The sequence below is a fragment of the uncultured Methylibium sp. genome, from assembly GCF_902826655.1.
GTDB lineage: Bacteria > Pseudomonadota > Gammaproteobacteria > Burkholderiales > Burkholderiaceae_C > Methylibium.
Map to the genome: position 1 here is coordinate 1 of NZ_CADEFR010000007.1, position 55,540 is coordinate 55,540.

Here is a 55,540-nt window from a genome sequence, read left to right on the forward strand (position 1 = left end):
AATCGAACCACCGACACGCGGATTTTCAATCCGCTGCTCTACCAACTGAGCTACCGAGCCAAGGGGCGAGAGTGTAGCAGCCCCAGGCAACGCGCCGCGGCCTAGGCCATCACGCCCTTCTTGCCCCGGCTCAGGTCGACGCCCAGCTGCTTGAGCTTGCGGTAGAGGTGGGTGCGCTCCAGGCCGGTTTTCTCGGCCACGCGCGTCATGCTGCCGTTCTCCCGCGCCAGATGAAACTCGAAATAGGCCTTCTCGAAGGCGTCTCGGGCCTCGCGCAGCGGCCGGTCGAGCTCGAAGCTCTGCTCGGGCTGGGGCCCCAGCACGATGGGCAGCGAGCCGCCGACACTCACCAGCATCGGCTCCATCGCGATGTGCTCGCGGTCGCCGGGCCGCAGCGGCGTGACCGTCGCCGCCGGCCGGGCGGCCGGCTTGGCCAGCCCCTGCTCGACGGAGCGCAGCAGCTTCTGCAGGGTGATGGGCTTCTCGAGGAAGGCCATCGCGCCGAACTTGATCGCCTCGACGGCGGTGTCGATGGTGCCGTGGCCCGACATCATGATCACCGGCATCGTCAGCAGGTTGCCGGCGCCCCACTCCTTGAGCAGCGTGACGCCGTCGACGTCGGGCATCCAGATGTCGAGCAGCACCAGGTCGGGACGCATGCGGTCGCGGAACGCGCGGGCCTCGGCGGCGTTCTCGGCCAGTTCGACGCTGTGGCCCTCGTCGCTCAGGATGTCCGACAGCAGCGCGCGGATGCCGAGTTCGTCGTCAACAACAAGGATGGTCGCCATGGGGTCCCGGTGGGTGGCGCCGGCCGTGTCGGCGGCGCCGCGAGCTAGCCCTGTGGGGCCAGCCATTTCGAAAATGATAGCGAAACTTGTGCCCCCCCCGTCCCGGTAGCTACCCCCGGACCGGTGCCGGTCGCCGCCTCGGCCGGCAGGTTGGCCAGGCGCACGCGGGCGCCGTGCTCGTCGGCGATCTTCTTGACGACGGCCAGGCCCAGACCCGTGCCCTTGCTCTTGGTCGTCACGTAGGGCTCGAAGGCGCGCTTGAGGACGCGCTCGCCGAAGCCCGGCCCGTTGTCGGCCACGACCAGCCGCACGGCGCGCCACTGGCCCTGCTCGTTGCGCGCCCCTTCGGTGCGCACCCGCACCACCCCGTCGGGCCGGTCGGCGACCGCGTCGAAGGCGTTCTGGACCAGGTTGTGCACGACCTGGCGCAGCTGCGTCGCATCGCCTTCGATGCGCGGCAGGTCCGGCGCCAGCTCGGCGCGCAGCCGCCCGGACTCCTGCGCCTCGGCATACAGGCCCAGGACCTCGTGGACCAGCGCCCCGAGGTCCAGCGGCGCCAGCTGCGCCGCCGGCAGGCGGGCGTAGTCGCGGAACTCGTTGACCAGCTGCTTCATCGCCTGGACCTGGGCGACGATGGTGCCGACCGACTTGACGAGCATCAGCTGGTCCGGGCCTTCCAGCTTGGCCTCGAGCTTGTGCTGAATGCGCTCGGCCGACAGCTGGATCGGCGTCAGCGGGTTCTTGATCTCGTGCGCCAGCCGGCGCGCGACCTCGCCCCAGGCTTCTGCGCGCTGCGCCGACACCAGCTCGGTGATGTCGTCGAACACCACCAGCCGCGCGCTGCCGCCCTGCGCACCGGCCGGCAGCTGTGCGCCGCGCACCAGCAGCATCACCGCCTCGCGGTCGGCGGCCCCCTTCAGCTCGAAAGAGTCCTGCCACTGCTCTTGCTCGCCGCTGCCTTCGAGCTGCTCGAAGCGTTGGGTCAGGGCGGCATCGAAGCCCTCGAGACCCGGCACCTCGCCCAGCGGCCGGCCGAGGTAGGCCGACAGCGGCGCGCGCAGGATGCGTGTCGCACCGGCGTTGAGGCTGTCGACGCGCCCTTCGGCGTCGAACACGATCACGCCGGCGCTCATGTTGTCGAGGATGGTCTGCAGCTTGGTGCGCGCGGTCTCGAGCTCGGCCAGGCTGTGCTCGATGATCCCGCGCGCGTCGGCCAACTGCTGCGTCATGTCGGCGAAGGACCGCGTCAGCCCGCCCAGCTCGTCGCGCGAGGCGAACACGGGCTTGGGGCTCAGGTCGCCGCGCGCCACCTCGCGCACGCCGTCGGCCAGCAGCAGCAGCGGTCGCGCCAGCCGGTTGCCGAAGGTCACCGCCAGCAGCATCGCGCCGAACACCGCGAGGATCAGCGTCAGCGTCAGCGTGCCGATGTACATGCGGCGCAGGCCCTCGCGCGCCAGCGAGCGCTGCTGGTACTCGCGGTAGGCGCTCTGCACCGCCAGCGCGTTGGCCGCCAGCGCGGCCGGCAGCAGCTGGCTCACCATCAGATAGCGATCCTCGCCGCTGAGCGAGAAGCCGGTCGACGGGATCAGCGCCAGCACGCGCACGCGCGGCTGGGTCGGCGGCTGGCTGGACGGCAGGCGGGCGCCGGCGCTGTCGTCGTCCAGGCCCTCGAGCTGCGTCGTGACGCGCGCGGTGCGGGCCTCGCGCAGCAGCGCCAGGCCGGGCCGCTCGGGGGCCAGCACCGCGGCCGCGCCGGCGCTCGACAGCACCTGGCCGCCGGCGCCGAGCACGGCGACGTCCTGCGCCGTCAGCTGCTCGCGCAGCCGCTCCAGCGCCAGCGGCTGCTGGCGCTCCGGGCCTTCGGCCAGCCGCTCGGCGGCCACGCGCGTCTTGCGCGCCAGGTCGTTGACCAGCGTGTCGAGCGTGCCGCGACCGAGGTTCAGACCGGCCTCCAGCGCGCCCTCGACCCGCACGTCGAACCAGCTCTCGATGCTGCGCGACACGAACTGGTAGCTCACCGTGTAGACCAGTGCGCCGGGCAGCAGCGCCACCAGGCCGAAGATCGCCGCCAGCCGCAGCAACAGGCGCGAGCCGAAGCGGCCGCGCAGCACGCGCGCCGTCAGGCGCACGGCGCCGAACAGGATCACGCTGACGAGGATCAGCGCGATCGCGATGTTGAAGCCCAGCAGCCAGTTGTAGTGGCGCTCGTAGAACTCGCGGTTGTTGGTGGCGACCGCCAGCAGGAAGGTCAGCACCAGGGCCGCGCCGATCGTCGCCGCCAGCGCGATGATCCAGACCCAGCGCGAGGTGCGCCGGTCGACGCCGCGCGACAGCAGCAGGCCGATGCGTCGTCGCCAGCCGCTGGAATGGCCGTCCACCGCGGCCGGCGCCTCGCGCTTCACGTCACTTGGCCGGCGGCGGTGGCGGGGAGGGCGGCAGCGCCTCGGGCACGGTGAGCGTGCGCTCGACGCCCAGCGTCCATTCGGCCTGCCCGCCGAAGCTGATCTGCAGCGGCCGCGGCAGCTGCGAGGTGTCCAGCCGCAGGCTGAACTCGACGTACTGCCGGGCGCCGTCTTCCAGGTCGGCCGGGTCGGCGAGCTTCCAGCGCGTCGCGCGCTGCACCGCACCCAGGGCATCGGACAGCGTGTCGTAGGTCTGGCTCAGGCTGCCGAAGTTGACGCGGTAGCGGCGTGTCAGCGGCTGCCAGGTCACGCGCCAGTTGCGGCTGGCGCGCACGACCCGCTTGTCGCGCCAGTACCAGCGCGAGCGCAAGAGCTCGGCCTCGGCGACGAAATACAGCGGCACGCCCTTGAGCATGGCGTCCTCGACGGCGCGCGGCAACTCGATGCGCGCCTGGTAGCCGAGCAGCAGGCCTTCCTCGTCGCGCGTGAGCTCGAGCTGGGTCAGCTCGATCTTGTCGGCGCGCGCCGGCAACGCCAGCACGACGAGGCAGATCGCGGTGACGACCCAAAGCCACGGCGCCCCCGGCGCGGGCCGTGCCGCACGGGGCTGGAACCAGCATCGAACCCAGGCGGTGAACACGGCGGGCGGGTGGTCGGTTGTTCGGTGTGTCGCGGTCTCGCGGTCTCGGGAGGGGTCAGGACACGCGCTTGTGGAGCAGCGCGTAATGGAAGCCGTCCGTCACGGGCGGCGGGTCGTCCGGTAATCCGGCCGGCCGGCCTGCCTCCCCCTTCGATCCATTGTCGGCCAGCGGCAGCAATTGACCCGGAGAAGGCCGCAGGTCGGCATCGGGTGCACGTTGCAAAAAAGCGTCGATCCCGCGTTCGCCTTCGGCCCTGAAGACCGAACAGGTCGCATAGACGAGCCGGCCGCCGGGCGCGAGCAGCGGCCACAGGGCGTCCAGCATCGTCGCCTGGGTGCGCGCCAGCGCTTCGATGTCGGACGGGCGCCGCAACCAGCGCACATCGGGATGGCGCCGCACGATGCCCGAGGCACTGCAGGGCGCGTCGAGCAGGATCGCGTCGAAGGGCCGGCCGTCCCACCAGGCTGCGGTGTCGCGCGCGTCGGCCGCCAACAGCCGTGCCTGCAGGCCGAGGCGACTCAGTGTCTGGTCGACCTTCTGCAGCCGCGCCGCATCCACATCGAGAGCCAGCAGGTCGAGGTCCGCCAGCTCCAGCAGGTGCGCCGCCTTGCCGCCGGGCGCCGCGCAGGCATCGAGCACGCGCGCGCCGGCCGGCAGGCCATCGCCCAGCAACAGCGGCGCCGCCTGCTGCGCGGCGAGATCCTGCACCGACACATCGCCGGCGTCGAAGCCCGGCAGCTCGTGCACCGCACGCGGCAGCGCCAGCTCGATCGCCGCGCCGCCCCATCCTCCCGGCAGCGACACCGCGCGCGCCGCGATGCCGCCCGCGGCCAGCCGTTCCAGGTAGGCCGGCACGTCGCCGCGGCGCGCGTTGACGCGCAGGCTCATCGGCGCGCGCCGGTCGTCGGCTCGCAGCAGGTCCTGCCACTGCCTCGGCCAGTCGCGCTGCAGCGCGTCGATCCACCAGCGCGGGTGGTTCCACGCCGCGGCCGGGTCGGTGGCGATCGCGCCCTCCAGCGCCTCGCGCTCGCGCAGGTAGCGGCGCAGCACGGCATTGACGAAGCGCGCCTGCGCCGCGGCGTGACGCTTGGCCGCGTCGACCGCCTGGTTCACCAGCGTGTGGGCGTCGTAGGGCGGCGGCGCGTCGCCGGCCGGCCGCGACACGGCCAGCGCCAGCAGCAGCAGCGCGTCGACCCAGGGCGGTGGCGCCTTCGGCGCGAGCTGCTGGCGCAGCGCCTGCGCCGCTCCGAGGCCGCGCAGGGCATGGAAGGCGAGCGATTGCGTGCCGGGCCGCACCGCCGCCGGCGTCGCCGCCAGCGCGTCGTTCAGCGAGCGTCCGGCGCGCACCGCCGCCACGGCATCGGCGCCATGCGCCATCAGCACGGCCAGCGGGGGCGAAGGGCTCGCGGTCTTGATCACGGGCGCGCAGTGTAGGCGGCGCCCGGGCGCCGTCAGGACCAGCCGGGGTCGCGGTAGCGCGCTGCCAGCGACGGCGGCAGCGGCGCGTCCAGCAGCGTGGCGGCCAGGCGCAGCGCATCGCAGGCATCGGCCCCGAGCGAGGCGACCCCTGGATCCTCCTCGATCGCAGCGATCCAGGCCTGCACCAGCACCGGCCGGTGCATCCACGACTGCGCCTGCATGCGGCGCAGCGCGCGCAGCATCTGTTCGCTGTCCGGCGCCTGGCACATCGAAGCCGCACCGCCGAGCGGGTTGAGCAAGGCCGCCCACGGCGCCAGCACGCGCTCGTGCCACAGCCGCCCCGCATGCGCGATGCGACTGCCCCCGGCGTCGACCGGGACGATGCGCGCCAGGAAGGCGGTGAGCACCGCGAACTCGACCGCGTCGGCCTGCGCGAGTTCGGTGCCGTCGGGAGCGACCGCGGTGCCGGGCGGCGCCAGCGGCGCCTCGCCGAGGCGCTGGCGCAGCGCCAGCCAGCGCAGCCGGTCCAGCGGGCTCACTTGCCCATCGGCCCCCATCACGCGCCGTGCCGTCTCGACCAGGCCCTGGCGTTCGGCCAGCGGTGCCGTTCGCGAGCGCTCCAGCAGCGCGTCGAACACCGGCAGTCGCGTCGCCGGACCCAGCAGCGCGACATCGGCGGCGATCTGCGCCGCTTGCGCCACGTCCGCTGTGGCCTCCTTCCAGGCGGCCTGCTCGCGCTGGCTGCCCGGCGTCAGCAGCAGGGCCAGCAGTGCCGCGCGGCGTTCGCCCGGGCCGCGCACGAAGGACAGATGTTCCAGCGCCTCGCGCTCGCCGCGCGGCGCGGCCGATGCTTCGACATGGCTCATGGTCGATCTCCGAAGCTGGAGGCGATCTGCGAGTCCGGCCCGCGGTCCGGCGATGCAGTCTGCAGTGCGGCCGCCGGCCGGAAGCCGAACAGCCCCGCGACCACGCGCGTCGGCAACTCGCCCACCGCGCGGTTGAAGTCGGTCACCGCCTCCTTGAAGACGCGGCGCGTGAAGACGACCTGGGCGTCGGCGTCCTGCAGTCCCTGCAGCAGCGCGTGCACGCGCTCGCCGACTGCCGCATCCTCGACCAGCGCCGGCCGCGCCTCGATCAGCACGCGCAGCGGCCGCAGCGCGCCGTCGAGCACCTGCTCGGCCAGCCCCAGGCTCTGGATCGCGCCGGCACTGCTGGGCCGCACCTGCGCGTGGTCGGCAGCCGCCTGGGCCTGGCGCGTCGCGGCCATCACCGACTGCAGCGTGGCGCGGCCGACCTCGTCGTCCATGGCGCCCTTGCATTCGGGCCCGGCCAGCAGGGTCGCCAGGTCGAAGGCCAGCGCCTGGCGGCGGCGCAGCTGGGCGTCGATCGGCGTCCACGCGGCCGAGACCGCGCTGCGCAGGCGCACCAGCCGGTTGTAGGCCCCGACGAGCCAGAAGCCGAACACGGCCAGCAGCACGACCACGACGATCCGTGTCGTGCTCACGAGGCAGTGCGTCGGGCCAGCATCGATGACGACTCTACGCCAGCCTGCTGACGCACCGGCGCTTCGTGCCGCGACGAAGCGATCCGCAGCGAGGCTGCGCGATCATCGCGGCATGAAGTCACGCTGCGGCGTCGCGCCGACGACACCCCGAGCGCGTCGGCGATCACCCGACCGGCGGGCTGCCGCGCTGCCGGACCACGACGGGCTGGATGCGGCTCAGGCCGCCGCGCGCCAGGCCTCGTAGCCCTTGCGCCGCAGCTCGCAGGCCGAGCAGGACCCGCAGCCGTAGCCCCAGTCCTGCCGCACGCCGCGCTCGCCGAGGTAGCAGGTGTGGGTCTGATCGATCGTCAACTCGACCAGCGCGTCGCCGCCGAGGCGGTGCGCCAGCGCCCAGGTCTCGGCCTTGCTGAGCCACATCAGCGGCGTCTCGACCGTCATCGGCGTCGCCATGCCGAGGCTGAGCGCCAGTTGCATGGCCTTGAGCGTGTTGTCGCGGCAGTCGGGGTAGCCGGAGTAGTCGGTCTCGCACATGCCGCCGACCAGCACGCTCAGGTTGCGTCGGTAGGCGATCGCGCCGGCGAAGCCGAGGAAGAGCAGGTTGCGGCCCGGCACGAAGCTGCTGGGCAGGCCATTGGCCTGCATCTCGATCTGGCGCGAGGAAGTCAGCGCGGTGTCCGAGATCCGGCCCAGCAGGCCCAGATCCAGCAAGTGATCGTTGGCCAGGCGCCCGGCCCAGTGCGGAAAGCCGCGCGCGAGCGCGTCGCGCACGACGCTGCGGCATTCGAGTTCGATGCGGTGGCGCTGGCCGTAGTCGAAGCCGATCGTCTCGACATGCGCATAGCGATCCAGCGCCCACGCCAGGCAGGCTGTCGAGTCCTGGCCGCCGGAGAACAGGACGAGCGCGCCGCGGGGTTCGAGCGCCATCACCACTGGTTCATCACTTGTCAACGAGCGCGCAGACCACTAGCACCGCGAATGCCAGCGCCGCCACTCCCGCGAACTTGAAGTTCAGCCGCGCAAGCCGATTTCCCGCGAGTGCGAGGTCCATGACTTCGTGCGGCGTCTTCATCTGCTTGGTGACCATGAGCTTGATCACCACGCACCAGCAGGCGATCGCCATGATGATCATCAGTACGAGCGCGCCGACACCGAGATAGGCCCAGATCGAACCCGTGCTCATGACCTGATCTCACCCTGCCCCAGCACCACCCACTTCAGCGAGGTCAGCCCCTCCAGCCCCACTGGCCCGCGGGCGTGGAACTTGTCGGTGGAGATGCCGATCTCGGCGCCCAGCCCGTACTCGAAGCCGTCGGCGAAACGGGTGCTGGCGTTGACCATCACGCTGGCCGAATCGACCTCGCGCAGGAAGCGCATCGCGTTCGGATGGTTGGTCGTCAGGATCGCGTCGGTGTGGTGCGAGCCGTAGCGGTTGATGCGCGCGATCGCCTCGTCCAGGCTGTCGACCAGCTTGATGCTGATGATGGGCGCAAGGTACTCCTCGGACCAGTCGGCCTCGGTCGCATCGACCAGCTTCGCGCCCGGCACCGCCGCGAGCAGCGCCTTGGCGCGCGGACCGCAACGCATCTCCACGCCCTTGGCCGCGAACACCGCGCCGATCTTGGGCAGGAAGGCGGCCGCGACGTCGCGATGCACCAGCAGCGATTCGGCCGCGTTGCAGGGGCTGTATTTCTGCGTCTTGGCGTTGTCGGTGACCTTCACCGCCAGGTCCAGGTCGACCTCGGCATCGACGTAGGCGTGGCAGTTGCCGTCCAGGTGCTTGATCACCGGCACCTTGGCCTCGGCGCTGATGCGCTCGATCAGGCCCTTGCCGCCGCGCGGGATGATGACGTCCACCGATTCCGGCATCGCGATCAGCCGCCCGACCGCGGCGCGGTCCGTCGTCTCGATGAGCTGCACCGCGTCGGCCGGCAGGCCCGCCTCGACCAGCGCCGCCTGTACCTCGCGCGCCAGTGCCAGGTTGCTGTGCAGCGCCTCGGAGCCGCCGCGCAGGATGCAGGCGTTGCCGCTCTTGATCGCCAGCGAGGCGGCCTCGATCGTCACGTTGGGCCGGCTCTCGTAGATCATGCCGAACACGCCCAGCGGCACGCGCATGCGGCCCACGCTGATGCCGCTGGGGCGGCGCTTCAGCTCGGTGATCTCGCCCACCGGGTCGGGCATCGCGGCGATCTGCTCGCAGCCCTCGGCGACCGTCTCGATCACCTTCGGCGTGAGCTTCAGGCGGTCGAGCATCGGGCCCGCCAGGCCGGCCGCCGCGGCGGCCTCCAGGTCGCGCGCGTTGGCGGCCTGTACCTGTCGTGCGGCCTGGCCGTCGCGCAGCCGGCGCGCCAGCGCACGCAGGGCGGCGTCCTTGGCGGCCGACGGCGCCGCGGCCATCGCCGCCGAGGCGGCGCGGGCCAGCGTGCCCACGTGGGCCATGTAGGCGGGGATGTCGGTCGGGTTCATCGTGGCGCGATTGTCCCGCAAGCCGCGGCTAGCCGAGTGCCTGCAGCCCCAGCAACCACAGCGGCGCGGTGGCCGCGAAGGCCAGCGTCGAGACGACGATCGCGGCGGTCGTCTCGCCCTCGCTGCTGCGGTAGCGCTGGGCGAACATCAGCGCATTGGCGCCGGTCGGCATGGCCGCGGCGATGACGATCACGGTCAGCGGCAGGCCGCGCAGGCCCATCAGCCAGCCGACCGCGAGCACCAGCGCCGGCTGCACCACCAGCTTGCCCGCCGCCAGCCACAGCGCCGAGCTCGCCGCGCCGCGCAGCCCGTAGTGGCCGAGCGAGAGGCCGATGGCCACCAGGCACAGCGGCACGACCGCCGTGCCCAGCATCTGCAGCACCTCGTCGACCGGACCGGGGATGGCCATGCCGGTGAGGTTCCAGGCCATGCCGGCCAGCACCGGAAGCACGATGGGATGGATCACGGTGTTGCGCACCGTCAGCAACAGCGTGCGACCCAGCGGCACGCCCTGCCCGGCCTCGCGCGCGGCGGCCTGGGCCACGTCGCGCTCGACCAGCAGGGTCAGCACCGTCAGCAGCGTCAGCGCGTGGAGGCTGACCACCGACAGGTGCAGCTGCAGCCCGGCCTCGCCGAACAGCGCCGCGGCCATCGGGATGCCGAGCTGGGCGTTGTTGCCGAAGGCGGCCGTGATGGCACGCACGCTCGGGCGAGCCGGCTCCGGCGAAGGCCGTCGCCGCTGCTGCACGTAGACGATGAGCATCCAGCCGACCACCGGCACGAAGAAGGCCGCCAGCGCATGCCAGGGCAGCGTGCCCAGGTCGATGCGCGCCGTGGCGCGGAACAGCAGCGCCGGCGCGAAGACGTAGAAGGCCGCGTTGGACAGGATGCGCGCCGCCTCGCCGCCTTCGAAGGGCCGCGTGCGGCCGGCCAGCCAGCCGATCGCGATCGTCACGAAGATCGCGAGCAGCTTGAGGAAGAGGACCGGGGTCATCGGCGACGCCGCAGGTCGGAGCCCCGGCTCAGGCCGCCTTGGTCTTCTTCACCGCCGCCTTCCTGGCAGGCGCCGCCTTCTTGGCGGCGACCGCCTTCGTCACCGGTGCGGCGGGCTCGGCCGCCGGTGGCGCGCTCTTCGCCGCGCTCTTCGCCGCGCTCTTCTTGGCCGGGACCTTCGCGGCCCGCGGCTCGAACTCGAAGCCGACCTTGCCCTCCTTCGCATCCCAGCCCAGCCGTGCCTTGAACTTGCGGCGCGTCTTGTTGGAGACGAAGTTCTCCAGCAGCTCGGTCTTGCCCTCCTTGAGCAGCCGCGTCATCTGCTCGCGCGCCACGGGCTGCTGCAGGATGATCTTGCCGCTCTTGAAGTCGCAGGTGACGTGCGCGCCGACCGCGTGCTCGCAGACGTAGCTGCTGCCGTGCTCGTAGACGTGGCCCTTGCACTTGGGGCAGGCGCCCAGCGACTCCTGGCCGCTGAAGTCCACCGGCGTGCCGTCGCCCTCGCCCTTGCGGGCATCGTCGCCGAAGTCGAACTCGAGCTTCCAGTTCGCGATCTCGTCGTCGTAGGCGAGCTTCAACTCCGCGGTGAAGGGCCAGCCGGCCTTGGAGCGGAAGCCCTCCAGGGGCCCGATCTTCCGGTGGGCGATGAAGGCGTCGGCCTCCTCGGTCTCGAAGCTGCGGCCGCCGGGGATCTTGCTGATGCTGAAGCCGCAGGCGTTGTCTTCCTTCGCGCTGGTGCCGACGCAGGCGAAGCGGCGGTAGTTCTCCTTCACGACGCCGCCGCACTTGGGGCACGGCGTCTTGAGGGTCGCGTAGTCGCCCGGGATGGTGTCGCGGTCGTACTCCTTGGCCTTGGCGACGATGCGCTGCGTCATCGCTGCGATCTCGGCCATGAAGGCGTCGCGGCTCAGCCTGCCGTGCTCCATCTGCGACAGCTGGTACTCCCAGTTGCCAGTCAGCTCGGGCTGGGTCAGCTCCTCGACCTGCAGGCCGCGCAGCAGCGTCATCAGCTGGAAGGCCTTGGCGGTCGGGATCAGCTCGCGGCCGTCGCGGTGCATGTACTTCTCGAGCAGCAGGCCTTCGATGATCGCGGCGCGCGTCGCCGGCGTGCCCAGGCCCTTCTCCTGCATGGCCTCGCGCAGCTCGTCGTCGTCGATCAGCTTGCCGGCGCCTTCCATCGCGCTCAGCAGCGTCGCTTCGGTGTAGCGCGCCGGCGGCTTGGTCTTCTGCGCGTTCACGTCCACGCTCTCGGTCCGTACCACCTCGCCCGGCTCGACCGCGACCAGGATAGCGTCGGCATCTTCCGTGTCGCGGCCGTAGACCGCCAGCCAGCCCGGCTTGACCATCACCTTGCCGTTGGTCTGGAACTTGTGCTCCTGCGCGCCGACCTTCACCGTCGAGATGCGCGTCGTCACCAGAAACTCGGCCGGCGGATAGAACACCGCCAGGAAGCGCTTGACCACCAGGTCGTAGAGCTTGGCCTCGATCTCGGTCAGCGCCTTGGGCGCCTGCAGCGTCGGGATGATCGCGAAGTGGTCCGAGACCTTGGCGTTGTCGAAGATGCGCTTGTTCGGCTTGACATAGCCCTCCTTCACCGCCTTCCTGGCGTGCGCCGACAGCGCGCGCAGCGGACCCGGCAGGTCCTCGGTGGCCAGCATCTCCATCGTCTGCTTGACGACGCCGACGTAGTCCTCTGGCAGCGCCTTCGAGTCGGTCCGCGGGTAGGTCAGCACCTTGTGCTTCTCGTACAGCGCCTGCGCGATCGACAGCGTCGTCTTGGCGCTGAAGCCGAAGCGCGAATTGGCCTCGCGCTGCAGCAGCGTCAGGTCGTAGAGCTGCGGGCTGCTCTGCGAGCTGGGCTTGGACTCCTCGCTCACCGTGGCCGGCTGGCTGCGGCAGGCCTCGGCGATGGCGTTGGCGTCGGCCGCGTTCCAGATCCGGTCGGCCCGGCGCTCGGCGTCCTCGTTCTTCTTCCAGGCCGGGTCGAACCACTTGCCTTCGTACTCGCCGGCCTTCGCGGCGAAGCTCGCCTTCAGCTCCCAGTAGTCGCGCGACACGTGCTTGCGGATCTTCTCCTCGCGCTCGACCACGATCGACAGCGTCGGCGTCTGCACCCGCCCCACGGTCGTGAGGAAGAAGCCGCCGTCGCGCGAATTGAAGGCCGTCATCGCCCGCGTGCCGTTGATGCCGACCAGCCAGTCGGCTTCGCTGCGGCTGCGCGCGGCGTCGGCCAGGCCCAGCAGTTCCTTGTCGCCGCGCAGCGACTCGAAGCCGTCGCGGATCGCCTGCGGCGTCATGCTCTGCAGCCACAGGCGCCGCACCGGCTTGTCGATCGGCTTCTTGGCGCCGCCGGCGTACTGCACGATCAGCCGGAAGATCAGCTCGCCCTCGCGGCCGGCGTCGCAGGCGTTGATCAGCTCGGTCACGTCCTTGCGCTTGACCTGCCGGACCACCGCGGCGAGCCGGCTCTTGGCCTTGTCGATCGGCGCCAGGTCGAAGTGCGGCGGGATCACCGGCAGGTGGGCGAAGCTCCACTTGCCGCGCTTCACGTCGTACTCCTCGGGCGCCTTGATCTCGACCAGGTGGCCGACCGCGGACGTCACCACGTAGTGCTCGTTCTCGAAGTGGTCCTCGTGCTTCTCGAACTTGCCGGCCGTCGGCGTCAGCGCACGGACGATGTCCTGCGCGACGGACGGTTTCTCGGCGATCACCAATGCTTTGCTCATGTCTTCGAAGTCCTTCGCTGCCGCTCGCGGCACGCCCCTGGCGTCCAGGCGCCCCGGGGCGTCCCTACAATCCGGGCTCTCGCGCGCACGCGCCTACGCGCGCGCGCACCCATGAATTCAATGTAGCCAAACTCGAACATGACGCAATCGAAGGGCCGCAAGTCGCCCGCCTCGCCGAAGAAGGCTCCCGCCGCCGCCGCCCCCGAACTCACCGGCGGCCGGCGCATCCGCGTGCGCCGCTCGGGCGTGCACGGCAAGGGCGTGTTCGCGGTCGAGAAGCTGAAGAAAGGCGAGGCGCTGATCGAGTACGTCGGCGAGGTCATCGACTGGCCCGAGGCGCTGCGCCGCCACCCGCACAACCCCGAAGAGCCGAACCACACCTTCTATTTCAGCATCGACGACGACCACGTCATCGACGCCAACGTCGGCGGCAACGCGGCGCGCTGGATCAACCACGCCTGCAAGCCCAACTGCGAGGCCGACGAGCAGGGCGGCCGCGTCTTCATCAAGACGCTGCGCAAGATCCAGCCGGGCGAGGAACTGTTCTACGACTACGGCCTGGTGATCGACGAGAAGTACACCAAGAAGCTGAAGAAGCAGTACGAGTGCCGCTGCGGTGCCAAGAAGTGCCGCGGCACGATGCTGGCCCCCAAGCGCTAGAGCCGGTTCCACCGTGTCCGAGAGTCCGCCACCGCCGCAACGCCGCTCGGTCGACGCGCAGGGCGGCGCGGCGGCGCCCCTGCGCTGGCCGCTCGAGGCCCTGTGGGCCCAGCTCGAGCCGCTGCGGCCCGGCCTGACGGTCGAGCGCCTGATCGAGACCGACTCCACCAACACCCGCCTGCTGGAGCGCGCCCGCAGCGGCGACGCCACGCCCTGCCTGCTGGTCGCCGAGCGCCAGACCGCGGGCCGCGGACGGCTGGGGCGCGCCTGGGTGTCCGACACCGCGGTGGCGCCCGGGCCCGACGGGCCAGCGTCGCTGACCTTCTCGCTCGGTATGGCCTACGCGCCGGCGGACTGGTCGGGGCTGTCGCTGGCGGTCGGCGTCGCGTTGGCCGAGGCGCTGCACGCCGGCGTGCGCCTGAAGTGGCCCAACGACCTGTGGCTGGTCGAGGCCGGCAGCCCGGGGCGCAAGCTCGGCGGCGTGCTGATCGAGACGGTGGCGCTGCCCGACGACGAGCGGCGCTACATGGTCGCGGGCGTCGGCATCAACCTCGAGGCCCCGGCCCCGCATCCGGACATCGGCCAGCCCGTGGCCGGCTGGCGCGAGTTCGAGGCACATGCCCGCGCGCCCGACCTGCTGGCGCGCCTGGCCGGCCCCCTGCTGCAGGCGGTCATCGCCTTCGAACGCCAGGGCTTCGCGGCCTTCACCTCGCGCTTCGCGGCGCGCGACGCGCTGGCCGGCCAGCGCGTCACGACCAGCCAGCCCGACCTGCCGGAAGGCGTGGCCGACGGCGTCGACGGCCAGGGCGCGCTGCGCCTCCTCACATCCGCCGGCTTGCGGCTGGTATCCAGTGGCGAAGTGAGCGTGCGCCCATGCTGAGGCTGGTCGTCCTGCTGCTGCTGATCGCCAACGCCGGCTTCTGGAGCTGGCGGCAGGGTTGGCTCGTGCCGCTGCACACCCTGATCGGCGCACGGCCCGAAGGCGAGCGCGAGCCCGAGCGGATGGCGCGGCAGGTCCAGCCCGACGCCATCCGCCTGGTTCCGGCCGAAGCGGCCTCCGCGCCACGCCGCGCGCCGGCACCGCCCCCACCGATCCCCGAGCCCACGCCGCCCAGCGCCCCCAGCACCGCCTGCCTCGAAGCCGGCCCCTTTGCCGCGGCCGAAGTGGGCCCGGTCGAGTCCCTGGTCAAGGCGGCGCTGCCGGGCGGAGGCTGGACGGTGCGCGAGCTCGCGCCGCCATGGTGGGTTGCGATGGGGCCTTACCCCGATGCCGAGCAGTTGCAGAAGAAGCGCGACGAACTCTCGCGCCGCGGCATCGCCCCCGATCAGCCGGCCGGCACGCGGCTGCTGGTGCTGAGCCGCCACGACAACCGCGCCGCCGCCGATGCGGAGCTGGCCGCCTTGTCGGACCGCGGCGTGCGCACCGCACGCGTGATGGCCGCCACGCCGGCGCCGCAGCGCGCCCTGCGCGTGGCACAGGCCGATGCCGCCCAGCAGGCGACGCTGGCGGCCCTGTCGACCGAGAAGCTGCGCGGCAAGGCCTTCACGGCCTGCGGCAGCGGTCCGCTCTAGCTGTCCGGTCTAGCGGACCACGCGCCGCGCGGCGACGACCGCGAGCAGCAGCGCGACGAGGTAGCCCCAGCCGAGCGCGCCACCACCACCGCCACCGCCACCGCCGCTACCGCCCCCACCGGTCGATGGAGGCGCTGCGGCCACATTGATCCGCTGAGACGTAGTGGTCTGCCCACCGGCCTGATCGGTGACGGTCACCGCGACCGAGAACGTGCCGGCTGCAGATGCAGTCACGCTCGCAGTCGCAGCGTTGGTCGAACTGGTGAAAGCGGTAGCAATGCCACCGCCCGTGTCGGTGATCGTCCAGGAGTACGCGGCAGCGGTGCCGCCGCCGACCAGCGCAGAAACCGATGCCTGCAGATTGATGGGCACCATTGCCTGCGGAGAGCCCGACGAGACGCCGATCTGGGCGATCACGGTCGATGCCGCAGACTGCACTGCGGCACGTGCGTCCAGCATGCCAGCACCGCAGGTCGCGGTGTTGCAGTAACACTCGATCTGATCAACAGGGTTGCCGCTGGCGTCTGTGATCGGGGCCACGCACTGCGGCGTGCCGGGATCGGCGCCGGCGGTCGGGAACGGCCGTGCGCCACCCTGCAACAGCGTGAGGATCTGCGCCGATGTCAGCTGTGGTTGGACCGACAGCATCAGCGCCGCCACGCCCGACACCAGCGGCGCCGAGAAGCTGGTGCCGGCCGAGACGTTCGACCCATTGGTGTAGGCCGAGGCCACCGGGCCCTGCGCGCCGGTGTTGGTCGCCGTCAGGATCGGATAGAGGCAGGTGCCCGAGGGGTTGACGCAATTGCCGCCGGGTGCGCTGATCGCTACTTCCGTGCCGACGTCCGAGTAGCCGACCTTGGTACCGATGTGGCGCAATCCGCCGACGGCGATCACGCCGGTGCAGTTGGCCGGCGCACCGACCGCGTGGCCGTCGCTGTTGCCGGCCGACACCACGACCACGGCGCCCTGAGCCAGCACCGCGTTGACCGCGCTCTGGTAGGTCAAGCCGCAGGAACCGGTGCCGCCGAGGCTGAGGTTCAGCACGCGCGCCGGCGTCGGGTTAGCCGGCAAGCCGGGCACGGTGATGCCGACGGCCCAGCGCATGGCGGCGACGATGTCGGACTGGAAGCCCGCGCACTTGCCGAGCACCCGCAGTGGCAGCAGTCTGGCGCCCCAGCTGACCCCGGCCATTCCTGCGGCGTTGTTGCTCAGCGCGCCGACGATGCCGGCCACCTGGGTGCCGTGCCAGGAGCTGTCGGCGACTTCGCAGTTAGGCCCAAAGGCGCCGCTGTCGAAGTCGGCCTGCGAGACCCAGTCGCCCGGGTCGGAAGCGTCGGCGTCGCGTGCGTCGCTGTCGTTGGCGTAGGTCGTGTTGGCCACGAAGTCGTAGCCGGCGAGCAGCTTGCCGCCCTGCGTGGTGCGCCCCAGGTCGGGGTGATCGAAACGCACGCCGGTGTCGAACACCGCGACGACCACGTTCGAGCTGCCGGTGGTCCGGTCCCAGGCCGTGGTCGCGTCGATGGACGAGCGCACCTCGCCGGCGGGCGTCTTCAGGTACCACTGGCCGACCACCGGACCGGCCCCGCCTCCGGTGGCGTAGAGGGGATCCGTGGGCACCGCCGCACGGCGCACCAGACGGTCGGGCTCGGCATAGGCCACGTCGGGGTCGGCGCTCAGGCGTCGCGCCAGCGCGGCCGAGTCGATGCCCTGGGCGAGCACGACCTGGCTGTGCTCGCCGACGGCGCGACGACCCTGCAGGGCGAGGCCGTGGCGGCGGGCCAGGCCGTCGAGTCGCGCCTCGAGCCGCGCCAGCATCTGCCGGCCCTGCAGCGCCGATGCCGTCGGCACGGCCCGGTAGGTGACGATCACGCGCGCCGTGCCGGCGTCGGCGGGCGCCGCCTGCGCGAGCGCAGACGACGAGACCACAGCCGCGGCGACGAACGCGCCCAGCGCGCGCAGAGAACAGGAAGAGTGGTGCATGGAAGCCCGTGGACAGCAGGAGCCCGATCAGTTTAGGGGCGGCCTTGCCGCACCGGTTGACGCCGCGCCTGCAAGGCCGGGGCCGTGCTCACAATGTCACTGCGGCGAGCCGCGGCTTTGTATCCAGTTGCCACAGGCCGCCGGCCGCCCAGCAGAAAGGCCCCTCGCGGGGCCTTTTTCCACCGATGCGGCGTCGCGGCTTCAGCCGCCGATCACGCGCACCATCTCCAGCACCTTGTTCGAGTAGCCCCACTCGTTGTCGTACCAGGCCACGACCTTGACGAAGGTCTTGTCCAGCGCGATGCCGGCCTCGGCGTCGAAGACCGAAGTCATCGCCTCGCCGCGGAAGTCGGTCGAGACGACCTTGTCCTCGGTGTAGCCGAGCACGCCCTTCATCGGGCCGGCCGCCGCCGCCTTCATCGCGTTGCAGATGTCCTCGTAGCTGGCTTCCTTGACCAGTTCGACCGTCAGGTCGATCACCGACACGTCGGAGGTCGGCACGCGGAAGGACATGCCGGTGAGCTTCTTGTTCAGCTCGGGGATCACCACGCCCACCGCCTTGGCGGCGCCGGTGCTCGAGGGAATGATGTTCTCGAGGATGCCGCGGCCGCCGCGCCAGTCCTTGTTGCTCGGACCGTCGACGGTCTTCTGCGTCGCGGTGGTGGCGTGCACCGTGGTCATCAGGCCGCGCTTGATGCCGAAGCTGTCGTTCAGCACCTTGGCCACGGGCGCCAGGCAGTTGGTGGTGCACGAGGCGTTGGAGATGATCGCCTCGCCCTGGTAGGTCTTGTCGTTGACACCGTAGACGAACATCGGCGTGTCGTCCTTCGACGGCGCGCTCATCACGACCTTCTTCGCGCCGGCGGCGAGGTGCTTCTGGCAGGTCTCCTTGGTCAGGAACAGGCCGGTGGCCTCGACCACGATGTCGGCGCCGACCTCGCCCCACTTCAGTTCGGCCGGGTCCTTGAGCGCGGTCAGGCGGATGCGCTGGCCGTTGACGATGAGCGTGTTGCCGTCGACGGCGACCTCGCCCTTGAAGCGGCCGTGCACGCTGTCGTACTTGAGCATGTAGGCCAGGTAGTCGGGCTCGAGCAGGTCGTTGATCGCGACGACCTGGATGTCCGCGTGGTTGGCGATGGCGGCGCGGAACACCATGCGCCCGATGCGGCCGAAGCCGTTGATGCCGATCTTGATGGTCATCTTTCGTTCTCCAGTGGTTCTCAGCAGGTTCAATTCAAAGCAGATCCAGGACGCCGCACGGGACGGCGACCGTCATCGAGTCGCCGATGACCAGTCGCTTGGCCTCGGGCGGCAGCTTGAGGGAGATCGTCTTCAGCCACTCGAGCAGCTCGCGCCGGTTCGGGTCACTGGTCCCGACTTCGCCGACGGCGTTGGGCTGGTAGGGCTGGTACAGCGTGAAGCGCAGGTCGAAAGGGCAGCCCATCGTATTCAGGTCGAAGCGCACGCGTTGCGTGTCGAGACCATCAATCACACCGAGGAACTGCTTCAAGCTCGCATCCTTGAGGACGTAAATCGATTCAGCGTCGACCAAGAACGTGAACTGCTGGGTTGCCGTGACCGGTGCACGAATGGCCTCCAGGCAAGGAAGCCGGTAGCCGCGGACATAGGCCTTGACGGCATTCGCCAGCGCGGCGCTGCCGCCGTCGAACACGATCTCGGTTTGCGGCGCTGCATCGGGTCCAGCGAAGGTCATGCGGGCCAGCACGGTCCCCTGCACGCCGTCTCGGAGGGCTCGATACGGATACTCCGGCCGGCCCTTGGTCTTCAAGCACGCGGCCATGGCCTCGTCGCCTTCGTCCGCGTCGGGGCGCGGCTCGCTCCAGATGACTTTGCGACCGTCGCCGGGGACGAACTGAAACTCCTGCGTCGCGGATACCGGCGCGGCCGACGCCGTCAGGCAGGGCAGTCGATAGGTCTTGACATGGTCCTGCACGACGCCGGCAAAGGCGGCCCGGCCCGAGTTGTACAGCACGTCCACCGACGGCGCCGCGTCGGCGCTCTTGAACGTGAGCTTGACGCGAACGACCGCGGCTTCCTTGCGGTCGGCAGCGTCCTTCGGATAGGACAGCGGCCCCAGGCCCTGAGCCGGCTGATTCAGGCATGCGAATGCGGGCGCCCGAGGCTCGATCGCGATGCGCTGTTCCGACGGACGAGCTTCCTGTGCCTCGCAAGGAAGACCTGCCGCAGTCAACATCAACAGCCCGCCAAGCCATGCGTGTCGCAGCCCCCCACGAGCGGGGCCGCAATGTCGCGCCGCCTTGCGGGCCGGTCCAGTCACGCCGCAGCACCTCGCGCCGCGTCTGCGCGGCCCGCGGCGACGGTCCCGGACGTCACCCATCCCGCGCCGTGGCGGCCATCGGTGCGGGCCTCGATGACGATCGAGTCCCTTGCTGAATCCAGGACGAAGGCAGGGGCCACGAAACGGCTCTAGTACTCGACGTTGAAGGTCATGCGGAACGGATAGCCCATCGCACAGGGCTGACCGCGACAGACGGCGGGCTTGTACGGAGTGACCATCAGCACCTTCGCGACGGCGACGGCAAGCTGGGGATCCGGAGACTTGATGATGGAGGCGCCGCTGGCCTGCCCCGTCGCATCCACGTCGATGAAGATCGTCAACTCGCCCTGCGCCAGCAGCTTGGACTGCAGCTTGCGGACGGCTTGGAACACGGGCTCCAGGCCGTTGGCCGGAAACGGCGGTTCATCGAGCGGATGCATGGCCTCGTAGCGCGACTTGACGATCGCCTTCTGCGCGTCGGTGAGTTCGCCGTAGCGCCGATTGATCGGCACGTCGAATCCTATGACCGCCTTGCGCCGGATGTTCGTGCCCAGCCGCGGTTCGTCGTCCTTGATCACGTACTTCTCGGCCGGCAGTTCGTCGGCGGCACGCGCGGCGCCAAGGGCCGCCACCGCGCCGGCGATGACCAGCGATGCCCAGACGATGCGGCGCCGCACGATCAGCCTCGCAACACCTTGGTGACGGTCGCGGCCACGTTCTCCGCCGTGAACCCGAAATGCTTGAACAGCGCGCCCGCCGGCGCCGACTCGCCGTAGGTGTCGAGGCCGACCACGGCGGCGCAGCCGTACTTCCACCAGCCGTCGGTGACGCCGGCTTCGACGGCGATGCGCGGCACGCCTTCCGGCAGCACGCTGCGCTTGTAGGCGGCGTCCTGGCGGTCGAAGGTGGTGGTGCTGGGCATCGAGACCACGCGCACCGCGATACCGCCGGCGGCCAGCTGCTGCTGCGCGTGCAGCGCGAGCTGCACCTCGGAGCCGGTCGCGACGATGACGGCCTGCGCCTTCTTCTTCAGCCCGACCTCGGCCGGCTCGGCCAGCACGTAGGCACCGCGGGCGATCTCGTCGAGGCCGGCCTTGGGCGCATACGGCAGGTTCTGGCGGCTCAGCAGCAGCGCGGTCGGGCGGTCGGTGTTGAGCAGCGCTTTGGTCCACGCGATCGTGGTCTCGGCGGTATCGCCCGGGCGCCAGACGTCCAGGCCGGGAATCAGCCGCAGGCTGGCCGCGTGCTCGACGCTCTGGTGCGTGGGGCCGTCCTCGCCCAGGCCGATGCTGTCGTGCGTGAAGACGTGGATCACGCGCTGCTTCATCAGCGCCGCCATGCGGATGGCGTTGCGGCTGTAGTCGCTGAACGTGAGGAAGGTGCCGCCATAGGGGATGTAGCCGCCGTGCAGCGCGACGCCGTTCATCACCGCCGCCATGCCGAACTCGCGCACGCCGTAGTTGATGTGGCGGCCGGGCTTGCCGTCCTCGCCGCGCTTGACCGTGCCGTCGGTGGCGAAGCGCAGCGACGGCGTGTGCCGGGTGTTGGTGAGGTTGGAGCCGGTCAGGTCGGCGCTGCCGCCCAGCAGCTCGGGCAGCGCGGCGGTGAAGTGTTCCAGGGCGAGCTGGCTGGCCTTGCGGCTGGCCACCGTCTCGGCCTTGCTGTGCGCGGCGACCGCGGCATCGACCGCGACCTGCGCGAAGTTCGCCGGCAGCTTGCCGGCCATGCGGCGCTCGAACTCGGCCGCCAGCGCTGGGTGGTCGGCGCGATAGGCCTCGAAGCGTGCGCCCCATTCGCCCTGCACGGCGATGCCGGCCTCCCTGGCGTTCCAGGCGCCGTAGGCCGTGGCCGGGATCTCGAAGGGCGCATGCGTCCAGCCCAGCGCCGCGCGCGTCAGCGCGATCTCGTCGGCACCCAGCGGCTCGCCGTGCGCCTTGGCGGTCCCGGCGCGGTTGGGCGAGCCCTTGCCGATCGCGGTCTTGCACAGGATCAGCGTCGGCTTGTCGGTGCTCTGCTTCGCCCGCGCGACGGCCGCGTCGACGGCCTCGACATCGTGGCCGTCGATCGGGCCGATCACGCTCCAGCCGTAGGCGGTGAAGCGCAGCGCGGTGTTGTCGACGAACCAGGGCGTGACGGGGCCATCGATCGAGATGCCGTTGTCGTCGTAGAGCGCGACCAGCTTGTTCAGCTTCCAGGCGCCGGCCAGCGCGCAGGCCTCGTGGCTGATGCCTTCCATCAGGCAGCCGTCGCCGAGGAAGGCGTAGGTGTGGTGGTTCACCACGGAATGAGCATCGCGGTTGAACTCGGCGGCCAGAAGCTTCTCGGCCAGCGCCATGCCGACCGCGTTGCTGATGCCCTGGCCCAGCGGGCCGGTGGTGGTCTCGACGCCCGGCGTGATGCCGACCTCGGGGTGACCCGGCGTCTTGCTGTGCAGCTGGCGGAAGTTGCGCAGCTCGCCGATCGGCAGCGCGTAGCCGGTCAGGTGAAGCAGCGCGTAGATCAGCATCGAGCCGTGGCCGTTGCTGAGCACGAAGCGGTCGCGGTCGGCCCAGTGCGGGTCGGCCGGGTTGTGCCGCAGGTGGCGGCCCCACAGCGCCACCGCGATCTCGGCCATGCCCATCGGCGCGCCCGGGTGCCCGGAGTTGGCCTGCTGGACCGCGTCCATGGCCAGCGCGCGAATGGCGTTGGCCATCAGCGTGGTGTCCTGGGCGGTGGCGGTGGGGGTCTCGATTGCGGCCATGGACTGCTCGGTAAGGAAGGGCCACCGGGGCGGCAGAATCGCTGATTTTACGAGCCCGCCTCCCGTTGCCATGCAGGGTCTGCACCTCACCGCCGATTTGAGCGGGTGCCGCCGCGGCACCCCGGCCCTGACCGAGATCGATGCGCTGCGGGCGCTGTGCCTGCAGGCCGTCGCCACGGCCGGGCTGCAGCCGGTGGGCGAGCGCTTCCACGCCTTCCCGCCCGAGAACGGCGAACCGCGCGGCGTGACCGGCGTCGTGCTGCTGTCCGAGTCGCACCTGGCGGTGCACACCTGGCCCGAGCTGGACGCGGTGACGCTCGACGTCTACGTCTGCCATCGCCGCGGCGACAACTCGGCGCGCGCGGAGGCGGCGGTCGAGGTGCTGATCGCGGCCTTCGCGCCAGCACATGCCGCCCGGCACCGGCTGGCCCGCGGATGAGCGCCGCCCAACTGCCGGCGCTCATCCTCGCCGCCGGCCGCGGCGAACGCATGCGGCCGCTGACCGACACGACGCCCAAGCCCCTGCTGCCGGTGCACGGCAAGCCGCTGATCGTCTGGCAGCTCGAGGCACTGGCCCGTGACGGCGTGCGCGAGGTGGTCATCAACACCGCGTGGCTGGAAGACCAGTTCCCGGCCGTGCTGGGCGACGGCTCGCGCTGGGGGCTCGCGATCCGCTATTCGATGGAAGGCCGCGACCACGGCGGCGCGCTCGAAACCGCCGGCGGGATGGTCAAGGCGCAGGCGCTGTTGCAATCCGACACCTTTTGGGTCGTGGCCGGCGACGCCTGGCTGCCCGACTTCCGCTTCGACGCGCAGGCCGTGAACGACTTCATGCGCAGCGGCGACCTCGGCCATCTGTGGCTGGTGCCGAACCCGCCGCAACACCCCCGCGGGGACTTCGGACTCGGCGCGGAAGGCCGCGTATTGGCAGGCGATCACCCATCAGTCATCACTCGTTACACGTACTCGACCGCGGGCTTGTTCCAATCGAGTCTGGTGGATGGCGTGCGTGTCGGCGAGCGGTCGGCATTGCGGCCCCACCTCGATGCGGCCATCGCGCGGGGCCGGCTCGGCGGCAGCCTCTACACGGGGCGCTGGGCCGATGTCGGCACGCCGCAGCGCTGGCAGGATCTGCAGGGAGAGGCTTGAGTCGACGATGGGTGTCTTCGCGTTGTTGCTGGGTGCCGTGGTGTGCACGGCGGTCGCCGCGCTGCTGGAACGCGGCGCCGTGCATGGGCTGCGCGCGGCCTGGCTGGCGCACGAGCCGGTCTCGGGCGATCACACCGACACCGAGGTCTACCACCGCAGCCTGTGGACGCCCGGCCAGCCCGACATGCTGACGGTCGCCGCGGGCCTGGCCGCGAGCGGCGTCCTCGCGGCTGCCGCCTGGGGCATCGCCGGCTGGCCGCTGTGGCCGGCCGTCCTGGCTTGGCTCGCCGCGCTGGGCTGGGACCTGTGGACCTGGGAGCGCGTGGCCGCCAGCGTCAAGTTCGTGTCGTGGCGGCGTGGCTGGCGGCAATCGGCCCGCCGCGTCGCGGTGTCCGACCTGCGCGAGGTCAACGTGGTCGAGCGCAGCAAGATTTCCGACAAGCTGCCCGCCTGGCTGCAGCCGGGCAGCTGCTACCTCGCGCTGGTGATGCGCGACGGCAAGGCCGTGAAGCTGCCGCGCACCGGCACGCTGTTCGGCGGCGAGGCCGACGTCGAGAAGCTGGCCAACTTCGTCCGCATGCAGATGGACGTGGTCGCCGACAACCGCCGGCGCGCCGCGGCCGACAAACGCTCGGCCGCGCGCCGCGCGATGCTGCAGCAGGCGCCGGTCCACCCGGCCAGCAAGGTCAACCCCGGCGCCCTGCCCTTCGGCAGCCTGCGCTGAAGGCGTGGCGGCGGCCCGGCCGCCACGCGCAACTGACGACTCACTCGACGTCGATCTGGAAGATGGCGGTGCTGCCGCTGACCTCGTGCCCGACGATGAGGAGCGGCTTGCCGTTGGGCGACTGCTTCGCGCTGACGAAGGCCAGCCCTTCCGGCCCACGGTCGCCGCCGAGGCCGTTGCGCGTGTTGAGGTAGCTGACGAACCGCGCCGAGAAGGGGTTCGTCACGTCGAACACCGCGACACCCCCTACCCGCTCGAGCCCGACGAAGGCATAGGTCGACGCGCCGATCGTGCCGAGCGCGATGCCTTCCGGCTCCGGCCCCTTGGTCGGGCTGCGGCCGTCGAGCGTGTTGTTGTCGTGGCTGGCGTTGAACGCGAAGGCGCCGCCGCTGGCCTGGCTGGCGGCCAGCGTCACGCGCTCCAGCGTGTCGCCCGAGTCCCAGATGCGCTGCCCGTCGTCGGTCCAGATCGTGATCGAGCGCGCGCCGAAGGCGTACAGCGCTTCGCACTGGCCCTGGGCGTTGCGCCCGGCATAGCCGCCGTTGGGCGTGTTGGTGATGCGCAGCCGGCCGAGGTTGGAGTCGAACAGCAGACGCGCCGCGTTCGGGCCGAAGACGGCCGGATCCAGCCCGCCGGCGGCGCAGTGCTCGCGCACCCGCGTCTCTTCGTTGAAGCCCGGCCAGTCGGCGCGCGCGTCGCCTTCGTTCGCCGTGATCAGGAAGGTGTTGCCCCAGGCGCGGTAGCTGGCGATCGTGTCCGGCAGGTACAGGCCCCGGACCGGCTGCGGCACGATGCGCGCCACCGGCGAGCCGCTGTTGGTGTCGGTACCGCCGTCCTCGTCGCTGGCATCGAGCCCGAAGCCGGCGATGTTGAAGTCCTTGCTGCCGAGCGGCCGGATCGCGACGACCTTGCCGAGCGTCACGTCGACCTGCGCGATCGCGTTGTTCTCCTGCAGCGTGACCCAGGCGGTTGCGCCGTCGTCGGACACGGCGATGTACTCGGGCTCCAGGTCCTGCGAGACGCTGGCGCCCGGCCCGAAGATGCGCACGCCGGCCGCCTGCAGCTCGGCCTTGCGGCCGTCCCAGGCGCGGAAGTCGGCGGTGCGCACGCGCGGCGCGTGCGGCTGGCGCAGGTCGACGATGCTGATGGAGCCTTCGGGATCGTCGGCCGCGTTGCCGGTGTTGTAGGCCGCCGGCTCGCCTTCGTTGGCGACCAGCAGCGTCCTGCCGTCCGGCGTGAAGACCAGCATGTCCGGCAGCGCACCGACCTCGACGGTGGCGACCAGTGCCAGCGTGCGACTGTCGAGCAGCGCGACGAGGCCCGGCCGCGTCTTCGGCAGCGCCTCGATCGCCAGCGCGACCAGGCCGTGCGACACCGCGACGCTGTTCGCGCCGCCCAGGCCCGGTCCGAAGCTCGCCGTCGACAGACTGGCCAAGAGGGCAGGCTGCGTCGGGTCGCTGAGGTCCAGCACCTCGACCGTAGCGAGCGCGCCATTGACGACGAAGGCGCGCTTCGTGAGCCGGTCGTAGGCCGGGATCTCCGACGCGCCGACCCCGCCGCTGGACTGATAGCCGCCGATCTTGGCGATCCTCAGGCCCGCGGGCGCGCTGCCCGTGCCCGCCGCGATCGCCATGCCGGCAATCAGCAGCCCCGCCACCATCCCGACGGCCGTCCTGGCCGCCCACTTGCTCGCTCGCATCGCCTCGTCTCCCGAAGGTGGTCAAACCTCCAGTGTGTGAAGCGACGATGACCGCGCTGTGACGGCGTCGGGCTCAGGCCGCGAGCGACTTGGTGATCTTGTCGATGCGCGACAGCACCTCTCGCGTGAGCTTGGGCGCCAGCTCCAGCGCCTTCAGGTTGTCCTGCAGCTGCTCGATGCGGCTGGCCCCGAGGATCACCGTGCTGACGTGCGGGTTGTGGTTGACCCAGGCGATCGCGAGCTGGGCGACCGTGCCACCCAGCTCCGCGGCGACCGCTTCCAGCTGCGCCACCGCGGCGTTCTTGTCCGGGTCGGTCAGTCCGTCGCGCAGCCAGCCCATGCCCTCCAGCGAACCGCGGCTGCCGGCCGGAATGCCGTTGCGGTACTTGCCGGTCAGCAGACCCGAGGCCAGCGGGCTCCAGGTCGTCAGGCCCAGGCCGATGCCGTCGTAGAGCCGGTCGTACTCCTTCTCGACGCGCTTGCGGGCGAACAGGTGGTACTGCGGCTGCTCCATCAGCGGCTTGTGCAGGTGGTGGCGTTCGGCGATGTCGTGGGCGGCGCGGATCGCATCGGCCGGCCACTCGCTGGTGCCCCAGTAGAGGATCTTGCCGCGCTGGACCAGGTCGTGCAGCGCCCACACCGTCTCCTCGACTGGCGTGCCGGGGTCGGGGCGGTGGCAGAAGACCAGGTCGATGCAGTCGCGCTGCAGACGCTTGAGCGAGCCGTCGATCGCGTGGTGCAGGTACTTGCGGTTCAGCGTGTCCTGGCCGTTGATGCGCGGCTTGTCCTTGCCGCCGCGGTCCAGCCCCCAGTAGAACTTGGTCGAGACGACGTAGTCGAGCGGGTTGCGGCCCAGCTGGCGCAGCGCCTCGCCCATGATGGTCTCGCTCTGGCCGTTGGCGTAGACCTCGGCGTTGTCGAAGAAGTTGATGCCGGCGTCGAAGGCCGCGGACAGCATCTCCTTGGCGCTGGCGACATCGACCTGCTGGCCATACGTGACCCACGAACCGAGCGACAGCTCGCTGAGCTGCAGGCCCGAGCGGCCGAGACGGCGGTATTGCATGCGAGGTTTCTCCTTGAGGGGGGTGGGGCGGGGGAGCCGCGCGCCACCGAGGCGCGGGCTCACTACACTGCCGAGCGTACCCAAGACGCGCAGACCCCCATGGACAACGATGTTTACCGCGCCCGCCGCGACCGTGTCTGCGCCGCCCTGCGGGCCGCCGGCGGCGGCGTGGCCGTGCTGCCGACCGCGCCCGAGCGCCTGCGCAACGCCGACAGCGAACATCCTTACCGGCACGACAGCGCCTTCTACTACCTGACCGGCTTCGGCGAGCCCGACGCCTGGCTCGTACTCGATGCCACGGGCCGCAGCCTGCTGCTGTGCCGCGCCAAGGACGCCGAGCGCGAGATCTGGGACGGCTACCGCCTCGGCCCGCAGGACGCGCCGCAGGCGCTGGGCATCGACGAGGCGCTGCCGCTGGACGCGTTGGCCGAGGCCTTGCCGCAGCGGCTGGCCGACCAGCCCGCCGTGTGGTTCCCCTTCAGCGGCTACGAAGGGCTGGCGCCGCAGGTCACCGGCTGGCTCGACGCCGTGCGGGCGCGGGCACGGACCGGGGTCGGTGCGCCGACGCTGCAGCGCGACCTGCTGCCGCTGCTCGACGAGATGCGCCTCTTCAAGGACGCCCACGAAGTCGCGCTGATGCGCCGGGCCGGCGCCATCGGCGCGGCCGGCCACGTGCGCGCGATGCAGGCCTGCCGGCCCGGCATGCGCGAGTACGAGCTCGAGGCCGAGCTGCTGCACGAGTTCCGCCGCAGCGGCGCGGCGGGCCCGGCCTACACCTCCATCGTCGCGGCCGGTCGCAATGCCTGCGTGCTGCACTACCAGGCGGCCGACGCCGAGCTGCGGCCCGGCGAGCTGTGCCTGATCGACGCCGGCTGCGAGTACGGCAGCTACGCGAGCGACATCACCCGCACCTTCCCGGTCGACGGCCGCTACAGCGCCCCGCAGCGCGAGCTCTACGAGCTGGTGCTCGCCTCGCAGGACGCCGCGATCGCCGAGACCCGCCCCGGTGCCCGCAAGATGGACAGCCACTGGGCCGCGACGCGCGTGCTGGCGCAGGGCATGCTCGACCTCGGCCTGCTGGACCGGCAGGCGGTCGGCGGCCTCGACGAGGTCATCGCCAGCGCCGCCTACCGCCGTTTCTTCATGCACGGCACCGGCCACTGGCTGGGACTGGACGTGCACGACGCCGGCGACTACCTGGCGCAGGACGAGGCGCCGTGCGAGCAGCCCGACGGCCTGGGCGGCACCGCGGTCAAGCGGCCGTCGCGGCGCCTGCAGCCGGGCATGGTCGTCACCATCGAGCCCGGCCTCTACGTGCGCCCGGCGCCCGACGTGCCCGAGCGCTACTGGAACCTCGGCATCCGCATCGAGGACGACGCGCTGGTCACACCGTCCGGCTGCGAACTGCTCAGCCGCGACGTGCCGGTGGCGCCGGACGAGATCGAGGCGCTGATGCGGGGCTGACGGCCGACGGCGCCGCCGCCCGGTCGGCCGCCAGCAGAGCCTCGAGTCGCGCGCACACGTCGAGCATGGTCGACTCGATGCGCTGCAGCTCGGTCTGCGCGTAGCCGGAGGTCATCGCTTCGACCACCGCTTGCTGGACGGCCTGGGTCTGCGCCGCCAGCACCCGCCCCGACCCGGTGAGCGACAGCCGCTTCACGCGCGCGTCGGCCGGGTCGGCGTCGCGCTGCACGAGGCCGCGCTCTTCCAGTTGACCGAGCAGGCCGCTCAGGTGACTCTTGGCGAAGAACACGCGCTCGGCCAGGGCCTGCTGGGTCAGCCCGGGATGGCGCGCCAGATGGGCCAGCACTTCGTGCTCGACCACCTTGACACCTTGCGCAGCGAGCCGCGAGCTCATCACCGCATCGCACAGGTTGTAGGCCCGCACGACGGCCAGCCAGGTCGCGGTGGGCTGTCGATCGGGAGCGCGGGTGGAGGGCGGCACACTGGCCATGTCACTTGCCATATCGTTCGATAAAGAACTATACTGTTCGCTACTGAACTGATTCTAGGCGATGCGATGAACCTCTACCTGCGGCTGCTCTGGTCCCTGCTGCGTGCCTGGCGGCTCGGCCCGCTGCGGGCCGGCGCGACGCTGGAACGCCAGCTGCGCGTGCTGCCCAACGACCTCGACATCAACGGCCACATGAACAACGGCCGCTACCTGACGGTGGTCGACCTGATGCTGATCGAGTACTTCGCGCGCACCGGCTTCGGCCGCGTGCTGATGCGCCAGGGCTGGCGGCCGATGGCCGGCGGCTCCTTCATCAGCTATCGCCGCGGCCTGCAGCCCCTGCAGTCGTACACGCTGCGCTTCCGGCTCGACGCGGCCGACGACCGCTGGAACTACATGCGCTTCGAGTTCGTGTCGGCCACGGGCGAGATCTGCGCCGCCGGCTACATGAAGGGCGCTGCGGTCGGGCGCGACGGCCTCGTGCCCAACGCCCGCTCGTACGCGCTGATGGGCGAGCACGGCTTCGACCTGACCACGCCGTTGCCGGCGCCGGTGCGCGACTGGCTGTCCGCGGAGCGCGGCGTCATCGGTGCGGCGTGGTGAGCAGGGCTCGCTACTGAACCCGCTCCGGCGCGCGGTGCCACAACCGCGCCGCCGCTTCGGCCGCCTCGGAGACCGACGCCTCGACCGCTGCCTGCGCCGGCATCGCGAGCCGATCCCAGTGGCTGCGCAGGCGGCCGGCGGTCATCCGGAAGCCCTCGCTCACGTGGGGATGGCTGCTCAGGAAGAACAGGTGCGAGCGCACCTTGGACGCCATCATCAGGCTCTGCGCATGCGCGGCCAGCGGCTGCGACAGCGCCGCGCGCTCGATGACGCCGGTCATCAGGGCCAGGGTGCCGGCCAGCAGCGCCTCGGCGCTGGGCAGGGAGACGAGATCGTCGTCGGCTTCGGTCGCTGCCGCGCGGCCGGTGCAGGCAGTCTTGGGATCGCAGCTCATCGGGGCAGCCTCCGCCGCGGCGCGCGCGGCTCGTGAACGTCGTCGAGATGGCTCGGGGCGCGGCCCCTGGCTGCAGGCGGCGCCGGTCCGGCGCCTCGGGGGCATATTAATGCGAATGATTCTTATCTTGCAAGCTGCCTCCCGGCAGCTTGCAGGGACTCAGAGCGCCGCGGCAACGGCCTGCCCCACGTCCGGCGTGCGGGCCTGGCCGCCCAGGTCCGGTGTGCGCGGACCGTCCACCAGCACCGTCTCGATCGCCGCGACGATGGCGTCGTGCGCGTCGCGGTGACCCAGGAAATCCAGCATCAGCGCGCCCGACCAGATCATCGCGATCGGGTTGGCGATGGCCTTGCCGTAGATGTCGGGGGCCGAGCCGTGCACTGGCTCGAACAGGGAAGGGAAGCGCCGCTCCGGGTTCAGGTTGGCCGACGGCGCCAGACCGATGGTGCCGGTGCAGGCCGGTCCCAGGTCCGACAGGATGTCGCCGAACAGGTTGCTCGCCACCACCACGTCGAAGCGCTGCGGCTGCAGCACGAAGCGCGCGGACAGGATGTCGATGTGCTGCTTGTCGACGGTGACCTGCGGGTAGCCCTGGGCGACCACGTCGGCGCGGCTGTCCCACCACGGCATGCTGATCGCCACGCCGTTGCTCTTGGTCGCGACGGTCAGGTGCTTGCGCGCGCGCTGCGCGGCCAGCTCGAAGGCGAACTTCAGCACCCGGTCGGCGCCGTGGCGGCTGAACACCGACTCCTGGATCACGATCTCGCGATCGGTGCCGGCGTACATCACGCCGCCGAGATTGGTGTACTCGCCCTCGGTGTTCTCGCGCACGATCAGGAAGTCGATGTCGCCCGGCTTCCTGTTCGCCAGCGGCGACGGCACACCCGGCAGCAGCCGCACCGGCCGCAGGTTCACGTACTGGTCGAACTCGCGCCGGAACTTGAGGAGCGAGCCCCACAGCGACACATGATCCGGCACCACCGCCGGCCAGCCGACGGCGCCGAAATAGATCGCGTCGAAGCGCGACAGGGTCGCCTGCCAGTCCGGCGGCAGCATCTCGCCGGTCTTCTGCCAGTACGCCGCGCTGGCCCAGTCGAAGTGCGCGAACTCGAGCGCGAGGCCGAAGCGCCGCGCCGCCGCCTCGAGCACGCGCAGGCCCTCGGGCATGACTTCCATGCCGATGCCGTCCCCCGGGATGACGGCGATGCGATGCGGGCGTGCGGCGGTGCTCATGCCGCCGATGGTAGCGAGCGCTGCGCGCTCAGGCCGGGGCGGCCGGCGAGCGGATCAGGTGGTCGAAGGCCGACAGCGCCGCTTTCGAGCCCTCGCCCGCCGCGACGACGATCTGCTTGTACGGCACGGTCGTCACGTCGCCGGCGGCGAACACGCCGGGCAGGCTGGTCGCGCACTTCGCGTCGACGACGATCTCGCCGTACTTGCTGAGCTCGACCGTGCCGCGCAGCCACTCGGTGTTGGGCACCAGGCCGATCTGCACGAAGACGCCCGCCAGGTCGATCCGGCGCGCCTCGCCGCTCGCGCGGTCCTTGTAGGCCAGGCCGGTCACGCGGCTGCCGTCGCCGAGGATCTCGGTCGTCTGGGCGTTCACGTGCACCGTCACATTGGGCAGGCTGTGCAGTTTCTTCACCAGCACCGCATCAGCCTTCAGCTGGTCGGCGAACTCGATCAGGGTCACGTGCTCGACGAGTCCGGCCAGGTCGATCGCCGCTTCGACGCCGGAGTTGCCGCCGCCGATCACCGCGACCCGCTTGCCCTTGAACAGCGGGCCGTCGCAGTGCGGGCAGTAGGCCACGCCCTTGTTCGCATACTCGGCCTCACCGGGCACGCCGACCTTGCGCCAGCGCGCGCCGGTCGCCAGCACGATGCTTCGACCCTTGAGCTCCGCGCCGTTGGCCAGCTTGACCGTCGCGTAGCCGCCGGGCTGCGGTGCCGGCTCCAGCGCCTCGACGCGCTGGCCGTTGAGCAGCTCGACCTCGTTGGCGCGCACGTGCGCCTCCAGGTCGGCCGCGAAGCGCGGGCCCTGCGTCTGCTGGACGGAGATGTAGTTCTCGATGCCCAGCGTGTCGAGCGTCTGGCCGCCGAAGCGCTCGGCGACGACGCCGGTGCGGATGCCCTTGCGCGCGGCATACACCGCTGCCGCGGCACCGGCCGGGCCGCCGCCGACGATCAGCACCTCGTAGGGCGGCTTGTCCGCCAGCCGGGCGGCGTCGCGCGCGGCCGCGCCGGTATCGACCTTGGCGAGAATCTCCGACAGTTCCATGCGGCCCGAACCGAAGGGCTGGCCATTGAGCCAGATGCTGGGCACGGCCATGATCTCGCGCGCCTCGACCTCGGCCTGGAACAAGCCGCCGTCCACCGCGGTGTGGCGGATGCGCGGGTTCAGCACCGCCATCAGGTTGAGCGCCTGCACGACGTCGGGGCAGTTGTGGCAGGTCAACGACATGTAGGTCTCGAAGACGAGATCGGCATCGAGCGACTTCACCTGGTCGATCACCTCGGCCTCGACCTTGGGCGGATGGCCGCCGGCCTGCAGCAGCGCCAGCACCAGCGAGGTGAACTCGTGGCCCATCGGGATCGCGGCGAAGCGCAGGCCCATGTCGGCCCCGGCGCGGGTGACCTGGAAGGAAGGACGGCGCGCGTCGGCGCCGTCGAAGCGCACGGTCACGCGCGGGCTGAGCTCGGCGATCTCGGCCAGCAATTCGCGCATCTCGGCCGAGGCCGGGCGGTCGTCGAGGGAAGCGATCAGCTCTACCGGTTGCTGGACGCGCTGCAGGTAGGCGGCGAGCTGGGTCTTGAGGCTGTCGTCCAGCATGGCGGTGACTCCAGTGAGGCAAATGCGGCAGCCCGCCGCCGGCTCATCGCCGGCGGAGGCTTCATCGGACAAACGGGATCAGATCTTCCCGACGAGGTCGAGCGACGGGGTCAGCGTCTTCGCTCCTTGCTGCCACTTCGCGGGGCAGACCTGACCGGGGTTCTTGGCGACGTACTGCGCGGCCTGCAGCTTGCGCAGCGTCTCCTTGACGTCACGCGCGATCGCGTTGTCATGGACCTCGGCGGTCTTGATCACGCCCTCGGGGTTGATCACGAACGTGCCGCGCAGCGCCAGGCCTTCCGCGTCGATGTGCACGCCGAAGGCGCGGGTCAGCTGGTGGGTCGGGTCGCCGATCAGCGGGAACTTGGCCTTGCCGACGGCCGGGCTGGTCTCGTGCCACACCTTGTGCGCGAAGTGCGTGTCGGTCGTGACGATGTAGACCTCGGCGCCGAGCGACTTGAAGGTGTCGTAGTGCTCGGCCGCGTCCTCGACCTCGGTCGGGCAGTTGAACGTGAAGGCGGCGGGCATGAACACGAGCGCCGACCACTTGCCCTTCAGGCTCTGCTCGGTGACCTCGATGAACTTGCCGTTGTGGAAGGCCTGCGCCTTGAAGGGTTGAACCTGGGTGTTGATCAACGACATGGCGTCCTCTTCGGGTGGGTTGGAAAGACAGGCGGGTAAACCCGCATGCCTTGATTATTTGTGCGCCGCGTCATTTCACACATTGATAGAAGGTATGCAGGCCATCGGCAAACTCAATGGCTGCATCCGTCTCAGGGCGCCGCCGCCGCCGTGCCCGCCAGCGTCCCGCAGGTGTAGGCCTCCTCGAACACCGAATGGGCCGACAGGTCGGCGTGGGCGAAGTGCAAGCGGCCCTGGGGTCGGGCCAGTGCCGCCAGCGCCGGATCGCCACGCAGGCCCGGTGTCGGGACCAGCATCGCGTGGCCGTAGCGCATGCTGTCCATGCGCTCGACCTTGCCCGGCAGGTCCGGGTGGGCCTGCACCAGGTCGGCCAGCACGGCGTCGCGCCAGCCTTCCCAGGGCTTGTCGAGCAGTTGCGCCCGCGAGGCCCGCAGGTCGGGCAGCGACTGCCCACCCAGCGCCCAGTAGTGCGTCAGGACCGTCGGCCCCGGCACCGGGCGCAGGCTCTGGTGCATCGCGTCGACATAGCCGAGCGCGGCGCTGCCGGCGATGACGTTGTCCCAGGCCGGGGCCGGGCCCGGGCGATCGAGCAGCGGCTCGCGCAACTGCAGGTTGCTGACCAGCCAGGGCGCGTAGGACAAGCGCGGCAGCAGATCCGCCAGCGCCGCCGGCGGTGCATCGATCAGCCGTCGCGCGACGAAGAGCGGCGCGCACACGATCAGCCGGCGCGCGGTCCAGCGCTCGGCGCGCGCGGTCCGCGCGTCCCAGATCTCCAGCGCGACCTCGTGGCGGCCGGTCTCGATGCGCGTCGCGACGACGCCGCTGCGCAGGCGCTCGCCCAGGCCTTCGGCCAGCCGCTCCGTCAGGTGGGCGTTGCCTTCGGGCCAGGTCAGCACGCCGTCGGAGGCGTCGGCCGCGGTCTCGTCGCCCGGTGCGCGAAAGCCGTGGCGGCTGGCGAAGTAGTGGACGCCGGCCCAGGCCGACACCAGGCCGAGGCCGGCGCCGTAGTCGTCGCGGCAGCAGTAGTCGAGGTAGGCGCGCAGCAGCGGGTCGTCGTAGGCCCGGGCGTCGAGCCAGGCGGCGAAGCTCTGCGCATCCAGCGCCGCGAGGCCGGGGCTCCAGCGACTGCGCTGGGTCGGCACGGTGAAGCTCAGCGTGCGCTGAAGCTCGCGCAGTTCGTCGGCGAAGCGCCGCAGCTGCGCCAGCGTCGACGGCGCCGCGCCGTCGAGCGGCAGCAGGCCCTCGTGCCAGCGGCCGGCACCGCGCACGCCGGGCTGCGGATCGGGCACGAAGACGCGCTCCTGCGGCGCGTGGCAGAGCTGGCGCTCGTCGTAGACCGTGCGGCCGAGCTCCTGACGCGCGATGCCCAGCGCGTGCAGCAGTTCGGCAACCTCGCGCGCCTCGGGCCCCGGCAGCGGCAGGTAGTGCGCGCCCAGCGGGCAGCGCATGCCGCCCATCGCGTGCGCACGGGCGTTGCCGCCGGCGCGGTCCTCGATCTCGAAGAGACGGAAGTCGTCGACCCCCGCCTGCGCCAGCGCGCGCGCTGCGGCCAGACCGGCCACACCGGCGCCCACGATCGCGACCGCACAGCGCTTCGCGTCGCCGACCGGCGCGCGCGCCAGGCGGCCGTCGCGCAGCGCATGGCCGCGTCCGGCATCGATGCCGATCCAGCCGCCGGGGATGCCGGCGACGCCGCGCTCGCAGCCGGCCAGCCAGGGCAGCGCGGCGCCGCCCAGCAGCAGCGTGCGACGCCGCCCGTTCACTCGTGCAGGCGTCCCCATTCCTCTTCGAAGGTGTGGACCAGGCCCTGCGTGCTCAGGCGGTTGGGCTCCGCCGGCACGCGCGCCATGTCCGGCGGAAAGTCGAACAAGGCCGGCAAGCCGGGCGCGCTCAGGAAGCGCAGGCCCGCGGGCAGGCGCGAGGCCATCGCCTCCATCGCCAGCGGGCGCCGGCTGGCGACGATGAAGCCCCACTCTCCGAAGCTCGGGACATGCGCGTGATAGGGCGTGGCCCTGAGGTCGACCGCCTCGACCGTGCTGACGACCGTCCAGTAGCTCTTGCGCGCGATCAGCGGCGAGGTGCTCTGGATCACCGCGTGGCCGGAGGCCGCCAGGTGGCGCGCCAGCAGCGCGTAGAAGCTGGTCGAGTAGAGCTTGCCGATCGCATGGTTGCTGGGGTCGGGAAAGTCGACGATCACGACGTCGAAGAACCCCTCGTTGCGGTCCAGCCAGCCGAAGGCGTCGTCATTGACGATGCGCAGCTTCGGCGACTTGAGCGCGTCGCCGTTCAGCGCCGTCAGCAGCGGCTCGGTCGAGAACAGGCGCGTCATGGCCGGGTCCAGCTCGACCAGGGTGACCTGCTCGACCGACGGATGCTTCAGCACCTCGCGCACGGCCATGCCGTCGCCGCCGCCCAGCACCAGCACGCGCTTCGGTGCGCCGTGCGCCGCCATCACCGGGTGCACCAGCGCCTCGTGGTAGCGGTACTCGTCGCGCGAGTGGAACTGCAGGTTGCCGTTGAGGTAGAGCCGCACGCCGCCCGGACCGGCGGTGACGACGACGCGCTGGTAGGCCGAGGTCTGGCTGAAGACGATGCGGTCGCCGTAGAAGCGGTCCTCGGCCCAGGTCGTCAGCCGGTCGGCGCCGGCGAAGGCCGCGACCAGCGCGACGATGACTGCCGCGCAGGCGATCGCGTGCGCACGCCATGCGCGCAGCTCGCCGCGGAACAGCCACAGCGCCCACACCGCCACCGCCGCGTTGAGCAGCCCGAACGCCACGCCGGTGCGCACCAGGCCCAGCTGCGGCACCAGCAGCAGCGGGAAGGCCACCGACACCGCCAGCGCGCCGAGGTAGTCGAAGGTCAGCACCTGCGACACCAGGTCCTTGAGCGCGTAGCGCTCGCTGAAGTGGCGCTTGAGGATGCGCATCACCAGCGGGATCTCCAGCCCGACCAGGATGCCGACCACCAGCACCAGCGCGTACAGCAGCGTGCGGAACGGCGCCGTCGCCGAGGCCGGCAGCAGGCTGTGCACGATGAACAGCCCGGCCGGCATCAGCCCGCCGATCAGCCCGACCAGCAGCTCGATGCGCAGGAAGTTGGCGATCAGCTGGCGTTCGATGTAGCGCGACAGGAAGGAGCCGATGCCCATCGCGAACAGGTAGGCGCCGATCACGGTGCTGAACTGCAGCACCGAGTCGCCGAGCAGGTAGCTCGCCAGCGCGCCGGCCGCCAGCTCGTAGACCAGGCCGCAGGCGGCGACGACGAAGACCGAGACCAGCAGCGCCAGCTCGGCCGGGCGGACGCCGGGCGCGCCGGTGCGCGCAGCGGGGTCGAGGGCCGTCGGCTCGCTCACGCCGGTCAGGCCTCGCCGGGCCGCCCCAAGAGGACTGAGCGCCCCCTCGGGGGGCAGCACCGAAGGCGCGTGGGGGCAGCAGTCATGCTCAACGGGTGCGGTCGGGCGGCGTGCAGATCTCCACCGCGGCGCCGTCGATGCGGTAGGCACTGACGCCCATGGCCGAGTCCGAACGCGCGACGCTGAGCTTGCCGCGCACCGTGACGACCTCCATCGCGCGCAGGCCCTTGGCGGGCCGGGCCGGCAGCACGTGCACGATCTGGTTGGCCGGCGGCGGCGGGGTGTGGATGCAGGCGCCGAAGTACGGCACCAGCAGGAACTCGCTGACCTCGCCCCTGGCCTGCTCCAGCGGCACCAGGTAGCCGCTGATCTGCACCGCCTTGCCGTCGAGCTCGGGCCGCGTCGGTGCCTGGTCCCAGGACTCGCGCAGCGCGCGCATCAGCTCCTGCATGCGCGGGTCGGCGTCGCTCATCAGGCCCATGTTGGGCGGCCGCTTGAAGCCGGCCATCGGATCCCAGCCCTTCGGGACCAGTTCCTCCCACGGCAGGTCGCGGACGTCGGCCGCCAGACCGGGCCGGGCCAGCAGCGTTGCCGCGCCCAGCACCAGCAGGGCACGGCGGTTCATCGTCGAAAGGTGGGAAGGCATCGCGTCGTCCTCGGGCGCAGGGCCGCATGATGCGGCATCGATCAGACCGGCGGCGCCAGACCGTCGGCCAGCGACAGCCGGTAGGCGCGCCAGGCCGGCAGCAGGCTGGCCAGCAGGCCGGCGGCCAGCACCGCGCCCATCAGGGCCAGCGGGTCCGCACCGATGCCGGTCAGGCCGAGCGTGATGCCGAAGCGTCCCTGCAACCAGGGCGCCAGCACTGCGCAGGCCAGCGCATGCGCGACGGCGCCGGCCACCACGCCGGCCAGCGTCAGCAGCAGGCCCTCGATCAGCAGCAGGCCCAGCAGTTGGCGCGGGCTGGCGCCGACCGCGCGCAGGATCGCCAGCTCGCGGCGGCGCTCGTTGAGGCCCGCCGCCATCACCGCCACCAGACCGGCCAGGCTGACCACGGCCACCAGCGCCGACGCGAGCTGCAGGGCCTGTTCGGCCACGCCGATCAACGCCCACAGCTCGTCGAGCGCCACGCCGGGCAGCACGGCGACCAGCGGCTCCTCGCGGTAGTCGTTGACGAAGCGCTGAACCGAGAACACCGCGCTGCGCTGCTTCAGCCCGACCAGCGCCGCCGTCACCTGACGCGGCTGCAGCGCCTGCAAGGCGCCCGCGTAACCGCCGGCATGCAGCGCGTCCATCGCCTCGAGGCGGATGTGCACCGATCGATCCACCGGCGTGCCGGTGCGGGCCAGCACGCCGACGACGGTGAACGGCTGGTCGGCGTGGTCGTTGGCGGCGAGCGCGCCGTCGCCGTGGCTCAGCACGATGCGGTCGCCGCCGCGGTAGCCCAGGCGGTCGGCCACCTCGGCGCCGACCACGGCCTCGTGGAGACCGGTCGGCAGCGCACCGAAGACGCGGCCCGAGGCCAGGGCCAGCGCCTGCCGGTCGCCGTAGCGGAAGTGGCTGAAGTAGCCGTCGCTGGTGCCGACGACCGGGTAGCCGCGGTGCGAGTCGCCCAGCGAGATCGGCACGACCCAGGCCACCACGGGATGACGCTCGATCGCCTGCGCGCTGTCCATGCGCAGGTTGGCCGTCGCGCTGCCGATGCGGAACACCGCGTAGAGCATCAGCTGCACACCACCGGTGCGCGCGCCGACGACCAGGTCGGTGCCGGAGACGGACGCGGTGAAGCTCTCGCGCACGTCCGCGCGCAGCCGCTCCAGGCCCAGCAGCAGGAAGACCGACAGCGCGATCGATGCGACCGTCAGCGCCAGCACGAAGCGCCGGCTCCAGGCGCTGCGCGCGGCCAGGCCGAGCAGCGGCGTCATGGCGACACCCCGCCCGCCGTGTCGAGCGTCGACAGGTCGACACGCCGCGCGAAGCCGGCGGCCAGGCGCGGATCGTGGCTCACGAACACCAGCGCGCTGCCGGCCTCGCGGCAGGCCTCGACCAGCAGGCCCATGAAATCGTCACGCCGCAGTTCGTCGAGCGCCGAAGTGGGCTCGTCGGCCAGCACCAGCTCGGGGGTGCCGATCAATGCGCGCGCCGCCGCGACGCGCTGCTGCTGCCCGACCGACAGCGTGGCGGCCGGCCGCGTCCACGACGCCGGCGCGAGGCCGGTCCGCGTCAGCAGGCGCTCGGCGGCCGCACGCGCGCTGCCGTCGCGGCCGGCGGCACGCGCGGCGCGGCGCGGCGAGAAGCGGCACGGCAGCAGCACGTTGTCGATCACCGGCAGGTAACCGAGCAGGTTGAACTGCTGGAAGATCAGGCCCACGTGGTCCGCGCGGCGACGGTCGCGCTGTGCCGCGGGCAGTGCGGACCAGTCCTGGCCCAGCAGGCGCACGCTGCCGCCCTGCGGCAGCAGCACGCCGGCCAGCAGCGCGAGCAGCGTGCTCTTGCCGCTGCCGCTGGCGCCTTGCAGGAACACGCGGTCGCCGGCGCCGAGCCGCCAGTGGGCGATCGCCAGCGTCGCCTCGCGACTGCCGGGCCAGGCGTAGCGGAGACCGGTGACTTCGACGGCGGCGGCCGGCTCGCTCATCGCGGCCAGGCCAGGCGCGTGGCAGGCCGCCGCAGGACCTGCCGGGCCTGGCTGCGCGCACCGGCCAACTGCGCCTCGATGCGCGACAGCCGCGGCCAGGCCTTCATCAGCCCGAGCTCGACGTGGCCCAGCCGTGCCGGATCGGCGCAGCGGAAGCGAAAGCCCGCATCGATGTCGGCATGCTCGTCGGCCGCCCCGCCCGGAGCAGATCCGAGCCCGAGCGCCGACGAGGCGATCTCGACGGCCTCGCGCACGCAGCCGGCGGCCGGGTCAGGCTGCACCAGCAAGGCCTCCGTGCGCAGTCGCTCGACCACCGCTGCCGCGGCCTGCTTCTCGGCGGCGCTGCGCGGCGCGCGCTCGAAGCCGAGCAGGCTGTCCAGCGGCAGGCTCAGCGACACAGTGAGCACGGCTCCGTCGAGCACGGCATCGACTTGCGCCACGCCGTGCTGGTGCGCCGGCGCCGCGTGGGCCAGCGCCGCGGCCAGCAGCAGCGCCGCGCCGGCGCCGCTTCGCTCAACCGCCATGGATCGCCGCGGCGACGATGATGCCGATCGCCAGGCACATCGCCGCGACCACCAGCGCGAGCGCGGTGTTCTTCTTCTCGACGATCTCGGCCCACAGGTCGTAGGGCGTCAGCTTGTCGATGATGACGAAGCTGATCCAGAACACCAGCACGCCGACCAGCGCGAACAGGATCGACCCGAGGAAGACCGCCGGCTTGAACCACTCGATGCCCATCATGATGTGATGCTCCTTCGCTACTGTGTCACTGTCGTGGACCCTGCTCGGGCTACTTGTGCCCGCCGCCGGTGCTGAAGCCGCCGAACGAACCGCCGCCGGTGCGAACGCCGCTCCCGCCGCTGCGCTTGCACTGCTGGTACTCGTTGCTGGCCTCGCCGTAGGTGCGGCGCAGCGCGTCGCAATCGTCGCGGCTGCAACGCACCATCGAGAAGATCAGCACGACGACGAGCAGGAAGACGAACAGGCCGGCCAGCGAGCCGCTCTTGACCGAAATCGGTGCCGCGTCGCGCTTCATCGCCGCCTGCGGCGTGTCGGCGAGCCTGAAGGCCTTGATCAGCACGTCGGCGTCGAGCGCCGCGCCGGCCGACCAGGTGACCTCGCCGCCCTGGTCGTCCCGACCGCCCCCGCCGGTCTGCTCGCGATTGAGCTGCTTGCCGGCCGGGCCGCGGTAGTCGGTGTTGGTGGTGACCTGACCGCGCTCGAGCTTCCAGTAGAACTCGCCCAGCACGTAGGTGATGCGCCCGCGGTAGCGGTAGAGCTCCTGGTAGTGCTCGCCCTGCCAGCGCGCACTCGCGCCGCTGACGGTCGGCGCGCCGGTCAGCGGCCGCACCCAGCTCCAGCCGTCCTCGGCGTCGACCAGGAAGGCGAAGCCGGCCGTGCGGTGATAGAGCAGGTACTCGCGCCAGAAGCTCTGCTCGTCCTCGTCGCCCGGCTCGGGCAGCGTGCAGCGCTCGGCGTAGCCGACCACCTGCCAGGGCAGCGGGCCGCCGGCACCGAGCGCCAGCGTGCCGCTGCGGCCCAGCGGGATCAGCGGCTCGCCGCCGCCTCGTCCGTCCTCGCCGGGGGTCTCCTGTGCGTAGTGCTGCAGGTCGGCGCCGACGCCCTGCGAGACATCGACGACCGCATGGCATTGGTGGCAGGCGACGCTCTGCGTCGTGGTGAGCTTGACCTCGAGCGACGCGCCGCAGCTCGGGCACTCGACGCTGCGGCCGCCGAGCCGCTTGTCGCTGTCCTCGCGCAGCCCGGTCAGGCCCAGCGACGCCAGCTGCAGGCCGCGACCGACGTACCAGCGCGGCGGCTGGCCCTCGGCCGCGGGGCCGTAGTCGATGCTCGCCACCTCGTCCTGCGCATTGCGCAGCTCCGCGACGACATAGGCACGCTGCAGGTTCGGCACGAAGGGCAGTTCGCCCTCGGCCGCGCCGAGCTTCGCCGTCGTGACGCTCGCGACCGACCACGCGTCGCGGCCGACGAGCTGCTGCGCGCCGACACGCAAGGCCTCGGGCGGCGGCAGCGGCCCCGGTGGCTCGGCCTCGAAGCCGAAGACGTAGGCCCCGTTGTCCTCGCTCAGCCAGCCGGACTTGCCCGGGCCCTCGGCGCCCCCGTCGAACAGCGCGTGCCACTCGTTCCACGAGCCGCCGGCGTAGCGCACCTGCAGCCGGCCGACCAGCGTGAAGGCCGCGCCCTGCCAGCGGCCGGCAGCGCCCAGCTGCAGCGGGCTGTGGTCGTCGAACAGCTCGGCGCTGACGCCGATGCGACGCAAGGCCTCGCCGTCGCGCACCAGCGTGCTGCGGCAGAAACCGCAGACCGCCAGCGCCGACGCGGCCGAGCGGAACTCGACCGGCGCGCCGCAGCTCGGGCAGGCGGCGCGGTAGGCGCGTTGCGGTGAGGGCTCGGTAGCCACCCGCGGCTCAGACGAGCTTCTTCAGCAGCTCCGCCTTCTTGGCGCTGAACTCGTCCTCGGTCAGGATGCCCTTGGCCTTGAGTTCGGCGAGCTTCTCGATGGTCGCCATGACCTGGTCGGGCGCGATCGCCGCGGGAGCGGCCGCCGCCGCCGCCCCCACCGACGCACCGCCGCCCTGCAGGCCCTGCTGGAGGTTCTGCGCCAGCACCTGTCCCAGCGCCACGCCAGCGCCCAGGCCCATCGCGTCGCCCGCGATGCCGCCGCCACCACCGCCCTGCCCCTCGGCGAACTTCGGGATCGCCTGCGCGGTCTGGTACTGCATGAACTTGCCCATGTCGCCGCCGACCATGCCCATGCCGATCTTCTGGTCGAGGATCTTCTGCAGCTCTTCGGGCAGCGACACGTTCTGCACCGTCACGCCCTCGAGCTTGAGGCCGATCTTCTCGAAGGCCGGCGCCGTGACCGTGGCGAGCTGCTGCGCGAACTCGACCTGGTTGGCCGCCAGGTCGAGGAAGGGCACGCCGCTGGAGGCGACCGCATCCGAGATGTGCTGCAGCATCAGCGCGCGCAGCTGGCCGTCGAGGTCGCCGACGGTGTAGCGGTCGCGCGTGCCCGAAATCTCGGTGTGGAAGAGCTTGGGGTCGGCCACACGGTAGGCGTAGTTGCCGAAGGCGCGCAGCCGCACCGCGCCGAAGTCCTTGTCGCGGATCGCGACCGGCTGGGTCGTGCCCCAGCGCTGGTCGATCTGCTGGCGGGTGCTGAAGAAGTAGACGTCGCTCTTGAACGGCGACTGGAACAGCTTGTCCCAGTTCTTCAGGTAGGTCAGCACCGGCAGCGTCTGGGTCGTCAGCTTGTACATGCCGGGGCCGAACACATCGGCCACCTTGCCCTCGTTGACGAACACCGCCATCTGCGACTCGCGCACGGTCAGCGAGCCGCCGTACTGGATCTCGTTGCCGGCCATCGGGAAGCGCCAGGCCAGCGTGCCGTCGCCGTCCTCCGTCCATTCGAGGATGTCGATGAACTGCTTCTTGATGAAATCCATCAGCGCCATGGGAAACCTCCTGGTGGGAAGCGTGAGCACGGGTAGGGACACAATCGCGGCGGGATCATAGACCGCGGTCCGCGGCCGTCACGCACCCCTTGGGGTGAGTGTCGCCAGGACGCACAGAGCAGACACCGATGTCGACGACTCTTTCACTCGCGGTGGTGGGCGCCGGTCCGGTGGGCCTGGCGCTGGCGCTGCAGGCGGCGCGCGCGCGGCCCGACGCGGCCGTCAGCGTCTTCGACATGCGCCCGGCCGACCAGGACGTGGCGGGCGATCCGCGCACGCTGGCGCTGTCGCTCGGCAGCGTGCAGGAACTCGAGCGCCTGGGCGTCTGGCCGGCGATCGCGCCGCGCGCTGCGGCGATCCGCGCGGTGCACGTGTCGCAGCAGCAGCCGGCGCTGGCCTTCTCGCTGCTGGGGCGCGCCGAACCCGAGCTGCTGCTGACGTCCGAGGAGTGCGGGGTCGAGCAACTGGGCGCGGTGGCCAGCTACGGCGCCATCGTCGCCCCGCTCCAGGCCGCGTGGCTGGCGGCGGCGGAGCGCGAGCCGCACCGGCTGTCCGCGCGCTTCGGCAGCACGGTGGCGGCGTGCAAGGCGCTGGACGACGGCGTCGAGCTCGACGCCGGCATCGCCGAGCGCTTCGACCTCGCGGTCGTCGCCGAGGGCGGCGTGTTCTCGGGCCAGGCGCGCAAGGCACTGGCTCACGACTACGGCCAGACCGCCTGGGTCGGGCAGGTGACTCTGGACCGGGCCGCGGGCATCCCCGGCACGGCCTACGAACGCTTCACCGCGCAAGGCCCGGCGGCGCTGCTGCCCCTGCCGGCGCCGGTCGACGGCCCGGCGCGCGCGGCGCTGGTGTGGTGCGTCGACGCGAGCGACGACCCGGTGCGCGATCTCGACGACGCGCAACGTCTGGCGGTGCTGAACCACGCCTTCCACCCGCGCGTCGGCCGCTTGACGGCACTGTCGCCGCTGAAGGCGTTTGCGCTCGGGCTGAACGCCGAGCGCACGCTGGTCGATCAGCGCACGGTCCGGATCGGCAACGCCGCGCAGACCCTGCATCCGGTCGCCGGTCAGGGCCTCAATCTCGGCCTGCGCGACGCGCATGCGCTGGTCGACGCCTTGCGGCGCGAGGCCGACGTGGGCCGCGCGCTGGCCCGCGTCGAGTGGCAGCGCGCGCCCGACCGCTGGGCGCTGATCGCCGCGACCGACTTCCTGGCGCGCAGCTTCACCTGGCAGCTGCCGGGCCTGTCCAGCGCACGTGGCCTGGGTCTGGCGGCCCTGCAGGCGCTGGCGCCGGCGCGGCGTGCGCTGGCGCGGCAGATGATGTTCGGCTGGCGCTGAGGCCGGCTCAGGCGGCCGCTTCGACGATCCGCAGGTCGCGCACCGCGCCGTCGCCCAGCGCCACCAGCGCGGCCTGGTAGTCGGCGCTGTCGTGCACGGCCGCGGCCTGCGCGACGCTGTCGAACTCGATCAGCACGGTGCGGTCGAGCTTGCCGTCCTCGTAGGCGCGAGCGGCGGTGCCGCGCGCCAGGAAGCGCCCGCCCCCGGCCTGGATGCAGGGCCCGGCGAGCCTGGCGTAGGCGGCCAGCGCGTCGGGGTCGGAGATGGAGCGGTAGCAGGCGATCCAGTAGGCCTTGGGCATGATGGTCTCGATCGATGAAGGAAGGAACCGTGCGCGACTTTCACACGGCGCAGTAGCGCTCCTGGATCTCGCGGTCGGCCAGCAGCGCGGCGGCGTCGCCATGATGGACCACGCGGCCCTGGTCGATGATGTAGGCGCGGTCGGACACCTTCAGCGCGCGCTCGACGTTCTGCTCGACCAGCAGCAGCGTCGTGCCCTGGCGCTTCATGCGCGCGAACAGCTCGAACATCTCGTCGACGAGGATGGGCATGATGCCCTCGCTCGGCTCGTCGAGCAGGATCATCCGCGGCCTGGCCATCATCGCGCGCGCGATGGCCAGCATCTGCTGCTCGCCGCCGGACATCGAGCTGCCTTCCTGGTCCAGGCGCTCCTTCAACCGCGGAAAGGTCTCGGCGATCTCGTCGACACCGCGCTGCAGGTCCAGCTTGCCCGCTCCGGACTTGGCCGCGATCAGGCCGAGCTGCAGGTTCTCGCGCACCGTCAGGCCCGGCACGATGCGGCGCTCCTCGGGCACATAGGCCAGGCCGAAGTGGAAGCGCGTGTGCGCCGGTTCGGCCAGGAAGTCGCGGCCGTCGAACCGCGCGCTGCCGCCCCGCTTGCCGACCAGGCCCATCAGCGTGCGCAGGGTCGTGGTCTTGCCGGCCCCGTTGCGACCCATCAGCGTGACGATCTCGCCCGCGTCGACGTGGAAGGACAAGTCCTGCACGACGTGGCTGCGGTCGTACCAGGCGTTCAGGCCTTCGACATCGAGGAGCGCCGTCATGACCCCTGCCCCAGATAGACGCGCTTCACTTCGTCGTTGGCGCGGATCTCGGCCGGCGTGCCCTCGGCCAGCAGCTCGCCGTGGTGCAGCACCACGAGCCGCTGGCACAGACCCATCACCAGCTTCATCTTGTGCTCGACCAGCACCACGGTGCGCTCCTCGGCCAGCCGCGCGATCAGGTCCATCATCACCGTGGTCTCCTCCGGCGACATGCCGGCGGTCGGCTCGTCCATCAGCAGCAGGCGCGGCTTGCTGGCCAGCGCCATCGCGATCTCGAGCGCGCGCTGCTGGCCGTGCGCCAGGTCGGCGGCGCGCTTGCCGCGTGCGTCGGCCAGTCCCACGCGCTCCAGCAGCGCCGCGGCGAAGTCCGACACCTCGCGCAGGGCGCTGCGCGGCCGCAGCAGCGCGAAGCGCGACACCGGCATCTGCGCGGCCACGCGCACGTTCTCGTGGGCGCTGAGCTGGCGGAACACGTTGGTGATCTGGAAGCTCTTGGCGATGCCGCTGCGCGCGTAGTCGTGCGGCTGCAGGTGCGTGATGTCGCGGCCCTCGAACAGCACGCGGCCGGTACTGGCCGGAAAGGCGCCGCTGATGACGTTGAAGAAGGTGCTCTTGCCCGCGCCGTTGGGGCCGATGATCGCGGTCAGCTGGCCGGCCGGGAAGGCCACCGTGACCTTGTTCAGCGCGGTGAAGGCACCGAAGCGCTTGCCGACGCCCTCCGTGGCGAGGATCGGTGCACCGCTCATGCCTTGCCTCCCCTGCCCGCCGCGCGCTCCAGCCAGTCCAGCGTCGAGCCCCAGATGCCGCGCGGGAAGAACAGCACGAAGACCATGAACACGATGCCGACCACCGCCATCCAGTACTTGGTCATGTGGGTGACGATGTCCTCGAGGTACAGGAACACCGCCGCACCGACGAAGGGCCCGAAGAAGGTGCCCATGCCCCCCAGCAGGCACATCATCACCGCCTGCCCGGACTGCAGGTAGTGCAGCGAGTCGATCGGCACGATCGACAGGTGCAGCGCGCGCAGCGTACCGGCCAGGCCGCAGACCGCCGCCGACAGCACGAAGGCCAGCAGCTTGGTGCGCGCGACGTCGTAGCCGCAGGCAGCGGCGCGCTTCTCGTTCTCGCGCACGGTCTCGATCACGGCCCCGAAGGGGCTGGCGAGGACGCGCGACACGAACCACAGCGCCAGCGCCACGAAGACCAGCATGAAGTAGTACTTGGCGACCGGGTTCAGCAGGTCGACCTTGAACACGCCGAAGTCGATCGCTTCGACCGAGACACCGCGCAGGCCGTTCTCGCCACCGGTCCAGCGCTCGGCCTTGTAGAAGGCGTAGTAGACGATCTGGCCCAGCGCCAGCGTGACCATCGAGAAGTAGATGCCGCGCGTGCGGATCGCCAGCAGGCCCAGCCCCAGGCCGGCGACGGCCGAGGCCGCGACGCCGATCGCGATGGCGGCCCACCACGACAGCCCCGCATGCACGATGGCGATGCCCGCGAGGTAGCTGCCGATGCCGAGGAAGGCCGCATGCCCGAAGGACAGCAGGCCGGTGTAGCCGAACAGCAGGTTGAAGCCCACCGCGTACAGGCCGAAGATCAGGATGTTGACCGCCAGCGCGTGGTAGGGCATCACCAGCGGGAACACCATCAGGAAGGCCAGCACCGCCAGCACCCGGTGGCGGGCGACGAGGTCGAGGACGTTGCGCAGGTTCATCTCGGCCTCAACCCATCAAGCCGGCCTTGCCGAAGAACCCCTGCGGCCGCACCAGCAGCACCACGGCCATCAGCACGAAGATCGACAGCTCGGCCAGGTCCGGAGCGAACAGCGAGGTCATGCTGAACACGATGCCGACCAGCAGGCCCGCCACGACCGCGCCCGGCAACGAGCCCATGCCGCCGACCACGGTGACGACGAAGGACTCGGCCAGGATGGGGATGCCCATCTCCGGATTCACCGCGCGCGTCGGCGCCGCGAGCGCACCCGACAGCCCGGCGATCGCGGTGCCGATGCCGAACACCAGCAGCCACACCTTCGCCACGTCGATGCCGAGCACGCGCACGATCTCGGGATCGCGAGCGCCGGCGCGGATGATCAGGCCGTAGCGCGTCTTCTCGATGAAGAGCCACAACGCGCCGATGACCAGGGCGGTGGCGAAGATCAGGAACAGCCGGTAGGTCGGGAAGTAGCCGATGCCCAGGTTGGTCGCGCCGCGCAGCTCGGCCGGCGTGCTGGAGGGCATGCCCTCGATGCCGAACAGGAAACGCATCGCGTCGACCAGCACGTAGCCGAAGCCGAAGGTCAGCAGCAGCGGATAGTCGATGCCGCGGCCGTACAGCGGGCGCACCAGGAAGCGCTCGAGCACGAGGCCGATGCAGCCCACCACCAGCGGGGTCAGCACGAGGCTGAACCAGAAGCTGCCCGTCAGCCCGAGGAAATAGACCCCGAGGAAGGCGCCGACCATGAAGAAGGCGCCGTGCGCGAAGTTGACGACGGTCAGCATGCCGAAGATCAGCGACAGGCCGATCGCCAGCAGCGCGTAGACCGAGCCCAGCGCGATGCCGGTCACCAGTTGCAGCGCGAGCAGGTTCGGGGTGATCTCACCCATGCGGGCTCCTGACGGAAGGACGAAGGAGCCGGGCGCGGCAAGGCACCCGGCCGGCGGTGAAGGGCTTCAGGCGCTGACCTTGTGCCCCATCTCGTCGCAGCTGCGCAGGTTCTTCTCGTCGGCCGGCTCGATGGCCATCACGTTGAAGACGTCGTTCTTGTCCTTCATGCCCTTGGACTTGCTCTCGACGATGACCACCGACTGGATCGACTGGTGGTCGCACTTGCGGTACTGCTGCGGCCCCTTGTACCAGTCGTACTTGAGCTGGCGCAGCGCGATCGACACCGGCACCGAGTCGCTGGACTTGGCGTTCAGCACCGCCTGCAGCACGCTGCGGATGCCGGCATAGCCGAGCGCGCCGTAGTCGCTGGGCACCGCGCCGCCGTAAGCCTTGCGGAACTTGTCGTTGAAGGCCTTGGCGGACGGGATCTTGTCCTCCATGCCCCAGTAGTAGGACGTGCCGCCGCCGATGCCCTCGAAGGCCTCGGCGCCGCCGGCCAGCCGCGAGGTGAACAGCAGCACCGGCGTGATGATCTTGGTGCCCGACTTGATGCCGAAGTCGGTGGCCTGCTTGGCCGAGTTGACGAGGTCGCGGCCGAAGTTGCACAGCACCAGCACGTCGGGCTTGAGCGCCTGGATGCGCGGCAGGAAGGCCGAGTAGTCGGCCGTGCCCAGCGGATGGCGGATGTCGGCCAGCGTCTTCATGCCCAGCGCGTTGCCGGCCCGCTGGAAGCCGCGCACCATCTCGTGGCCGTAGGCGTAGTCGGCGGTCAGGTAGACCACGCCCTTGCCGGTCTTGGGGAAGTAGTAGCGCGCCACCGCACCGGCCGTGAGGTGCGGGTTCAGCGCCTCGTGGAAGGTGTACAGGCTCCAGTCCTTGGCCTCGTTGATCGCGTCGGACTGGCTGATCGAGTTGAAGATGATCTTGCGGTCGCGGCACACCGCGTTGATGGACAGCTGGGTCGCGGCCGACAGCGAGCCGACGACGAAGTTCACCTTGTCCTTCTCGATCAGCTCGAGCGTGCGGGTCGCCGCCTCGCCGGGGTTGAGCTTGTCGTCGCGCACCAGCAGCTCGCACTTGCGGCCGTTGAAGCCGCCGGCCTCGTTCCATTCCTTCACCGCCAGTTCGGCGGCGCGCACCTGGTCCTGTGCCTCGGCCGAGAAGGCCCCGGTCAGCGGCACCGGAAAGCCGATCTTGATCGGCTCGCCGCTCTGCGCGCGCGCGATGTTGAACAGCATCGGGCTGGCGGCCGCAGCGGCGCCGGTCGCGATCAGCTGGCGGCGGCGACGGTTCGGGGAAGTCGTGCTCATCTCGGGTCTCCTGTGGGCGGACGGTGTCGTCTCTGGGGTGGATGATCGGGTTCGGGCGGCTCAGGCCGGCACCGGCGCGTCGCGCATGGCGGCCAGGTCGATCGCGGTTTCGCGCATCACGGTGCTGGCGTCGCGGGCCGTCTCGGCGGCGCCGCGCTCGGCGGCGCTGCCGCCCTGGGCCTGCATGTAGGCCCCGAGGCGGCGGCCGCGCTCGACCACCGCGCGGCCCGCGGGCAGCCGTTGCGACTCGTAGCGCTGCAGCGCCTGCGGCGTGGCGCCGAGTTCGGCGATCGCCGCGCAGAGCGCCAGCGCGTCGTCGCCGGCCTTGGTCACGCCCATGCCGACATGCGGCCGCGCCACGAAGGCCGCATCGCCCATCAGCGCGACGCGGCCGAAGGCCAGTTGCTGCGACATCAGGTCGTGGATCGGCTGCAGGAATGGCTGCGCGGTCTTCTCCAGCACCTCGGCCCACTGCGGCGCGAGCAGGTCGCGGGCCGCCTCGCGCATGCGCGCGACCTCGTGCCAGCTCACCTTGTGCGGCGGGATGCCGGCGGCGTGGTGCACGCCGTCGGCATCGGTCATCAGGCGCTTCAGCTCGACGGCCTCGTCGGCCGGGCGGTACCAGACGAAGTTGTAGCGCCGCTGGCCGCGCGCGGTCGCGTTGCCGGGGCCGGCGACGGGGTAGCCGATCATCTGCTCGCCGCGCGGCAGGCCGAAACCGAAGTGGTCGAACAGCGTGTCCAGCGTGCGCTGCGACAGCAGCCCTTCGTCGCAGACGCCGCGCCAGGCGACGTAGCCGGCGTACTCGGCCTGCGCCGCGGGCGCCAGCTGTGCGCGCACCGCGGAGCGGATGCCGTCGGAGGCGACCAGCAGGTCGGCCTCGAAGCGCTCGCCGCCGGCGCAGTGCACGCGCACGGCCTGCCCGTCCTGGTCGACCCGCGCGACGCTGCAGCCGCGCCGGTGGCGCTCGGCGGGCAGGGCCGCCAGCAGCAGGGCGTAGAGCCGGCTCCAGGACGTCAGCACCTGCGCATGGTCGCCGCTCGCCACGGTATCTCCCTGCGCATCCAGCACCACGCGCGAGGCGACGGCGACGCCCAGCGTCTCGTCGACCGTCACGCCGGCGGCGCGCAGGGCCGTCACCAGACCACGGTGCGTGACGATGCCGGCGCCGCGGCCGTCGAGCGAGGCGCTCGCCTTCTCGAGCACCGTCACGTCGTGCCCCGCGCGCAGCAGCACGTTGGCGGCCATCAGGCCACCGAGCGAGCCGCCGGCCACGAGAATGCGCGCAGCATGCATCGCCGTCACGCCCTCGCGGCGTCCTCGATCGCCGGGTAGTTGAGTTCGATGACCACGCCGTTCGGGTCGTCGACGAAGACCTGATGCAGACCGAGGTTGGGCACGGTGCGCTCCCGGCGTGCCACGCCCAGACGTTCGAGCCGCTCGCGCATCGCCGCCAGCCCGGTGGCGAAGAAGGCGACATGGTCGATCGCGCCGCTGCCCTCGAGGCTCGCTTCGTCGCGGTCGCCGAGGTAGGCCTTCAGGCCCTCGGGGTCGTTGCGGTCGATGCCGATGATGTGGACCACCGAGTTGGCCCAGACCGAGGTGTCGCCCTCGTACAGCCACAGGCCCGGGAAGGCGAAGGCCGGACGCGGGCCGACCTTCAGGCCCAGCACGTCCTCGTAGAAGCGCCGGCAGGCGTCGAGGTCGGTCGAGCGGATCGAGTAGTGGTTCAGCGTCAATGCCATCGTCGCTCCTTGCTGCGGTCAGGCCGCGCGCGCGAGCCGCGGCTTGTCGCCCGCCTGCTCCGCCAGCAACACGCCGGCCTGGGCCAGGTAGCCCTGCACGCGGTCGCGGATGTAGGTCTCGACCAGCGGGCCGTCGCCCTCGCCGCGGTAGTGCTGCGCGTAGCACAGCGGCAGGATGCCGAGCTGGTAGATCAGGCCGCCGTGCAGGCCCATCAGCAGCGCCTCCTCGCGTGCCGAAGGCTTGCCGCGGCCGGTCAGGCCGTGGGCGCGCCGCGCCTCGCGCAGCACGCGCGGGAACAGCCGTTCGCGCAGCAGGTCGAAGTAGCGCTGCGGGATCAGGCCGTCGCTCATGCCCGAGTACATGAAGATGCGCAGCCACTCGGGCGTGAGGATGGCGCGGAGGTATTCGCCGTAGAAGGCGCAGAGCTTGTCCTCGACGCCGCCCGGCCCGTCGAGCAACGCCTCCCAGCGCACGTCCCAGCGGTTGGCGATCACGGTCTCGTAGACACGCTCGATCAGCGCCTGCTTGGTCGGAAAGTAGTGGTACAGCAGCGCGTGGGTAACGCCGATCTCGGCGGCGAGCTCGCGCGTCTGCGCCTCCAGGCCGTGGCGCGCGAAGAAGTCGACCGCGCCGCGCAGGATCTGCTGCTCGCGGTCGGCCGCGCTCAGGCGCTGGCGGACCGGCGCACCGGCGGCCTGGCGGGGGGGGCGGGTTTTTGCTGTATTTACCATTTGCTCAACACTGCGAACATTGTTGAGCGCTTGCTCAATAGCGAGCATCCCGACAAACCCGCAGCGTCCCGACCGCCGCACTTCCGGAGCTCCCGATGAAGGCCCCCTCATTCGACGTCGTGCGCGCCGCGTCGCTGCCGCAGGTCTTCGACCTGATGCGCCAGCACGGCGACGGCGCGCGCCTGCTGGCCGGCGGACAGACGCTGATGGCGACGCTGAACATGCGGCTGTCGGAGCCGGCGCTGCTGATCGACATCAACGCGCTGGCCGAGCTGCGCGGCATCGCGGTCGCCGGCAAGCTGCTGCGCATCGGCGCGCTGACGACGCACACCGAGATCGAGGCATCGGCGCTGGTCGCGCAGCACGCGCCGCTGCTGGCGCAGGCGGCCCCGCACATCGCGCACCGCGCGATCCGCAACCTGGGCACCTTCGGCGGCTCGCTGGCCTATGCAGACCCGGCGGCCGAGTGGCCGGCTTGCGTGCTGGCGCTCGACGCCACGCTGGTGCTGCGCAGCGCTACCGGCGAACGCAAGGTCGCCGCGCGCGACTTCTTCCAGGGCCTGTACACCACCGCGCTGCGGCCCGACGAACTGCTGGCCGCCTGCGAAGTGCCGCTGCTCGCTCCCGACGAGCGCCAGAGCTTCGACGAACTGGCGCGCCGCCATGGCGACTACGCGATCGCCGGCCTGGCGGCGCGCGCACTGTGGCGCGGCGGCAAGCTCTCGGACGTGAAGCTCGCCTTCCTCGGCCTCGAGGACCGGCCGGTGCGCGCACCCAGGACCGAGGCCCTGCTGCACGGCAAGGCGCCCGACGACGCGCTGCTGGCCGACGCCGAGCGCGCGCTGCGCGCCGAACTGCAGCCGATGGGCGATCTGACCAACGGCCCCGACACCAAGCGCCAGCTCGCCGCGGTGCTGATGAAGCGCGCGCTGCGGCGGCTGAGCGCCTGAACGAGAGACGACGATGGCCCACGACATCCCCCCGCGACGCATCCGCGTCGACATCAACGGCAGCCCGGTCACGCGCGAGGTCGAGCCGCGCCGCCACCTGGTCGACTTCCTGCGCGAGAGCTGCGGACTCAAGGGCGCCCACCTCGGCTGCGAGCACGGCGTCTGCGGCGCCTGCACGGTGCGGCTGGACGGCAAGATCGTGCGCGGCTGCCTGGTGCTGGCGGTGCAGGCCGACGGCCGACGGGTCGAGACGGTGGAGACGCCGACGCCGTCACCACGGCTGCGCGCCTTGCAGGACGCCTTCATCGCACGCAACGCGCTGCAGTGCGGCTACTGCACCTCGGGCATGTTGATGGCCGCGCTGGAGCTGGTCGAGCAGCGCCCCGACGCCGGCCGCGAAGAGGTGCGCGGCTGGATGAGCGGCAACTACTGCCGCTGCACCGGCTACCACGCGATCGTCGATGCGGTCTGCGACGTGCTGGCCTTGCAGAAGGCCGGCAAGCTCGGCGAGGAGGCCACCGCATGAACAGCCCCCGCGAAGCGCCCTTCGTCCGCGAGCTGGACGACGTCACCGAGGACCAGCGCCACATCGGCGAGTCGGTGCCGCGCGACGGCGTGCGCCGGCTGGTGCAGGGCCGCGGCCAGTACATCGACGACGTCGAGCTGCCGCGCATGGTGCATGTCGTGTACTGGCGCTCACCGGTCGCGCACATGCGCATCACCGGCATCGATGCGGCCGTGACGCGCAAGATGCCCGGCGTGGTCGGTGTCTTCACCGGCCCGGACCTGGCGCGCATCTGCAAGCCCTGGGTGGCGACGCTGGCCCACCTGGCCGGCATCAAGAGTGCGCCCGAGTACCCGCTGGCGATCGATCGCGCCGTCTGGCAGGGCGAGCCGGTGGTCGCGATCGCCGCCGAGACCCGCGTGCAGGCCGAGGACGCGCTGCAGCACCTGGTCGTCGACTGGGAAGAGCTGCCCGCGGTGGTCGACACCGAGACCGCGCTCGATGCGGCCACCCCGGTGATCCACCCGGAGCTGGGCGACAACCTGTGCTTCGAGCGCAAGCTGAATGTCGGCGACGTCGACGCCGCCTTCGCGCGCGCCGACGCGGTGTTCGAGGAGACCTATGTCTTCGGCCGCCACACCGGGGTGACGCTGGAGCCGCGTTGCCAGATCGCCGACTGGAATCCGGGTCGCTGTTTGGCAGAGGGCAAGCTCACCGTCTGGCACAGCTTCCAGGCGCCGCACATGATGCAGGACCTCTACTGCCGCCAGTTCGACCTGAAGGAAGAGCAGGTCCGCGTGCTGTGCAAGGACGTCGGCGGGAGCTTCGGCATCAAGGTGCACGCCTATCCCGACGACTTCGCGACGGTGGCGATCAGCCTGATCCTCGGCCGGCCGGTCAAGTTCGTCGCCGACCGGCTGGAGAGCTTCGTCTCCGACATCCACGCGCGCGAGCACCGCATCAAGGCGCGCATCGCTGCCACCCGGGACGGCGAGATCCTGGCCTTCGAGATCGACGACCTCACCGGCATCGGCCCCTTCAGCATGTTCCCGCGCACCAGCGGCATCGAAGGCAACCAGGTCGTCAACCTGACCGGCGGACCCTACAAGCACAAGGACTACCGCGCGGCACTGAAGGTCGTGTTCCAGAACAAGACCCCGACCTGCCAGTACCGCGGCGTCGGCCACCCGATCGCCTGCGCGGTGACCGAGGCGCTGGTCGACGGCGTGGCCGCCAAGATCGGCATGGACCCGCTGGCGATCCGGCTGAAGAACGTGATCCCGGACGACGCCTATCCGGCGACCGGTGCCTCCGGCATCAAGCTCGAGGTGCTGTCGCACGAGGCCTGCCTGGCCAAGGCGCGCGAGCTGTGCGGCTACGAGGCGCTGCGCGCCGAGCAGGCCACCCTGCGCGCCAAGGGCATCTACCGCGGCATCGGCCTCGCGACGGTGATCGAGCTGACCAACCCGAGCGCGGCCTTCTACGGCGTCGGCGGCGCGCGCATCGCGTCGCAGGACGGCGCGACGATGCGGCTCGAGCCGAGCGGCGCGGTCACGCTGCTGTCCAGCGTCGGCGAACAAGGCCAGGGCACCGAGGCCATCTACCTGCAGATCGCGGCCGACGCGGTGGGCGTGGACATCGGCCGCGTGCGCGTGGTCACCAGCGACACCGATGTCACGCCCTATGGCGGCGGCACCTGGGCCAGCCGCGGCGCGGGCGTGGGCGGCGAGGCGGTGCTGCAGGCCGGGCTGGCGCTGCGCGCCAACATTCTGAAGACCGCGGCGGTGATCCTCCAGCGCGACGACGCGTCCGGCCTGATCCTGCGTCGCGGCGCGGTGCTCGACGAGAAGACCGGCGAAGAACTGCTGCCGCTGGCCGAGCTGGGCCGCATCGCCTACTTCCGCAGCGACACGCTGCCCAAGGACTACACGCCCGAGCTGATGGTCACGCGCCACTACGCGCAGCGCGACTACCCCTTCATCTTCACCAACGGCGTGCAGGTCAGCTACGTGGAGGTCGACGCCGACACCGGCTTCGTCAAGCTGCTGGGCCACTGGTGCGTGGAGGACTGCGGCCGCGTCATCAACCCGATGCTGGTGGACGAACAGATGCGCGGCGCGATCGTGCAGGGCATCGGCGGCGTGCTGTTCGAGGAATGCCTGTACGACGAGCACGGCACGATGAAGAACGGCAGCATGGCCGACTACCTGGTGCCGATGGCTGCCGAGATGCCTGACATCGTCGTCGCGCATGTGCAGACACCGACCCGGAGCTCGCTGCTCGGCGCCAAGGGCGCCGGCGAGGCCGGCACCGCCGGCGCGCCGGCCGCGGTGATGAATGCGATCAACGACGCGCTGGCGCCGCTGAACGCGCGCGTCGCCTCGCAGCCGATCACGCCCGAGAAGATCCTGCGGGCGCTGGGCAAGGTGGGCTGAGCGTCAGAGCACCCGGTGCGCCAGCGCCGGCAACTGCGCCCGGACCTGCGCGATCCTTTCGGCATCCAGCGTCGCCAGCACCACACCCTCGCCGTCCTCCTGGCGCACCGCCAGCACCTCGCCCCAGGGGCCGACGGCGAGGCTGT

General features: G+C 71.3%; 54 protein-coding genes (1 of these 54 cut by a window edge). 12 read left to right on the forward strand and 42 right to left on the reverse strand.

What is annotated here, in order from left to right; genetic code table 11:
- Positions 1-101: 101 nt before the first annotated feature.
- The 11 genes from QZV97_RS04960 to QZV97_RS05010 form a co-directional block, all read right to left on the reverse strand.
- On the reverse strand, positions 102-788 hold the full coding sequence (locus tag QZV97_RS04960) for a response regulator (RefSeq protein ID WP_295639385.1): 687 nt from the start codon (positions 786-788) through the stop codon (positions 102-104).
- 44 nt (positions 789-832) lie between these two features.
- On the reverse strand, positions 833-3,121 hold the full coding sequence (locus tag QZV97_RS04965; protein WP_295639689.1) for an ATP-binding protein: 2,289 nt from the start codon (positions 3,119-3,121) through the stop codon (positions 833-835).
- A 70-nt stretch (positions 3,122-3,191) separates the two neighbouring features.
- Positions 3,192-3,830 carry a DUF4390 domain-containing protein gene (locus QZV97_RS04970; RefSeq protein WP_295639388.1) on the reverse strand — a complete coding sequence of 213 codons (639 nt, stop codon included), beginning with the start codon at positions 3,828-3,830 and terminating at the stop codon, positions 3,192-3,194.
- Positions 3,831-3,885: 55 nt separating this feature from the next.
- Complete coding sequence (gene rsmB, locus QZV97_RS04975; RefSeq protein WP_295639692.1) at positions 3,886-5,208, reverse strand: 16S rRNA (cytosine(967)-C(5))-methyltransferase RsmB; 1,323 nt, start codon at positions 5,206-5,208, stop codon at positions 3,886-3,888.
- A gap of 74 nt (positions 5,209-5,282) precedes the next feature.
- Positions 5,283-6,116: a hypothetical protein gene (locus tag QZV97_RS04980; RefSeq protein WP_295639391.1), complete on the reverse strand. Its 834-nt coding sequence runs from the start codon at positions 6,114-6,116 to the stop codon at positions 5,283-5,285.
- Positions 6,113-6,754, reverse strand: a complete 642-nt coding sequence (locus QZV97_RS04985; RefSeq protein ID WP_295639394.1) for a LemA family protein — start codon at positions 6,752-6,754, stop codon at positions 6,113-6,115. The genes QZV97_RS04980 and QZV97_RS04985 overlap by 4 nt, the downstream gene beginning before the upstream one ends.
- Before the next feature lie 216 nt (positions 6,755-6,970).
- A complete protein-coding gene (gene queC / locus QZV97_RS04990; RefSeq protein ID WP_295639397.1) occupies positions 6,971-7,678 on the reverse strand; it encodes a 7-cyano-7-deazaguanine synthase QueC in 708 nt (235 codons plus the stop codon).
- Positions 7,679-7,691: 13 nt separating this feature from the next.
- On the reverse strand, positions 7,692-7,934 hold the full coding sequence (locus QZV97_RS04995; RefSeq protein ID WP_295639401.1) for a hypothetical protein: 243 nt from the start codon (positions 7,932-7,934) through the stop codon (positions 7,692-7,694).
- A complete protein-coding gene (locus QZV97_RS05000; protein WP_295639404.1) occupies positions 7,931-9,217 on the reverse strand; it encodes a glutamate-5-semialdehyde dehydrogenase in 1,287 nt (428 codons plus the stop codon). Before QZV97_RS05000 ends, QZV97_RS04995 begins: the two co-directional genes overlap by 4 nt.
- A gap of 28 nt (positions 9,218-9,245) precedes the next feature.
- The gene (locus tag QZV97_RS05005) at positions 9,246-10,211 is read right to left on the reverse strand and encodes an AEC family transporter (RefSeq protein ID WP_295639407.1); all 966 of its coding nucleotides are present in this window, start codon (positions 10,209-10,211) and stop codon (positions 9,246-9,248) included.
- Between the two features lie 28 nt (positions 10,212-10,239).
- Positions 10,240-12,936 carry a DNA topoisomerase III gene (locus QZV97_RS05010; RefSeq protein WP_295639410.1) on the reverse strand — a complete coding sequence of 899 codons (2,697 nt, stop codon included), beginning with the start codon at positions 12,934-12,936 and terminating at the stop codon, positions 10,240-10,242.
- Positions 12,937-13,074: 138 nt separating this feature from the next.
- On the opposite strand from QZV97_RS05010, the gene QZV97_RS05015 reads away from it, so the two are divergent.
- The 3 genes from QZV97_RS05015 to QZV97_RS05025 are packed head-to-tail and all read left to right on the forward strand — an operon-like array spanning position 13,075 to position 15,168.
- Positions 13,075-13,596, forward strand: coding sequence for an SET domain-containing protein-lysine N-methyltransferase (locus QZV97_RS05015; protein ID WP_295639413.1), 522 nt, complete (start codon positions 13,075-13,077; stop codon positions 13,594-13,596).
- Positions 13,597-13,609: 13 nt separating this feature from the next.
- Complete coding sequence (locus QZV97_RS05020) at positions 13,610-14,476, forward strand: biotin--[acetyl-CoA-carboxylase] ligase (protein WP_295639417.1); 867 nt, start codon at positions 13,610-13,612, stop codon at positions 14,474-14,476.
- A complete protein-coding gene (locus QZV97_RS05025; protein ID WP_295639421.1) occupies positions 14,470-15,168 on the forward strand; it encodes a hypothetical protein in 699 nt (232 codons plus the stop codon). The genes QZV97_RS05020 and QZV97_RS05025 overlap by 7 nt, the downstream gene beginning before the upstream one ends.
- A gap of 9 nt (positions 15,169-15,177) precedes the next feature.
- Here QZV97_RS05025 and QZV97_RS05030 read toward each other — a convergent pair whose 3' ends face one another.
- The 5 genes from QZV97_RS05030 to tkt form a co-directional block, all read right to left on the reverse strand.
- Positions 15,178-17,148, reverse strand: coding sequence for a S8 family peptidase (locus QZV97_RS05030; protein ID WP_295639424.1), 1,971 nt, complete (start codon positions 17,146-17,148; stop codon positions 15,178-15,180).
- A 201-nt stretch (positions 17,149-17,349) separates the two neighbouring features.
- Positions 17,350-18,348, reverse strand: coding sequence for a type I glyceraldehyde-3-phosphate dehydrogenase (gene gap / locus QZV97_RS05035; RefSeq protein ID WP_295639427.1), 999 nt, complete (start codon positions 18,346-18,348; stop codon positions 17,350-17,352).
- A 34-nt stretch (positions 18,349-18,382) separates the two neighbouring features.
- Complete coding sequence (locus QZV97_RS05040; protein WP_295639430.1) at positions 18,383-19,363, reverse strand: hypothetical protein; 981 nt, start codon at positions 19,361-19,363, stop codon at positions 18,383-18,385.
- A 233-nt stretch (positions 19,364-19,596) separates the two neighbouring features.
- A complete protein-coding gene (locus QZV97_RS05045; protein ID WP_295639433.1) occupies positions 19,597-20,124 on the reverse strand; it encodes a hypothetical protein in 528 nt (175 codons plus the stop codon).
- Positions 20,125-20,126: 2 nt separating this feature from the next.
- Positions 20,127-22,187 carry a transketolase gene (gene tkt, locus QZV97_RS05050; RefSeq protein ID WP_295639436.1) on the reverse strand — a complete coding sequence of 687 codons (2,061 nt, stop codon included), beginning with the start codon at positions 22,185-22,187 and terminating at the stop codon, positions 20,127-20,129.
- Positions 22,188-22,257: 70 nt separating this feature from the next.
- On the opposite strand from tkt, the gene speD reads away from it, so the two are divergent.
- From speD to QZV97_RS05065, 3 genes are read left to right on the forward strand one after another with little or no spacing between them, the layout of a single operon-like run.
- A complete protein-coding gene (gene speD, locus QZV97_RS05055) occupies positions 22,258-22,626 on the forward strand; it encodes an adenosylmethionine decarboxylase (RefSeq protein WP_295639439.1) in 369 nt (122 codons plus the stop codon).
- Positions 22,623-23,336: an N-acetylmuramate alpha-1-phosphate uridylyltransferase MurU gene (murU, locus tag QZV97_RS05060; protein WP_295639442.1), complete on the forward strand. Its 714-nt coding sequence runs from the start codon at positions 22,623-22,625 to the stop codon at positions 23,334-23,336. The genes speD and murU overlap by 4 nt, the downstream gene beginning before the upstream one ends.
- 7 nt (positions 23,337-23,343) lie before the next feature.
- Positions 23,344-24,060, forward strand: coding sequence for a hypothetical protein (locus QZV97_RS05065; protein WP_295639445.1), 717 nt, complete (start codon positions 23,344-23,346; stop codon positions 24,058-24,060).
- A 40-nt stretch (positions 24,061-24,100) separates the two neighbouring features.
- On the opposite strand, the gene QZV97_RS05070 is transcribed toward QZV97_RS05065, so the two are convergent.
- Positions 24,101-25,759 carry a choice-of-anchor I family protein gene (locus QZV97_RS05070; RefSeq protein ID WP_295639448.1) on the reverse strand — a complete coding sequence of 553 codons (1,659 nt, stop codon included), beginning with the start codon at positions 25,757-25,759 and terminating at the stop codon, positions 24,101-24,103.
- 73 nt (positions 25,760-25,832) lie between these two features.
- Positions 25,833-26,822, reverse strand: coding sequence for an aldo/keto reductase (locus QZV97_RS05075; RefSeq protein WP_295639452.1), 990 nt, complete (start codon positions 26,820-26,822; stop codon positions 25,833-25,835).
- 99 nt (positions 26,823-26,921) lie between these two features.
- Between QZV97_RS05075 and QZV97_RS05080 the strand changes: the two genes are divergently transcribed.
- Entirely contained in the window at positions 26,922-28,286 is a 1,365-nt protein-coding gene (locus tag QZV97_RS05080) for an aminopeptidase P N-terminal domain-containing protein (RefSeq protein WP_295639455.1), read from the forward strand.
- Here QZV97_RS05080 and QZV97_RS05085 read toward each other — a convergent pair.
- A complete protein-coding gene (locus QZV97_RS05085) occupies positions 28,231-28,776 on the reverse strand; it encodes a MarR family winged helix-turn-helix transcriptional regulator (RefSeq protein WP_295639458.1) in 546 nt (181 codons plus the stop codon). The two genes, QZV97_RS05080 and QZV97_RS05085, sit on opposite strands and share 56 nt — an antisense overlap.
- A 66-nt stretch (positions 28,777-28,842) precedes the next feature.
- Between QZV97_RS05085 and QZV97_RS05090 the strand changes: the two genes are divergently transcribed.
- Positions 28,843-29,379, forward strand: a complete 537-nt coding sequence (locus QZV97_RS05090) for a thioesterase family protein (protein ID WP_295639461.1) — start codon at positions 28,843-28,845, stop codon at positions 29,377-29,379.
- Between the two features lie 10 nt (positions 29,380-29,389).
- On the opposite strand, the gene QZV97_RS05095 is transcribed toward QZV97_RS05090, so the two are convergent.
- From QZV97_RS05095 to QZV97_RS05155, 13 genes are all read right to left on the reverse strand, one after another.
- Positions 29,390-29,773 (reverse strand): hypothetical protein, encoded by a 384-nt coding sequence (locus tag QZV97_RS05095; protein ID WP_295639464.1) that lies wholly within the window; start codon positions 29,771-29,773, stop codon positions 29,390-29,392.
- A gap of 159 nt (positions 29,774-29,932) precedes the next feature.
- Positions 29,933-31,006, reverse strand: a complete 1,074-nt coding sequence (locus QZV97_RS05100) for a tartrate dehydrogenase (protein WP_295639467.1) — start codon at positions 31,004-31,006, stop codon at positions 29,933-29,935.
- Between the two features lie 28 nt (positions 31,007-31,034).
- Positions 31,035-32,603, reverse strand: coding sequence for an alkyl hydroperoxide reductase subunit F (gene ahpF / locus QZV97_RS05105; RefSeq protein ID WP_295639471.1), 1,569 nt, complete (start codon positions 32,601-32,603; stop codon positions 31,035-31,037).
- 78 nt (positions 32,604-32,681) lie between these two features.
- Complete coding sequence (gene ahpC / locus QZV97_RS05110) at positions 32,682-33,245, reverse strand: alkyl hydroperoxide reductase subunit C (RefSeq protein ID WP_295639474.1); 564 nt, start codon at positions 33,243-33,245, stop codon at positions 32,682-32,684.
- Between the two features lie 131 nt (positions 33,246-33,376).
- Positions 33,377-35,008 (reverse strand): FAD-dependent oxidoreductase, encoded by a 1,632-nt coding sequence (locus QZV97_RS05115; protein WP_366558889.1) that lies wholly within the window; start codon positions 35,006-35,008, stop codon positions 33,377-33,379.
- Positions 35,005-36,597, reverse strand: coding sequence for a polyamine aminopropyltransferase (locus QZV97_RS05120; protein ID WP_295639481.1), 1,593 nt, complete (start codon positions 36,595-36,597; stop codon positions 35,005-35,007). The genes QZV97_RS05115 and QZV97_RS05120 overlap by 4 nt, the downstream gene beginning before the upstream one ends.
- Positions 36,598-36,685: 88 nt before the next feature.
- Positions 36,686-37,243 (reverse strand): DUF3299 domain-containing protein, encoded by a 558-nt coding sequence (locus tag QZV97_RS05125; protein ID WP_295639484.1) that lies wholly within the window; start codon positions 37,241-37,243, stop codon positions 36,686-36,688.
- 41 nt (positions 37,244-37,284) lie between these two features.
- The gene (locus tag QZV97_RS05130) at positions 37,285-38,520 is read right to left on the reverse strand and encodes an ABC transporter permease (protein ID WP_295639487.1); all 1,236 of its coding nucleotides are present in this window, start codon (positions 38,518-38,520) and stop codon (positions 37,285-37,287) included.
- Positions 38,517-39,230, reverse strand: a complete 714-nt coding sequence (locus tag QZV97_RS05135; protein WP_295639491.1) for an ATP-binding cassette domain-containing protein — start codon at positions 39,228-39,230, stop codon at positions 38,517-38,519. The genes QZV97_RS05130 and QZV97_RS05135 overlap by 4 nt, the downstream gene beginning before the upstream one ends.
- Positions 39,227-39,754, reverse strand: coding sequence for a DUF2796 domain-containing protein (locus QZV97_RS05140; protein WP_295639494.1), 528 nt, complete (start codon positions 39,752-39,754; stop codon positions 39,227-39,229). The genes QZV97_RS05135 and QZV97_RS05140 overlap by 4 nt, the downstream gene beginning before the upstream one ends.
- The gene (locus QZV97_RS05145) at positions 39,744-39,971 is read right to left on the reverse strand and encodes a DUF350 domain-containing protein (RefSeq protein ID WP_295639497.1); all 228 of its coding nucleotides are present in this window, start codon (positions 39,969-39,971) and stop codon (positions 39,744-39,746) included. Before QZV97_RS05145 ends, QZV97_RS05140 begins: the two co-directional genes overlap by 11 nt.
- A gap of 49 nt (positions 39,972-40,020) precedes the next feature.
- Complete coding sequence (locus QZV97_RS05150; protein WP_295639500.1) at positions 40,021-41,652, reverse strand: DUF4178 domain-containing protein; 1,632 nt, start codon at positions 41,650-41,652, stop codon at positions 40,021-40,023.
- Between the two features lie 7 nt (positions 41,653-41,659).
- Positions 41,660-42,706 carry an SPFH domain-containing protein gene (locus QZV97_RS05155; RefSeq protein WP_295639503.1) on the reverse strand — a complete coding sequence of 349 codons (1,047 nt, stop codon included), beginning with the start codon at positions 42,704-42,706 and terminating at the stop codon, positions 41,660-41,662.
- A gap of 128 nt (positions 42,707-42,834) precedes the next feature.
- Here QZV97_RS05155 and QZV97_RS05160 point away from each other — a divergent pair, with 128 nt between their 5' ends.
- A complete protein-coding gene (locus QZV97_RS05160) occupies positions 42,835-44,043 on the forward strand; it encodes an FAD-dependent monooxygenase (protein WP_295639506.1) in 1,209 nt (402 codons plus the stop codon).
- 7 nt (positions 44,044-44,050) lie between these two features.
- Here the strand turns inward: QZV97_RS05160 and QZV97_RS05165 are convergent, their stop codons facing one another.
- The 9 genes from QZV97_RS05165 to QZV97_RS05205 all read right to left on the reverse strand — a co-directional run bounded on the left by QZV97_RS05165 (position 44,051) and on the right by QZV97_RS05205 (position 51,504).
- Positions 44,051-44,344: a DUF1330 domain-containing protein gene (locus tag QZV97_RS05165; protein WP_295639509.1), complete on the reverse strand. Its 294-nt coding sequence runs from the start codon at positions 44,342-44,344 to the stop codon at positions 44,051-44,053.
- 40 nt (positions 44,345-44,384) lie between these two features.
- Entirely contained in the window at positions 44,385-45,107 is a 723-nt protein-coding gene (locus tag QZV97_RS05170) for an ABC transporter ATP-binding protein (RefSeq protein WP_295639512.1), read from the reverse strand.
- Positions 45,104-45,853: an ABC transporter ATP-binding protein gene (locus QZV97_RS05175; protein ID WP_295639515.1), complete on the reverse strand. Its 750-nt coding sequence runs from the start codon at positions 45,851-45,853 to the stop codon at positions 45,104-45,106. Before QZV97_RS05175 ends, QZV97_RS05170 begins: the two co-directional genes overlap by 4 nt.
- Positions 45,850-46,824, reverse strand: coding sequence for a branched-chain amino acid ABC transporter permease (locus QZV97_RS05180; RefSeq protein ID WP_295639518.1), 975 nt, complete (start codon positions 46,822-46,824; stop codon positions 45,850-45,852). Before QZV97_RS05180 ends, QZV97_RS05175 begins: the two co-directional genes overlap by 4 nt.
- A 7-nt stretch (positions 46,825-46,831) precedes the next feature.
- Entirely contained in the window at positions 46,832-47,716 is an 885-nt protein-coding gene (locus QZV97_RS05185) for a branched-chain amino acid ABC transporter permease (protein ID WP_295639521.1), read from the reverse strand.
- Between the two features lie 66 nt (positions 47,717-47,782).
- Positions 47,783-49,027, reverse strand: a complete 1,245-nt coding sequence (locus tag QZV97_RS05190) for an ABC transporter substrate-binding protein (RefSeq protein ID WP_295639524.1) — start codon at positions 49,025-49,027, stop codon at positions 47,783-47,785.
- 60 nt (positions 49,028-49,087) lie between these two features.
- Complete coding sequence (locus tag QZV97_RS05195) at positions 49,088-50,323, reverse strand: FAD-dependent monooxygenase (RefSeq protein WP_295639527.1); 1,236 nt, start codon at positions 50,321-50,323, stop codon at positions 49,088-49,090.
- A gap of 5 nt (positions 50,324-50,328) precedes the next feature.
- Positions 50,329-50,772: a VOC family protein gene (locus QZV97_RS05200; protein WP_295639530.1), complete on the reverse strand. Its 444-nt coding sequence runs from the start codon at positions 50,770-50,772 to the stop codon at positions 50,329-50,331.
- 18 nt (positions 50,773-50,790) lie between these two features.
- Positions 50,791-51,504, reverse strand: a complete 714-nt coding sequence (locus tag QZV97_RS05205) for a TetR/AcrR family transcriptional regulator (protein WP_295639533.1) — start codon at positions 51,502-51,504, stop codon at positions 50,791-50,793.
- A gap of 95 nt (positions 51,505-51,599) precedes the next feature.
- Between QZV97_RS05205 and QZV97_RS05210 the strand changes: the two genes are divergently transcribed.
- From QZV97_RS05210 to QZV97_RS05220, 3 genes are read left to right on the forward strand one after another with little or no spacing between them, the layout of a single operon-like run.
- Entirely contained in the window at positions 51,600-52,454 is an 855-nt protein-coding gene (locus QZV97_RS05210) for a xanthine dehydrogenase family protein subunit M (protein WP_295639536.1), read from the forward strand.
- A 13-nt stretch (positions 52,455-52,467) separates the two neighbouring features.
- Positions 52,468-52,980 carry a (2Fe-2S)-binding protein gene (locus QZV97_RS05215; protein WP_295639539.1) on the forward strand — a complete coding sequence of 171 codons (513 nt, stop codon included), beginning with the start codon at positions 52,468-52,470 and terminating at the stop codon, positions 52,978-52,980.
- A complete protein-coding gene (locus QZV97_RS05220) occupies positions 52,977-55,394 on the forward strand; it encodes a xanthine dehydrogenase family protein molybdopterin-binding subunit (RefSeq protein ID WP_295639542.1) in 2,418 nt (805 codons plus the stop codon). The genes QZV97_RS05215 and QZV97_RS05220 overlap by 4 nt, the downstream gene beginning before the upstream one ends.
- Before the next feature lie 3 nt (positions 55,395-55,397).
- Here the strand turns inward: QZV97_RS05220 and QZV97_RS05225 are convergent, their stop codons facing one another.
- Positions 55,398-55,540 carry the end of a carbon-nitrogen hydrolase family protein gene (locus QZV97_RS05225; protein ID WP_295639545.1) on the reverse strand. The gene runs 679 nt beyond the window's last position, so the window shows 143 of its 822 coding nt (coding positions 680-822); the start codon falls outside the window, past its right edge — the gene reads right to left on this strand; the stop codon is at positions 55,398-55,400.

Bases quoted from the DNA above. Each gene is read 5' to 3' on its own strand.
- speD (WP_295639439.1), top strand. From the start codon at position 22,258: ATGCAGGGTCTGCACCTCACCGCCGATTTGAGCGGGTGCCGCCGCGGC.
- QZV97_RS05210 (WP_295639536.1), top strand. From the start codon at position 51,600: ATGAAGGCCCCCTCATTCGACGTCGTGCGCGCCGCGTCGCTGCCGCAG.
- QZV97_RS05145 (WP_295639497.1), bottom strand. From the start codon at position 39,971: ATGATGGGCATCGAGTGGTTCAAGCCGGCGGTCTTCCTCGGGTCGATC.
- QZV97_RS05085 (WP_295639458.1), bottom strand. From the start codon at position 28,776: ATGGCCAGTGTGCCGCCCTCCACCCGCGCTCCCGATCGACAGCCCACC.
- QZV97_RS05000 (WP_295639404.1), bottom strand. From the start codon at position 9,217: ATGAACCCGACCGACATCCCCGCCTACATGGCCCACGTGGGCACGCTG.
- QZV97_RS05175 (WP_295639515.1), bottom strand. From the start codon at position 45,853: ATGAGCGGTGCACCGATCCTCGCCACGGAGGGCGTCGGCAAGCGCTTC.
- QZV97_RS05080 (WP_295639455.1), top strand. From the start codon at position 26,922: ATGGACAACGATGTTTACCGCGCCCGCCGCGACCGTGTCTGCGCCGCC.
- QZV97_RS05185 (WP_295639521.1), bottom strand. From the start codon at position 47,716: ATGGGTGAGATCACCCCGAACCTGCTCGCGCTGCAACTGGTGACCGGC.
- QZV97_RS04960 (WP_295639385.1), bottom strand. From the start codon at position 788: ATGGCGACCATCCTTGTTGTTGACGACGAACTCGGCATCCGCGCGCTG.
- QZV97_RS05070 (WP_295639448.1), bottom strand. From the start codon at position 25,759: ATGCGAGCGAGCAAGTGGGCGGCCAGGACGGCCGTCGGGATGGTGGCG.
- murU (WP_295639442.1), top strand. From the start codon at position 22,623: ATGAGCGCCGCCCAACTGCCGGCGCTCATCCTCGCCGCCGGCCGCGGC.
- QZV97_RS04995 (WP_295639401.1), bottom strand. From the start codon at position 7,934: ATGAGCACGGGTTCGATCTGGGCCTATCTCGGTGTCGGCGCGCTCGTA.
- QZV97_RS05155 (WP_295639503.1), bottom strand. From the start codon at position 42,706: ATGGCGCTGATGGATTTCATCAAGAAGCAGTTCATCGACATCCTCGAA.
- QZV97_RS05130 (WP_295639487.1), bottom strand. From the start codon at position 38,520: ATGACGCCGCTGCTCGGCCTGGCCGCGCGCAGCGCCTGGAGCCGGCGC.
- QZV97_RS05025 (WP_295639421.1), top strand. From the start codon at position 14,470: ATGCTGAGGCTGGTCGTCCTGCTGCTGCTGATCGCCAACGCCGGCTTC.
- QZV97_RS05180 (WP_295639518.1), bottom strand. From the start codon at position 46,824: ATGAACCTGCGCAACGTCCTCGACCTCGTCGCCCGCCACCGGGTGCTG.
- QZV97_RS05005 (WP_295639407.1), bottom strand. From the start codon at position 10,211: ATGACCCCGGTCCTCTTCCTCAAGCTGCTCGCGATCTTCGTGACGATC.
- QZV97_RS05205 (WP_295639533.1), bottom strand. From the start codon at position 51,504: ATGGTAAATACAGCAAAAACCCGCCCCCCCCGCCAGGCCGCCGGTGCG.
- ahpF (WP_295639471.1), bottom strand. From the start codon at position 32,603: ATGCTGGACGACAGCCTCAAGACCCAGCTCGCCGCCTACCTGCAGCGC.
- QZV97_RS05170 (WP_295639512.1), bottom strand. From the start codon at position 45,107: ATGACGGCGCTCCTCGATGTCGAAGGCCTGAACGCCTGGTACGACCGC.
- QZV97_RS05220 (WP_295639542.1), top strand. From the start codon at position 52,977: ATGAACAGCCCCCGCGAAGCGCCCTTCGTCCGCGAGCTGGACGACGTC.
- QZV97_RS05065 (WP_295639445.1), top strand. From the start codon at position 23,344: ATGGGTGTCTTCGCGTTGTTGCTGGGTGCCGTGGTGTGCACGGCGGTC.
- QZV97_RS05100 (WP_295639467.1), bottom strand. From the start codon at position 31,006: ATGAGCACCGCCGCACGCCCGCATCGCATCGCCGTCATCCCGGGGGAC.
- QZV97_RS05010 (WP_295639410.1), bottom strand. From the start codon at position 12,936: ATGAGCAAAGCATTGGTGATCGCCGAGAAACCGTCCGTCGCGCAGGAC.
- QZV97_RS05200 (WP_295639530.1), bottom strand. From the start codon at position 50,772: ATGGCATTGACGCTGAACCACTACTCGATCCGCTCGACCGACCTCGAC.
- gap (WP_295639427.1), bottom strand. From the start codon at position 18,348: ATGACCATCAAGATCGGCATCAACGGCTTCGGCCGCATCGGGCGCATG.
- QZV97_RS05040 (WP_295639430.1), bottom strand. From the start codon at position 19,363: ATGTTGACTGCGGCAGGTCTTCCTTGCGAGGCACAGGAAGCTCGTCCG.
- QZV97_RS05015 (WP_295639413.1), top strand. From the start codon at position 13,075: ATGACGCAATCGAAGGGCCGCAAGTCGCCCGCCTCGCCGAAGAAGGCT.
- queC (WP_295639397.1), bottom strand. From the start codon at position 7,678: ATGGCGCTCGAACCCCGCGGCGCGCTCGTCCTGTTCTCCGGCGGCCAG.
- tkt (WP_295639436.1), bottom strand. From the start codon at position 22,187: ATGGCCGCAATCGAGACCCCCACCGCCACCGCCCAGGACACCACGCTG.
- QZV97_RS05090 (WP_295639461.1), top strand. From the start codon at position 28,843: ATGAACCTCTACCTGCGGCTGCTCTGGTCCCTGCTGCGTGCCTGGCGG.
- QZV97_RS05190 (WP_295639524.1), bottom strand. From the start codon at position 49,027: ATGAGCACGACTTCCCCGAACCGTCGCCGCCGCCAGCTGATCGCGACC.
- QZV97_RS05215 (WP_295639539.1), top strand. From the start codon at position 52,468: ATGGCCCACGACATCCCCCCGCGACGCATCCGCGTCGACATCAACGGC.
- QZV97_RS05165 (WP_295639509.1), bottom strand. From the start codon at position 44,344: ATGCCCAAGGCCTACTGGATCGCCTGCTACCGCTCCATCTCCGACCCC.
- QZV97_RS05125 (WP_295639484.1), bottom strand. From the start codon at position 37,243: ATGCCTTCCCACCTTTCGACGATGAACCGCCGTGCCCTGCTGGTGCTG.
- QZV97_RS05195 (WP_295639527.1), bottom strand. From the start codon at position 50,323: ATGCATGCTGCGCGCATTCTCGTGGCCGGCGGCTCGCTCGGTGGCCTG.
- rsmB (WP_295639692.1), bottom strand. From the start codon at position 5,208: ATGGCGCATGGCGCCGATGCCGTGGCGGCGGTGCGCGCCGGACGCTCG.
- QZV97_RS05135 (WP_295639491.1), bottom strand. From the start codon at position 39,230: ATGAGCGAGCCGGCCGCCGCCGTCGAAGTCACCGGTCTCCGCTACGCC.
- ahpC (WP_295639474.1), bottom strand. From the start codon at position 33,245: ATGTCGTTGATCAACACCCAGGTTCAACCCTTCAAGGCGCAGGCCTTC.
- QZV97_RS05160 (WP_295639506.1), top strand. From the start codon at position 42,835: ATGTCGACGACTCTTTCACTCGCGGTGGTGGGCGCCGGTCCGGTGGGC.
- QZV97_RS05095 (WP_295639464.1), bottom strand. From the start codon at position 29,773: ATGAGCTGCGATCCCAAGACTGCCTGCACCGGCCGCGCGGCAGCGACC.
- QZV97_RS04980 (WP_295639391.1), bottom strand. From the start codon at position 6,116: ATGAGCCATGTCGAAGCATCGGCCGCGCCGCGCGGCGAGCGCGAGGCG.
- QZV97_RS05030 (WP_295639424.1), bottom strand. From the start codon at position 17,148: ATGCACCACTCTTCCTGTTCTCTGCGCGCGCTGGGCGCGTTCGTCGCC.
- QZV97_RS05140 (WP_295639494.1), bottom strand. From the start codon at position 39,754: ATGGCGGTTGAGCGAAGCGGCGCCGGCGCGGCGCTGCTGCTGGCCGCG.
- QZV97_RS05075 (WP_295639452.1), bottom strand. From the start codon at position 26,822: ATGCAATACCGCCGTCTCGGCCGCTCGGGCCTGCAGCTCAGCGAGCTG.